Origin of the sequence: Aeromonas sp. FDAARGOS 1407, from assembly GCF_019048725.1 — a bacterium.
Classification (GTDB): domain Bacteria; phylum Pseudomonadota; class Gammaproteobacteria; order Enterobacterales; family Aeromonadaceae; genus Aeromonas; species Aeromonas enteropelogenes.
Genome location: NZ_CP077399.1, coordinates 2,686,688 through 2,744,358, shown reverse-complemented (window position 1 = coordinate 2,744,358; position 57,671 = coordinate 2,686,688). Strand labels below are relative to the sequence as shown.

The 57,671-nt window shown below is 60.7% G+C and carries 49 protein-coding genes, 1 tRNA gene and 2 pseudogenes (2 of these 52 running past the window's edge); 21 read left to right on the top strand and 31 right to left on the bottom strand.

Going from position 1 to position 57,671, the window contains the following annotated elements; all coding sequences use genetic code 11:
• The 5 genes in view from I6L37_RS13135 to I6L37_RS13115 are tightly spaced (each overlapping or abutting the next) and all read right to left on the bottom strand, a layout consistent with a single transcriptional unit that may run on beyond the window.
• Window positions 1-482: the 5' portion of an acyl-protein synthetase gene (locus I6L37_RS13135; protein WP_216992066.1), read on the bottom strand. 574 nt of this gene lie to the left of the window's left edge; only the first 482 of its 1,056 coding nucleotides appear in the window; the start codon lies at window positions 480-482; the stop codon falls past the left edge of the window.
• The gene (locus I6L37_RS13130) at window positions 479-1,837 is read right to left on the bottom strand and encodes an AMP-binding protein (RefSeq protein WP_216992065.1); all 1,359 of its coding nucleotides are present in this window, start codon (window positions 1,835-1,837) and stop codon (window positions 479-481) included. The genes I6L37_RS13135 and I6L37_RS13130 overlap by 4 nt, the downstream gene beginning before the upstream one ends.
• Window positions 1,834-2,583, bottom strand: a complete 750-nt coding sequence (locus I6L37_RS13125; RefSeq protein WP_216992064.1) for an SDR family NAD(P)-dependent oxidoreductase — start codon at window positions 2,581-2,583, stop codon at window positions 1,834-1,836. Before I6L37_RS13125 ends, I6L37_RS13130 begins: the two co-directional genes overlap by 4 nt.
• Window positions 2,583-2,816, bottom strand: coding sequence for an acyl carrier protein (locus tag I6L37_RS13120; RefSeq protein WP_103261815.1), 234 nt, complete (start codon window positions 2,814-2,816; stop codon window positions 2,583-2,585). The genes I6L37_RS13125 and I6L37_RS13120 overlap by 1 nt, the downstream gene beginning before the upstream one ends.
• Window positions 2,813-3,352 (bottom strand): GNAT family N-acetyltransferase, encoded by a 540-nt coding sequence (locus tag I6L37_RS13115; RefSeq protein ID WP_216992063.1) that lies wholly within the window; start codon window positions 3,350-3,352, stop codon window positions 2,813-2,815. The genes I6L37_RS13120 and I6L37_RS13115 overlap by 4 nt, the downstream gene beginning before the upstream one ends.
• 153 nt (window positions 3,353-3,505) lie before the next feature.
• Here I6L37_RS13115 and pseF point away from each other — a divergent pair, with 153 nt between their 5' ends.
• From pseF to I6L37_RS13090, 5 genes are read left to right on the top strand one after another with little or no spacing between them, the layout of a single operon-like run.
• Window positions 3,506-4,201 (top strand): pseudaminic acid cytidylyltransferase, encoded by a 696-nt coding sequence (pseF, locus tag I6L37_RS13110; RefSeq protein WP_216992062.1) that lies wholly within the window; start codon window positions 3,506-3,508, stop codon window positions 4,199-4,201.
• Window positions 4,191-5,462 carry a UDP-2,4-diacetamido-2,4,6-trideoxy-beta-L-altropyranose hydrolase gene (pseG, locus tag I6L37_RS13105; protein WP_216992061.1) on the top strand — a complete coding sequence of 424 codons (1,272 nt, stop codon included), beginning with the start codon at window positions 4,191-4,193 and terminating at the stop codon, window positions 5,460-5,462. The genes pseF and pseG overlap by 11 nt, the downstream gene beginning before the upstream one ends.
• Before the next feature lie 6 nt (window positions 5,463-5,468).
• The gene (pseI, locus tag I6L37_RS13100; RefSeq protein WP_216992060.1) at window positions 5,469-6,515 is read left to right on the top strand and encodes a pseudaminic acid synthase; all 1,047 of its coding nucleotides are present in this window, start codon (window positions 5,469-5,471) and stop codon (window positions 6,513-6,515) included.
• Complete coding sequence (locus tag I6L37_RS13095) at window positions 6,508-7,800, top strand: motility associated factor glycosyltransferase family protein (RefSeq protein WP_216992059.1); 1,293 nt, start codon at window positions 6,508-6,510, stop codon at window positions 7,798-7,800. Before pseI ends, I6L37_RS13095 begins: the two co-directional genes overlap by 8 nt.
• On the top strand, window positions 7,797-8,060 hold the full coding sequence (locus I6L37_RS13090) for a hypothetical protein (RefSeq protein WP_180907247.1): 264 nt from the start codon (window positions 7,797-7,799) through the stop codon (window positions 8,058-8,060). Before I6L37_RS13095 ends, I6L37_RS13090 begins: the two co-directional genes overlap by 4 nt.
• A gap of 101 nt (window positions 8,061-8,161) precedes the next feature.
• Here I6L37_RS13090 and I6L37_RS13085 read toward each other — a convergent pair whose 3' ends face one another.
• The 9 genes and pseudogenes from I6L37_RS13085 to I6L37_RS13045 all read right to left on the bottom strand — a co-directional run bounded on the left by I6L37_RS13085 (window position 8,162) and on the right by I6L37_RS13045 (window position 16,581).
• Complete coding sequence (locus I6L37_RS13085) at window positions 8,162-10,267, bottom strand: 6-hydroxymethylpterin diphosphokinase MptE-like protein (RefSeq protein WP_201940079.1); 2,106 nt, start codon at window positions 10,265-10,267, stop codon at window positions 8,162-8,164.
• Window positions 10,267-10,569 carry a hypothetical protein gene (locus tag I6L37_RS13080; RefSeq protein WP_042025521.1) on the bottom strand — a complete coding sequence of 101 codons (303 nt, stop codon included), beginning with the start codon at window positions 10,567-10,569 and terminating at the stop codon, window positions 10,267-10,269. The genes I6L37_RS13085 and I6L37_RS13080 overlap by 1 nt, the downstream gene beginning before the upstream one ends.
• Window positions 10,569-10,994, bottom strand: a complete 426-nt coding sequence (fliS, locus tag I6L37_RS13075) for a flagellar export chaperone FliS (protein WP_026456324.1) — start codon at window positions 10,992-10,994, stop codon at window positions 10,569-10,571. The genes I6L37_RS13080 and fliS overlap by 1 nt, the downstream gene beginning before the upstream one ends.
• A gap of 19 nt (window positions 10,995-11,013) precedes the next feature.
• Window positions 11,014-12,408 (bottom strand): flagellar filament capping protein FliD, encoded by a 1,395-nt coding sequence (gene fliD / locus I6L37_RS13070; protein WP_216992058.1) that lies wholly within the window; start codon window positions 12,406-12,408, stop codon window positions 11,014-11,016.
• A gap of 12 nt (window positions 12,409-12,420) precedes the next feature.
• A complete protein-coding gene (locus I6L37_RS13065) occupies window positions 12,421-12,852 on the bottom strand; it encodes a flagellar protein FlaG (RefSeq protein ID WP_216992057.1) in 432 nt (143 codons plus the stop codon).
• A 40-nt stretch (window positions 12,853-12,892) separates the two neighbouring features.
• A pseudogene (locus tag I6L37_RS13060) lies at window positions 12,893-13,438 on the bottom strand (flagellin); the annotation flags it as partial.
• A gap of 38 nt (window positions 13,439-13,476) precedes the next feature.
• Window positions 13,477-14,564, bottom strand: a protein-coding gene (locus tag I6L37_RS13055) for an IS3-like element ISKpn10 family transposase (RefSeq protein ID WP_099368947.1) whose coding sequence is annotated in 2 segments (ribosomal slippage) — window positions 13,477-14,312 and window positions 14,312-14,564 — 1,089 coding nt in all. Because the reading frame shifts where the segments join, the coding sequence is not laid out codon by codon here.
• Between the two features lie 70 nt (window positions 14,565-14,634).
• Window positions 14,635-14,952, bottom strand: a pseudogene (gene flaA / locus I6L37_RS13050) (flagellin A); the annotation flags it as partial.
• Window positions 14,953-15,717: 765 nt separating this feature from the next.
• Window positions 15,718-16,581 (bottom strand): flagellin, encoded by an 864-nt coding sequence (locus I6L37_RS13045; RefSeq protein ID WP_216992056.1) that lies wholly within the window; start codon window positions 16,579-16,581, stop codon window positions 15,718-15,720.
• 411 nt (window positions 16,582-16,992) lie between these two features.
• Between I6L37_RS13045 and I6L37_RS13040 the strand changes: the two genes are divergently transcribed.
• Both I6L37_RS13040 and I6L37_RS13035 read left to right on the top strand, forming a co-directional pair.
• A complete protein-coding gene (locus I6L37_RS13040) occupies window positions 16,993-17,628 on the top strand; it encodes a trimeric intracellular cation channel family protein (protein ID WP_026458511.1) in 636 nt (211 codons plus the stop codon).
• A 93-nt stretch (window positions 17,629-17,721) separates the two neighbouring features.
• The gene (locus I6L37_RS13035) at window positions 17,722-18,114 is read left to right on the top strand and encodes a hypothetical protein (protein WP_042025514.1); all 393 of its coding nucleotides are present in this window, start codon (window positions 17,722-17,724) and stop codon (window positions 18,112-18,114) included.
• Between the two features lie 72 nt (window positions 18,115-18,186).
• Here the strand turns inward: I6L37_RS13035 and thiI are convergent, their stop codons facing one another.
• Complete coding sequence (gene thiI / locus I6L37_RS13030; RefSeq protein ID WP_216992055.1) at window positions 18,187-19,635, bottom strand: tRNA uracil 4-sulfurtransferase ThiI; 1,449 nt, start codon at window positions 19,633-19,635, stop codon at window positions 18,187-18,189.
• A gap of 177 nt (window positions 19,636-19,812) precedes the next feature.
• Between thiI and I6L37_RS13025 the strand changes: the two genes are divergently transcribed.
• On the top strand, window positions 19,813-20,772 hold the full coding sequence (locus tag I6L37_RS13025) for a hypothetical protein (RefSeq protein WP_216992054.1): 960 nt from the start codon (window positions 19,813-19,815) through the stop codon (window positions 20,770-20,772).
• Window positions 20,773-20,876: 104 nt separating this feature from the next.
• Here the strand turns inward: I6L37_RS13025 and pbpC are convergent, their stop codons facing one another.
• From pbpC to I6L37_RS13005, 4 genes are all read right to left on the bottom strand, one after another.
• Window positions 20,877-23,123 carry a penicillin-binding protein 1C gene (gene pbpC, locus I6L37_RS13020; RefSeq protein ID WP_216994167.1) on the bottom strand — a complete coding sequence of 749 codons (2,247 nt, stop codon included), beginning with the start codon at window positions 23,121-23,123 and terminating at the stop codon, window positions 20,877-20,879.
• 115 nt (window positions 23,124-23,238) lie between these two features.
• Window positions 23,239-28,203 carry an alpha-2-macroglobulin gene (locus tag I6L37_RS13015; RefSeq protein WP_216992053.1) on the bottom strand — a complete coding sequence of 1,655 codons (4,965 nt, stop codon included), beginning with the start codon at window positions 28,201-28,203 and terminating at the stop codon, window positions 23,239-23,241.
• 72 nt (window positions 28,204-28,275) lie between these two features.
• A complete protein-coding gene (locus tag I6L37_RS13010; protein ID WP_042025510.1) occupies window positions 28,276-28,935 on the bottom strand; it encodes a DedA family protein in 660 nt (219 codons plus the stop codon).
• 204 nt (window positions 28,936-29,139) lie between these two features.
• A complete protein-coding gene (locus I6L37_RS13005) occupies window positions 29,140-30,828 on the bottom strand; it encodes an FAD-dependent oxidoreductase (RefSeq protein ID WP_216992052.1) in 1,689 nt (562 codons plus the stop codon).
• A gap of 135 nt (window positions 30,829-30,963) precedes the next feature.
• Between I6L37_RS13005 and I6L37_RS13000 the strand changes: the two genes are divergently transcribed.
• The 4 genes from I6L37_RS13000 to I6L37_RS12985 all read left to right on the top strand — a co-directional run bounded on the left by I6L37_RS13000 (window position 30,964) and on the right by I6L37_RS12985 (window position 36,803).
• A complete protein-coding gene (locus tag I6L37_RS13000; RefSeq protein ID WP_216992051.1) occupies window positions 30,964-33,900 on the top strand; it encodes an EAL domain-containing protein in 2,937 nt (978 codons plus the stop codon).
• Between the two features lie 65 nt (window positions 33,901-33,965).
• Complete coding sequence (gene pflA, locus I6L37_RS12995; protein ID WP_216992050.1) at window positions 33,966-34,763, top strand: pyruvate formate lyase 1-activating protein; 798 nt, start codon at window positions 33,966-33,968, stop codon at window positions 34,761-34,763.
• 91 nt (window positions 34,764-34,854) lie between these two features.
• Window positions 34,855-35,496 carry an energy-coupling factor ABC transporter permease gene (locus I6L37_RS12990; protein WP_201977117.1) on the top strand — a complete coding sequence of 214 codons (642 nt, stop codon included), beginning with the start codon at window positions 34,855-34,857 and terminating at the stop codon, window positions 35,494-35,496.
• A gap of 116 nt (window positions 35,497-35,612) precedes the next feature.
• A complete protein-coding gene (locus I6L37_RS12985; RefSeq protein ID WP_216992049.1) occupies window positions 35,613-36,803 on the top strand; it encodes an OmpP1/FadL family transporter in 1,191 nt (396 codons plus the stop codon).
• 248 nt (window positions 36,804-37,051) lie between these two features.
• Here I6L37_RS12985 and I6L37_RS12980 read toward each other — a convergent pair whose 3' ends face one another.
• The 3 genes from I6L37_RS12980 to ycfP form a co-directional block, all read right to left on the bottom strand.
• Window positions 37,052-37,699, bottom strand: coding sequence for a hypothetical protein (locus tag I6L37_RS12980; protein ID WP_216992048.1), 648 nt, complete (start codon window positions 37,697-37,699; stop codon window positions 37,052-37,054).
• 64 nt (window positions 37,700-37,763) lie between these two features.
• Window positions 37,764-39,056 carry an NAD(P)/FAD-dependent oxidoreductase gene (locus I6L37_RS12975; RefSeq protein WP_216992047.1) on the bottom strand — a complete coding sequence of 431 codons (1,293 nt, stop codon included), beginning with the start codon at window positions 39,054-39,056 and terminating at the stop codon, window positions 37,764-37,766.
• 74 nt (window positions 39,057-39,130) lie between these two features.
• Window positions 39,131-39,670 carry an alpha/beta hydrolase YcfP gene (ycfP, locus tag I6L37_RS12970; protein ID WP_026457291.1) on the bottom strand — a complete coding sequence of 180 codons (540 nt, stop codon included), beginning with the start codon at window positions 39,668-39,670 and terminating at the stop codon, window positions 39,131-39,133.
• Between the two features lie 484 nt (window positions 39,671-40,154).
• On the opposite strand from ycfP, the gene I6L37_RS12965 reads away from it, so the two are divergent.
• Window positions 40,155-41,561 (top strand): nucleobase:cation symporter-2 family protein, encoded by a 1,407-nt coding sequence (locus I6L37_RS12965; RefSeq protein WP_216992046.1) that lies wholly within the window; start codon window positions 40,155-40,157, stop codon window positions 41,559-41,561.
• Window positions 41,562-41,618: 57 nt separating this feature from the next.
• Here the strand turns inward: I6L37_RS12965 and I6L37_RS12960 are convergent, their stop codons facing one another.
• Window positions 41,619-43,427 carry a M3 family oligoendopeptidase gene (locus I6L37_RS12960; protein WP_216992045.1) on the bottom strand — a complete coding sequence of 603 codons (1,809 nt, stop codon included), beginning with the start codon at window positions 43,425-43,427 and terminating at the stop codon, window positions 41,619-41,621.
• A gap of 96 nt (window positions 43,428-43,523) precedes the next feature.
• Window positions 43,524-44,438, bottom strand: coding sequence for a DUF808 domain-containing protein (locus I6L37_RS12955; protein WP_216992044.1), 915 nt, complete (start codon window positions 44,436-44,438; stop codon window positions 43,524-43,526).
• Window positions 44,439-44,526: 88 nt separating this feature from the next.
• Between I6L37_RS12955 and I6L37_RS12950 the strand changes: the two genes are divergently transcribed.
• Window positions 44,527-45,153: a DUF924 family protein gene (locus tag I6L37_RS12950; protein ID WP_254203579.1), complete on the top strand. Its 627-nt coding sequence runs from the start codon at window positions 44,527-44,529 to the stop codon at window positions 45,151-45,153.
• A gap of 57 nt (window positions 45,154-45,210) precedes the next feature.
• On the opposite strand, the gene I6L37_RS12945 is transcribed toward I6L37_RS12950, so the two are convergent.
• Window positions 45,211-45,765, bottom strand: a complete 555-nt coding sequence (locus tag I6L37_RS12945; RefSeq protein ID WP_026458138.1) for a flavodoxin family protein — start codon at window positions 45,763-45,765, stop codon at window positions 45,211-45,213.
• A gap of 143 nt (window positions 45,766-45,908) precedes the next feature.
• On the opposite strand from I6L37_RS12945, the gene I6L37_RS12940 reads away from it, so the two are divergent.
• A complete protein-coding gene (locus I6L37_RS12940) occupies window positions 45,909-46,364 on the top strand; it encodes a helix-turn-helix domain-containing protein (RefSeq protein ID WP_082791845.1) in 456 nt (151 codons plus the stop codon).
• 91 nt (window positions 46,365-46,455) lie between these two features.
• On the opposite strand, the gene I6L37_RS12935 is transcribed toward I6L37_RS12940, so the two are convergent.
• From I6L37_RS12935 to I6L37_RS12920, 4 genes are all read right to left on the bottom strand, one after another.
• Window positions 46,456-47,715: a dicarboxylate/amino acid:cation symporter gene (locus tag I6L37_RS12935; RefSeq protein ID WP_026458311.1), complete on the bottom strand. Its 1,260-nt coding sequence runs from the start codon at window positions 47,713-47,715 to the stop codon at window positions 46,456-46,458.
• Between the two features lie 205 nt (window positions 47,716-47,920).
• On the bottom strand, window positions 47,921-48,391 hold the full coding sequence (locus I6L37_RS12930; RefSeq protein WP_216992043.1) for a hypothetical protein: 471 nt from the start codon (window positions 48,389-48,391) through the stop codon (window positions 47,921-47,923).
• A 151-nt stretch (window positions 48,392-48,542) separates the two neighbouring features.
• Window positions 48,543-48,619 (bottom strand) — tRNA-Pro (locus I6L37_RS12925).
• A 206-nt stretch (window positions 48,620-48,825) separates the two neighbouring features.
• Window positions 48,826-50,169, bottom strand: coding sequence for a dihydroorotase (locus I6L37_RS12920; RefSeq protein ID WP_026457812.1), 1,344 nt, complete (start codon window positions 50,167-50,169; stop codon window positions 48,826-48,828).
• A gap of 79 nt (window positions 50,170-50,248) precedes the next feature.
• On the opposite strand from I6L37_RS12920, the gene I6L37_RS12915 reads away from it, so the two are divergent.
• Window positions 50,249-51,124, top strand: a complete 876-nt coding sequence (locus I6L37_RS12915; protein ID WP_216992042.1) for a 6-carboxytetrahydropterin synthase — start codon at window positions 50,249-50,251, stop codon at window positions 51,122-51,124.
• Window positions 51,125-51,191: 67 nt separating this feature from the next.
• Here I6L37_RS12915 and I6L37_RS12910 read toward each other — a convergent pair whose 3' ends face one another.
• Both I6L37_RS12910 and I6L37_RS12905 read right to left on the bottom strand, forming a co-directional pair.
• Window positions 51,192-51,824: a LysE family translocator gene (locus I6L37_RS12910; RefSeq protein WP_216992041.1), complete on the bottom strand. Its 633-nt coding sequence runs from the start codon at window positions 51,822-51,824 to the stop codon at window positions 51,192-51,194.
• Between the two features lie 148 nt (window positions 51,825-51,972).
• Window positions 51,973-53,985 carry a methyl-accepting chemotaxis protein gene (locus I6L37_RS12905; RefSeq protein ID WP_216992040.1) on the bottom strand — a complete coding sequence of 671 codons (2,013 nt, stop codon included), beginning with the start codon at window positions 53,983-53,985 and terminating at the stop codon, window positions 51,973-51,975.
• A 248-nt stretch (window positions 53,986-54,233) separates the two neighbouring features.
• Here I6L37_RS12905 and hinT point away from each other — a divergent pair, with 248 nt between their 5' ends.
• The 5 genes from hinT to I6L37_RS12880 form a co-directional block, all read left to right on the top strand.
• A complete protein-coding gene (hinT, locus tag I6L37_RS12900) occupies window positions 54,234-54,584 on the top strand; it encodes a purine nucleoside phosphoramidase (protein WP_216992039.1) in 351 nt (116 codons plus the stop codon).
• Window positions 54,584-56,026, top strand: coding sequence for a COG3014 family protein (locus I6L37_RS12895; protein ID WP_216994165.1), 1,443 nt, complete (start codon window positions 54,584-54,586; stop codon window positions 56,024-56,026). Before hinT ends, I6L37_RS12895 begins: the two co-directional genes overlap by 1 nt.
• A gap of 68 nt (window positions 56,027-56,094) precedes the next feature.
• The gene (locus I6L37_RS12890) at window positions 56,095-56,493 is read left to right on the top strand and encodes a YcfL family protein (RefSeq protein WP_042025492.1); all 399 of its coding nucleotides are present in this window, start codon (window positions 56,095-56,097) and stop codon (window positions 56,491-56,493) included.
• Window positions 56,493-57,089: a penicillin-binding protein activator LpoB gene (lpoB, locus tag I6L37_RS12885; protein WP_026456430.1), complete on the top strand. Its 597-nt coding sequence runs from the start codon at window positions 56,493-56,495 to the stop codon at window positions 57,087-57,089. The genes I6L37_RS12890 and lpoB overlap by 1 nt, the downstream gene beginning before the upstream one ends.
• Before the next feature lie 16 nt (window positions 57,090-57,105).
• Window positions 57,106-57,671 carry the 5' portion of a phosphotransferase gene (locus I6L37_RS12880; RefSeq protein ID WP_254203578.1) on the top strand. 238 nt of this gene lie beyond the right edge of the window, so only the first 566 of its 804 coding nucleotides appear in the window; the start codon lies at window positions 57,106-57,108; its stop codon lies off the right edge, out of view.

The following is a 57,671-nucleotide window of genomic DNA, read 5'->3' as shown; positions in this document are numbered from 1 at the left end:
TCATCAAGGGCATAGGTATGATCACGCCCGAGGAAGGAGAGCCCCAGGGCACCCGCCCCACGAGCCGAAAAACCGCTGCGATTTTGAATAAGCGCGGGTTGCTCCACCAGCAACATGGGCAGACGCTGCTTGCCGACAAACTCCTGCAAGATCTTCACCAGCACCTTGCTCTGCAGGGCGGCGGTCTCCCGATCCAGCACTATCTGTGACTGCGCCCCCGTGGTGCCCGATGAGGTCAGTACCTTGAATACCTCCTCCTCTGGCACGCTCTGCCATTTGGCCAGTTTGAACAGGCGCGCGGCGAGATAGGGTAGCTCAGCGTAAGACGTAGCTTGCCCCCAGCCAAAGGCCGACAAGATATTGGCGTAAGGGGGACAAGCTTGCTGATGCTGGGCAGTCAGCTCGTTGAGGCGCGCCAGCAACAGAGCCGACTTCTCCTGCTGGGCAAGGTCGAAAACGGGGGACTCCAGCAACCTGTTCATGATGCCTCCAACAGGGTCAGCAGGGCCGGGTAATCAATCTTCATATTGCTGCGTCGTGGCAACGGCTGCATGCGAATGCGAACGCAGGAAGGGGGTACCATCAACCAGCGGGCAACCTCGACCTGCAGCACATCGCATGCAACCCCTTCCCCTTCGATGGCTACCAGCAGGCGATCGTCGCGACCGGTCGCGGCGCAGGAGTGGCCCCGAGCCTGCAACCAGCTCTCCACCTCGGCCAGACTCACCCGTTTGCCAAAGAGCTTCAGGAAGCGATTGAGACGCCCGGTCAGGTAGAACCGTCCTGCCTCGTCGCAGCGGGCCAGATCGCCGGTAAAGAGAGCCTCCACCTCGCGCCCGCGCGCCAGCTCAGCCCTGCCTTCGGCATAACCCAGCATGACGTTGGGGCCTTCATAGACCAGCTCTCCCTCCCCTTCGGGCAGTCCCGGTTCGGGGCGCAAGGAGAGATGCCCTCCCGGTACGGCGCGGCCGATGGCATCCGGGGCAACCAGCACTTCGTCATGCCCCAGCCAGGCGATACGCGGCGCCGCCTCGGTCTGGCCATACATGACAAAAAAACGACGCCCCAGTGACGCAGCCTGATGGGCGAACTGGCTCGCCAAAGTCGGTTCGAGGCGCCCACCGGCCTGGGTCAGGGTCATGAGACTGGGGTAACGGCGCCAGTCAAAACGCAAACGACTCAGCATCTGGAAAGTGAAAGGCACCCCGGCCACGCTGGTGACCCGATGGGCATTGACCTCCTCCCAAAACTGGCGTTCGAGAGGGCTGGCCGCGCTCTGCACCAGCGAGGCGCCCACCAGCAGATGGCTGTTGAGCACCGACATGCCAAAGGAGTAGAAGATCGGCAGGCTGGTGATGGCCCGCTCCGCTCCGTCCAGCGCCAGATACTCGGCGATGGCGGCGGCGTTGGCATTGAGGCTCGCCCGGGAGATCCGCACCCACTTGCTGGATCCCGTGCTACCTGAAGTGGGCAGCAGCAAGGCAAGCTCTGGATGCAAAGCGGGTGCCTCGCCAAGGTGCACGAGGCCGCCTTCCGACGTAACAACCAGGCTCGCGCCAAACCGCTCGCACAAGGCACGGCGCGTCTCCTCGTCTTGGGCCGGATCGGCCAGCATGAGTGCATGACCATCACGCAGGGCCAACAGGTAGTGAATCAGGTGGCGAGTTGAGGTCACAAAGGGCAGGTAGATCAGCTGACGCCCGCTCGGGTAGGCCTTGGCGAGTCGTGCTACCCGCTGCGCCAGCTCGCCGTAGCTGAGCCAGCCTTCATCGGGATCCCGCCAGGCAGGGGCGCTATTGCCCACCACCAGATGGGTTAGCAAGTCGGGCGCGTTCAAATCAGCATGCCTCCATCGACCCCGATCACCTGACCGGTGACATAACGGGACAGATCCGAGGCCAGGAACAGGGCCACGCTGGCGACCTCGTCCGGCGTGCCGATACGTCCCATGGCAATGCTGGCTACCCGTTCGTCAAACTTGGCTGGCGGCAAAGAGCGCGCCATGTCGGTATCGATGAAGCCGGGGGCGATGGCATTGACCCGGATCTGGCTCGCGGCCAGCTCTTTGGCCAGTGACTGGGTGATCCCGATCACCGCCGCCTTGCTGCCGGCATAGACGGCTTGGCCGGCATTGCCTACCCGGCCAATGATGGACGCCATGTTGATGATGCAGCCCCCGCCGGAGCGTTGCATCAGGCGAGCCGCATACTGGCTGCAATAGAGGGTGCTGTAACTGTTGGTCGCGAAGGTGCGCTCTATCTGCTGCTGCTGGACCATGCCGAGCAACGCATCGTCCAGCACCCCTGCATTGTTGACCAGCACGTCCAGCTGGCGGGTCTGGCCAAAGAGTTGCTGGAAGGCCTGCTTGACCGCCTGCGGATCGGCCACATCGAAGCAAAGCGGCATACAAGGCACGCCAAACTCGACGCCGAGCGCCTCTGCCATCCGGGTGATGGCCTGCTCATCGCGACCATTGAGCCACAACTCGGCGCCCTGGGCGGCAAACTGCCGGGCGATGGCGAGACCGATGCCGCGCCCAGCGCCGGTGATCAGTACCCGTTTACCCTGCAACAGGCCGGTCATCAGAGGGCGACGCCATATTTAGCCAGGATCTCCCGCGCCTTGGCGACCGAGCTCATGTCGATGATGTCATCGGTATCGAGCAGCACACCGTAGTGATCCTCCAGCTGGGCAATCAGGCCCATATGGGCGACGGAGTCCCACTGGGGGATCCCCTGATAGCTGAGCGCATCGGAAACCTGTTCAAGCTCGATGCCCAGTGCATCGGAGAAAATCTGTTCTAGTTGCATCATCAATACCTTATAAAACGAGCGATTTTGGCGCGAGCGGCGAAATAGGCCTCCCGCTCGAGCACATACAAACCGAGGCCATCCTCCCGCGTCTCGTAAAGACGGTAGCCACACGCCTCGTGAAAGCGAGCAGAAGCCTGATTGCTGGCAAATATCTTGCCAAACAGCTGTGACAGACCCAGCCCTTCAAAAGCCAGATCATTGAGGGCGAAGGCAACGCAGAAGGGCACTATGTTGTTGCGATACTCATCGACATAGATATACATGCCCGGTTCACAATGCCGGGCGTCACGATTGACTTTGATAAGAGAAGCGACCCCGATGGGCTGATCTTTAAACCAGACCAGATAATAAAACTGATCCTTGGCGTGCTGCAGTCTGGCAAACCACTGCTGCTGCTTCTCCCTCGTGATATGGGTCTTGTCCAGCATCAGGTCGGCAATCTTGGGATCGTTGCGCCACTGGCGCACCATCTCGATATCATCCTGTGCCAGCGCCACCAGCTTGACCCCGTAGCGGGCAAACTCTTTCAAACCTGTCATATCACTGTCCATTTCACGGTGATTTTCAATTATCTCTTTTGCCATCAATGAGTTCAATCGAAGATCCTGGGTCATGCCAACTGTCATCATCCAAGGATTCAGGGTTACAATCCTACTTATTACTGTCATATCGGCTTTTCATGGAGAAACTTCATGGCCATCGCCATCATCCCGGCCCGAGGAGGCAGCAAGCGTATCCCGCGCAAGAATATTCGCCCCTTCTGCGGCCAGCCCATGCTCGCCTATGCCATCAACGCCGCAAAAGCGGCGGAGTGTTTCAGCCAGATTGTGGTCTCTACCGATGATGAGGAGGTCGCCTGCGTAGCACGCCAGCTCGGCGCCGACGTGCCCTTTTTGCGCGCCGCCAACCTCGCCGACGACCATACCGGCACCACCCCGGTGGTGATCGATGCCATTCGGCGACTCGACGAGCTCGGTGTCACCAGCGATCACTACTGCTGCATCTATGCCACCGTGCCGCTCATCCAGGCCGATGACCTGAAGGCGGCCCACCAGCGACAGCTCGCAAGCCAGGCTCCCTTCGTCTATTCGGTGGCGGAATTCGGCTTTCCCATTCAACGGGCAGTGCGCATGGATGAGCAGGGACGCGTGACTCCCTTCTGGCCAGAGCAGATGGCCAAGCGCTCTCAGGATCTGGAGCCCGCCTATCAGGATGCGGGACAATTCTACTGGGGCAGCCGCGCCGCCTGGTTGGGCGGCATCAGCCCGGTGGGCGGAGAAGGAATAGGACACATATTGCCAAGGCACAGGGTGGTCGACATCGATACGCCGGAAGATTGGCGCCTGGCCGAACTGCTCTATCGGGTATTACACCAGCATGACGTTTGATATTGCATTTCGACTCGACGCAGGCCCCGAGATAGGGCTGGGTCATCTGATGCGCTGCCTGGCCATCGCCGATCGGTTGCAGGTGGCGGGGGCCGAGTGCCACTTTCTCTGTTATGGGTTGCCGGCTCACCTGCAGCCTCTGCTTAAGCTGCACCACTACCACCCTCTGGCTGCGCTGGATGATGCGGGGCCCCTGTCCCGACTACGACCGGCCTGGCTCATCGTCGATCACTACGCCATCGACCAAGCCCTTGAAGCCTCGCTGGCGCGCCACTGTTGTCAACTGCTGGTGATCGACGATCTGGCGGATCGACCGCATCACTGTCAGCTACTGCTGGACCAGGGGCCTCTTCGCACCGCAGCCGACTATCAGCCCCTGATACCAGACAACTGTCGCCTGCTGCTGGGAACCGATTACGCGCTGCTGCGCCCGGCCTTCCGACAGCTTGCACGCCGAGACATCGCTCAGTGGCAACGGGGACTCATCTGCTTTGGCGGCGCCGATCCGGCCGGCGCCTGTCTCACCACCCTCAACAGCTTGGCTCGTCTACCCTGGGCCCGCACCATCCAGTGGACCCTGGTGGCGGGCGGCGCCAACCCTTTCTGGAACGAATTGCAGCAGAGGGTTGTCGAACTGCCCGAGCTTGGCATCGACTTGTTGCGCCAGAGCGATCAGATGGCGCAGTTGATGGCGCGCCACGATTTTGCCATCGGTGCCGCCGGCGGCATGACCTGGGAGCGCGCCTGCCTCGGCCTGCCAACCCTGGCGGTGCCCATCGTCGACAACCAGCAGTTCAATGACGAGGTGATCGCCCGCTTCCAGTTGGCCGAACGCCTGACGCTAAGCGAGCTCGCTGACCCCTCGTGGCTCGCGCAGGCCTTGCGCTCACTGGAACAAGAGGCTGAGGCGTATCGCCAACGCGGTCAGCAGCAAGTGGATGGCCTCGGACTCGATCGCCTCACCGCCTGGCTGCTGCCGCAAACCGGTTATCAGCTGCGGCCCGATGGCCAACGCTGGCATTTTTTACAAAAAGATGGAGGGCAGGAAGAGACATGCCTGCTCACCCTTGACCTAAGCGGCCAGCAGTTGGCCTGGCAGGCACACCAGCCACTCAAACCACAAGACTGGCAAGAGCTGGCATATCGCTTGCTAAAGATTTTTTCCCAATTCCCACTTTATCTTGCCAAACCGCCGCAAGATGCGCCCCCCGCCCCCTGGCAGTTGGCGCCACAAGGCTGGCAACTTGGCACAGGAACCTGAACACAGATGCAGATTGCCCATCAATCCATCGGCCCGACGCAGCCCCCCTATGTGATCGCCGAACTGTCGGCCAACCATAACGGCAACCTGGAGCGCGCCCTGGCGATCATGACCGCCGCCAAGGAGGCGGGAGCCAGCGCAGTCAAACTGCAAACTTATCGCCCCGATACCATCACCCTCAAAAGCGATAGACCCGAATTCCAGATCCATGGCGGCCTGTGGGATGGCCACAGCCTTTATGACCTCTACGAGTGGGCCCATACCCCCTGGGAGTGGCATCAGGCGCTGTTTGCCAAAGGGCGCGAGCTGGGGCTCACGGTATTTAGCAGCCCGTTCGATTTCAGCGCAGTCGATTTGCTGGAATCCCTTGATTGCCCGGCTTACAAGATTGCTTCCTTCGAGCTGGTAGACCTGCCCCTCATTCGCTGTGCCGCCCAGACTGGCAAGCCCCTCATCATGTCTACCGGCATGGCAAATGAAGCCGAGATCGCCGCCGCGGTAGAGATGGCGCTCAAACATGGCAACGGCCAGCTGGCGCTGCTGCACTGCGTCAGTGGCTATCCGGCGCCTGCGGCCGAATACAACCTGCGGGTCATCCCCATGCTGCGCCAGCGCTTTGGCATCGAGGTGGGGCTTTCTGACCATACGCTGGGCAGCGCCACCGCCATTGCGGCAACCGCACTCGGTGCCACCCTCATCGAGAAGCACTTCACTCTGGCCCGGGCGGATGGCGGACCGGATTGCGCCTTCTCCATGGAGCCCGCCGAGCTTGCCGAGCTGGTTGCCTCGGTCAATACCGCCCAGGCAGCGCTCGGCGTGGCCGATTATCAACTCACCCCGAGCGAGCAGGGCAACCGCGCATTTCGCCGCTCCCTCTATCTGGTCAAGGAGATTGCAGCCGGAGAGCGCCTGACCGAAGCCCACATCAAGTCGGTTCGGCCCGCCATTGGCCTGCCCCCGGCCGATTACGATCGCCTCCTCGGCAAGCGGGTTACCCGGGACATGAGCGCCAACCAGCCGCTGGATTGGGAGTGGATAGCACAGGATGAATGAGGAACTGTTTGCTCGCCATGGCCAGCTTATCAGCGAGCGCTGGCCCACCCTCTGGCCCCGCCTGTTGGCGCAAGATGTAACGCACCTCCAGGTTGAACTGACCGAGGGACTGGGTTCCACCCTCAGCGTCGACGGGATCCAGCTCACCAGCCGTCACGACAGGGTAAAGGAAGCCGAGCTACAGGCCACCAGCCTGCCCGAAGAGCCCGTACTGCATATTTATGGCACCGGGCTTGGCGATCTGCCCCGCGTGCTGTTGCAACGCTGCAGCTTGCGCCGTCTGGAAGTGAAGATCATGAATGGCGCCCTGTTTGCGCTGGTACTGCGCCTGCTGGAGCAGGATGACTGGCTCGCTGATCCCAGGGTCGTGCTCACCATGGCGGGAGATGACCAGGAGATCCGGTTACCCTTCTTCGCCTTGCCGGCCGAGCTGCTGCTGGTCGACGATGCTGCTGTCCGCATCCGGGATCGGCTGATCAGCGAGATCAACCTGCCATTCGTCAATCGGCGCTTCAAAGCCGATGACCCAGAACGCCTGGCGCGACTAGAAAGCAATCGCGAGCTACTGGCCCACGATGCCGACGTGACCAAGCTGTTTGGCTCCCGGCCAGGCTGCACGGCGCTGATCATCGCCACCGGCCCGACACTGGCACGTCACCTGCCCTATCTAGGCGGACTTGCGAAACTACCCACACGACCACTCATCATATGTGTCGATACGGCCTACAGGACGCTGCTCGCGCACCACATCAAGCCGGATCTGGTCGTCACGATCGATCACCTGATAGGTCAGGACAGGCTGCCAGCTCACGGCTCCGAAGAGGTCAAGCTGGTCTACTTCCCCATGCTGCCCCATGAGACGCTGGCCGCCTGGCAGGGGCCGCGCTATGGCGCCTACTCGATGAGCCAGACCTATGAGGCCCTGCGCACCAGCTTGCCCAGAGGCGTGCTGCATTCAGGAGGGAGCGTGATCCACCCGGCCGTGGATCTGGCCGTCAAGATGGGGGCCAACAATGTCATCTTGATGGGCGTCGACTTCGCATTCCCGGGCAATCAAACCCATACCGGTTGGCAAGATGGTTCACTTGGCCCGAGTGCCCATACGGCGCGTCATTGGGTGCACGATGGCCATGGCAATCGGGTGGCCACGACCCTGAACTTTGCCGGCTACCTGTGTGAGCTGGAGCGCTACATAGATCGTCACCCCGAGGTTCGTTTCTGGAACACCTGCAAGGATGGTGCGCATATCCAGGGCAGTCACTATCACCCGGAGATAACCCAATGAGTGCCTCTCTGACAGCCCAACTCACTGCACTGGCGCAACGTTTTCGCCTTGGCTTGTCTCTGGAGGCAATCCAGACGCTTCCTGCCTTGCTGGAGCAAGCCGCATCCGAGAGCCTGAGCTGGCCGGTACAACAGCAGCAACTGCTGCCCGTGCTCATCAAGCGCATACTGGAGCAACAAGAGCGTGAGGATTGGCTGGCTCTGGCCGACGAACTCGAATATGAACTCATCGCCCTCTTCGAAATGACCGACAAGGGGTGACGCCCTCCCCGGCTTCACGTTCTACACCTCATACAAAAAAGCCCTCCATCGTCTCTGACGGGAGGGCTTTGATTGTTCTGACAGCTCAAGATGTCAAAATATTATGACAACTGATAAGCCAAACCTGGCACAGCCGCGATGTGTCTTCCCTGGATATAGTCGAGGGCATGGGGATAAATCATTCCCATACGATCAAGAAATTCCACAAAGAGATGCCTGTGCTCATTGACACATGCCATGCACAAGGTTTCATCATCGTTGAAATAGGCTATCGCCAGATACAGGGTAAACATGCCGTTGAGAGAGCCAAACAGTATGTTATGGATATGAGACTGCCTGCTCTCCCGGATCACGTTGATATATTCCATGCTGCGTTGCATCGCCTCCACCAGCATGGCCCGTGAGGCAAAATCGGCAGCCCAATCCTGTTTCATCAACTCCATCACCCGGGCAAACAGATCAACGTCAAGCAGCGGCTCGATCGCATCACGAGAGGTATCCACCGAGATGGCCATGTCGTTGTAGATATAATCAACCAGCACCTTCTTATCAAGCATGGGTGGCAAATCCACAATATCCCGGCTCTTCAGCGGTTCACAACCCTTGATCAAAGCGCCATCGGAGCAGTTGTATATGTTTGCATCCGGGCAATGCTGAACCAGAAATTCAGCCATCATCACAGAGGCAGAAAATAGCTGATTGGTTTGCACTTCACCGCCAAAGTTGGCAGGCCTGATATTGTCAGCCAGCGCCAACGCCATATCTTTATAAGCGGCGATAGGATTGCCCTTTTCATCATAATAACCGCTCAAGCGGGAGTGATGATGCTCAGCAGATTTGAATCCATTATCAAGCCCGAATAGATAAACGCGTTCAAAACCAAGGTGCAGCGGCAAACTGATCCCCAGGTTGCCCACCAGCGGATTGATGCAACTCAAGCACTGCAGTTCTGCCGCCCAGTCAAAATGATTGCACAACAGGACGTAAAGCGGCTCGTCAGCCTTGATACCGAGCACATATCGTTTGAACATACGCTTGGTATCGGCATGAATGACATCCGGAGCAATCATCAGGATATCCTGCAAATAGTCGCTGGCATTCATCTGGGCAAGATGTGCCGCAACCATGTTCACCCGCTCGACTGCAATATATATGTCCGGCGTAATGCCCGCCCTATAGAGCGAGGAGATTGCCGTACCGCATGCAATCAATATGGCCTGATGCTGATGCGCCCTGATAAATTCAATATCCGCATCCAGCGACGGGCCATTGGCGATGACAAAGACTGGCGTTTTTTTGAGGGGTGTGGGCAGTCGGTTTTTCAGACTCAGAAAACGGGCGCCGGCAAGGATATTGTCAACGCCATTTGCGAGGCCAAACAGGCTGTCATCAAAAAAGCCCCACCCCATCGCCAGCGAATAGAACTCTTTGGCTATTTGAGCTTGTAGCGATGAGAGCACTGCCGATTGGTAGTGGGACATGCCAAACACTTGGGAGGATAAAAATGCACCTTTTTTATTCACCGCATCCTTGAGATCCTGCATGATGACGTGTTCATCCTGCCCCAGAAAGATGTGAATACCCAGTTTGTTTTCAGCGATGTAATCAAGCAATGGCGCCCAATCAAAACAGAACAAGGAAGCGTAGAAAAGATCCTGATTCGGTTCAAAAACAAACAGATTGGCGATGTTCTTGCGTTCGTAGAGATATCCCAACTGATAGCCAAGGCCCAGGCCAAACATAAGCATCAGTGGAATATCGTGAGGAAGAGTCTCAGTGCTGGCGGTATTCTGTTTGCTGAATTCAGCAATCACATTCTGCAATGCATTGGTATAGAGAAAGTGCTGCTGCTGGAAAGGATCCCATTGCCGCTCGATGCCAAACTTTATCAATCCACCGGATGCCAATGCGGCTTCGATCTGTTGCAGGCATTCATCGAATGGATCTTCGCCATATAAAATATGGCCGCTCTCCTGCCAACGCAAATTGGCAATACCATTCTCGGTACAAAAAATCTCAAAATCGGCGCTTGGCTTGTAGGATGAAAACTGTTCGGCTATCGAAGGAATATATTTCTGGAAGGCGTCGATATTCTGTGAAAAACGAACCGGGATTAGTTGTGCCAATGCAATTTCTTGCTGATGTTGCAATGTCAAACGTTGCAACTCATCTTCCGAACGATGAATGATATCATTTAACGATGGCATTAGAACTCTCCACGGTTTTTATTATATGACGCCAACGCTTTGCTGCTTCTGCTGAGCAATGAAATTGATTCAGCCACTTCATTTTTATGTTGGGAAAGCGTGTCGACAATCTGAGCATCCAGTTCAGACACCTGCTTAACAAATTCGCTATAGTCGACTTGGGGGTCACGATGGGCAATCAACTTGTCGATCACCGCCCGTCGTTCGTCTATCAGAGCGGTAGTGAGGTTTTCGTCCTCACCACCAAGCGATACCATGATGCGTTGCGTCAGCCTGATGATTTCATTGCGAAGATCAGGCATCAGGAAAGTTCTCCTCTTTCACGGCGCATCGCATACGCTTTTTGCTTCTCCTCTTCCGGTACCTGATCCCAGGCACTCTTGATAGGAAGCATTAGCCCGATGACTTCATCAATCGCGGCAATATCCATATTAACTGATGCATCGAGCAAACGATCCTTCATATAGCCATACAAGCCATAGAGATCATTGGTAATGCCCCCCAGTTCCATATCAAGGGAGTCTTGCAAGCCATTCAAAATGGCGGTAGCAGACGAAATCAGCATCGATTTCTGTTCATAATCCTTACGCTCGATGGCTCCTTTTGCCTTGGCCAAACGTTCCAGAAAACCTTGCATAAGCAATTGAATGACACGATGGGGATCGGCCACCGACAATTCGGCCTCAAGTGACGTAGCTTTATATGCTTTAATGTTTCGCTGATACATAACACCGTCTCAATTATATTTACATCAACATGCCAGCCAAGGCATTGGAAGAAGAGTTCATCTTGGCGATCATCACATCGAGTGAAGCATATTTTTTACGCAAGCCTTCTTCATAAGTCACCATATAGGCATTGAAGTCGGTTCGTTTCTGCGCAATGTCTTTCAATTGGGTATTGATCCCGTCCTGACGCTGAGCCAGCAATCCGGCAGACTTGGTATATTCCTTCATCTGCGGGTCAATGCGCTTGGCCAGACCATCACTGCCGGAAAACAGCGCAGATACGCCATTAAAATCCGACTTCAATTTGTCATCGAGTTTTGTGGAGTCAACGGAGAGTTTTCCATCCTTGTCCATCTTGATGCCGATATCAAACAGCGACTTGATGGCCCCACTGCCAGTCTCGCTGGACAGCTCTTTAAAGAGGGTATTCCGGATTGCAAACAGCGTCGGATCACCGGCGAGTTCACCCGGGTCCCCGGTTCGATTACCACCGACGATCACGGGCCTTTTGCCCAATGCATCCATGGTCGTTTGCAAATCATTGTAAGCTTTGACGAAATTATTGATGTTTTCTTTGGCTTTATCGATGTTGTCTTCGACAGTGACCTTGGTTTTCTTGGAGGTCACACCGTCTGACTCCTTGTCACTAACCCGCAGTACAGTGAACTTCAAGTCCTGAATAACGTTGTCAAAGGTATTGGAGGAGTTGGTCACCTCCACGCCGTCGATGGTCACCTTGGCATCGACACCATTTTCCCGATCAAAGGATAAAGAGGGGCTGCTTGTATCGAATTTCTGCAGCTCTGGCGTACTGGCCGTGATCTGCAGATTGCCGCTACTGCCGGTGACGGACGATTCCAGCACGAGCTGGGACTGGCCATTGCTGGTGATGATGTTGGCCGATACACCAAAATTGCTGTCACTCTTGGCATTGATCCGTTTGCGCAGTTGCTCGAGGGTATCCCCCGCCTTGACGTCCACCTCGAAGGATTTATCACCATCGGTGAAGGTCAACTTGCCATCTGCGGTGGCAATCACGTCTTTGGGCGAGCTGAATGTCCCTTCCTGAGATGTGAGCTTGGTGCCCTTGGCCAGTTGATCAACCTGGATATCATATTTGCCCTGACTGGCCGTATCCGTCGCCGTCATGTTCAGCACCGGATTGGTCGTATCCTGGCTTATGGTGACCTTGCGCCCCGCAAAGTCGGTCGGCTTTGCCAACTTTTGAAGGGCTGTATTGAAGGTGTCGATGGCTGATTTCAACTTGCCGACACCAGAAAGCGAGGTTTTCAGGTTGGCCTCACGGGTCACAACCTGTTTTTCAAACTGGGCTTTCTTAGCATCTAAAGATGCTTTAATGAGATCTTCCAGTGGCAAGCCGGATCCCACGCCAGCAGATGTTATCGAGCCCATAAAAACCTCCCTCTACACAGATTTATCAAACAGCAGCCCTTTGCGATGACTCTCATCGATCCCCGACTGCTCAAGTTCACGAAACCGCTTGGATATGGACAGCAACTCTTCGCTCGGGATCTGGCGGATCACCTCTCCCGAATCCTTGTCCAGCAGCTTGACGATGGTCTTGCCAAGCTCATTATCCTTGGAAATATTCAGATACCATCCTTTGATCGATACGATCGACTGCAATTCTTGTACCTGTTCTTCCAAAGATGCTGATTTTGTTTCCTCTTTGGCGGCAGCTTCCTGTTTTGCTGCCTCATCCAACTCTTGCTGACGCTTCTTCGCCACATCCTCTTTCTGCTGCGCCAAAACAAAAGCAGTAGCCTCACGGCTACTGCTTTCAGTTTTTGGAAAAGCATAGGAGGAGGCCGAGCCAAGGTTTACTTCATTTGCCATGATGTCCTCCAACTACTTTCCATACCTGTTCATCAGCTTATCAACGCAGCAGCGACAGTGCACCGTTCGGACGCTGGTTGGCTTGCGCCAGCACGGTCGACGCGGCTTGCTGCAGGATGTTGTACTGAGTCAGGTTGGCAGTTTCGACCGCGAAGTCCGCATCACGTACACGCGCACGGGCAGCAGAGAGGTTTTCGGCGATGTTGGACTGGTTGCGAATGGTCGATTCCATCCGGTTTTGCACCGCACCGAGCTCTGCACGCTTGGAGTCAACAGACTTGATCATCTTGTCGACAGCACCAAGTACGGATTGCGCTGAGGAGGCAGCGCTGATGTTGATCCCGGACGCACCGGCAGCAAAAGCGGTTGTCACTGAAGCATTACCGGCAATCCCCGCCACGTTGAACGCGAAACCGGTCAGACTGAAGGAGATGGTCTGGTTGGCATCGGCACCCACTTGGAATTCACCCTTGAAGGAGCTATCCAGCAGCTTCTTACCACCAAAGGTAGTGTCACTGGCAATACGGTCGATCTCGGTAGAGAGTTGGTCGACTTCTTGCTGGAGCGCGGTACGGTCGGAGGTGTGGTAATCCCCCCATTTTTAGGGGCATTCAAAAGTAGAGGTCATGCGGCCTGTGCCAGACGCTGTTTCGGCGTGTAGCCACCCAGCGCCATATTGGGCCGCTCATGGTTATAAACCCACAGCCAGTTCGTGGCAAACTCCTGTAGTTCATTCAGTGACTCAAACAGGTAATGGCCCAGCCAGTCGTAGCGCACCGTGCGGTTAAACCGTTCGATGTAGGCATTCTGCTGCGGATTTCCTGGCTGGATATAGCCCAGGGTTATCCCCTCCTGTTTCGCCCATCGCTTGAGCTCTTCGCTGATGTATTCCGGGCCATTGTCACATCGGATAATGGCGGGCTTACCTCGCCACGTGATCACCTGCTCCAGCGCCCGTTTGACTCGTGAGGCGGGTAAGGAGAAATCCACCTCGATGCACAGCGCTTCACGATTGAAGTCATCGATCACATTAAACAGCCGCACCGAGCGGCCATCGCTGAGCTGGTCATGCATAAAGTCCATCGACCAGCACTGATTAGGCTGGTCGGGAACCGCCAACGGCTCTGGCTTAGCCCGAACCAACCGTTTCCTGGGTTTTATCCGCAGATTGAGCTCCAGCGCCCGATAGATCCGGTATACCCGTTTGTGATTCCAGCCAAAGCCTTGGACGTTGCGCAGGTACAAAAAGCATAACCCGAAGCCCCAGTTGCGCTGGCTGGCCGTGATACGTAGCAGCCAATCGGCAATTTCCTGGTTTTCATCGACCAGCACGGGCTGATAGCGATAGCAGCTTTCACTGACCTTGAAGATCCGGCAAGCCAGACGGATGGATATGGCGTAGTGAGTCACGGCTTTGGTCGCCATCTCCCGGCGGGCAGATGGCGTTACCACTTTTTTGCCATGGCCTCGGTGATGATCTCTGCCTTGAGGCGCTCCTCGGCGTACATCTTCTTGAGGCGGCGGTTTTCGTCCTCCAGCTCCTTGAGTCGAGCCATGAGGGAGGCATCCATCCCCCCGAATTTGGAACGCCACTTGTAGAAGGTGGTCGTGCTGATGCCATGCTCGCGGCAGAGCTCCGGGACGGGAGCTCCAGCCTCAGCTTGTTTGAGGATGGCGATGATCTGGGTATCGCTAAAGCGTGATGTTTTCATGTAGAACCTCCTGCGTTCAAGGTACGGGAAAATTCTACTTATGAGCACCCTGGTTTTTCGGGGGGATTACCGTGTTGTTGGAACCGTTCGCAGACTGTTGTGCCAGAGTCCGCATGCGCTGCAGCATGCCGGTGATCTCTTCCATCGCACCTTCTGCGGTTTGCGCCAGGGAGATACCGTCGTTTGCGTTACGGTTACCCTGATTCAGACCATTGACCTGGGAGGTCAGACGGTTGGAAATTTGCAGACCGGCGGCATCATCCTTGGCGCTGTTGATACGCAGACCGGACGACAAACGTTGATATGAAGTGTCCAGTGTCTTGTTGGTATTCATCAAGTTACGCTGAGCGTTCAGCGAGGACACGTTGGTGTTAATAAACATAGCCATGATTTAATCTCCCAATCGATACAGACTGCAGGCCTCGCTTACATCAGCCTTGTTGCAATCCGGGAGTAGAGGGTTGAACGAGCCCGTCTACTCTCGACCAGTGGGGATTGTTTGAACGGACAATCACCCACCACACCGCAAAATCCAGGAGTCCCGAACACCCAATCTTTTGCTTACCTTGGTTAACGGCCACGCTGAACGAAGCTTTAGTCTTTTTTTTGCCGCCTGCGGCAAATGATTGCCCCCCTCAGATCAATCCGCCCCCAAAGAGCAGCTCAAACACATCGGCTATCTTTGGTTAAGAACAGATAAGTAACTGAATTGTCACAGGTGTATATCAGAGAAAGGGGGAGCAAAGACTCAAGCTGGGGTCATTGTTTTGACTCGGGCCAATGGCAACAAGCGCTCATTGAGCCAACAATTTGACAGTCTGAAGAGATGACTGGATCTGTCTCCCACCTCAAAACCTTGACGGTTCGCGATAAAGCAGAAGCGTACGGCTCCTTTTTTCACGCAGGTGAAAGCATTTCATAACTGGCATGAGTTATGCTTTGTTAAGCTGAAAATAAAAAAGGCCGACATCAAGGTCGGCCAACGAGCTTTAGCTCAGGAGAATTGAGCGGGAAGGTTTATAGAATATAAACTGCCCGCTGAGCTTAGTAGTGTACTACAGTGTTGTGACTTATCAGAGACATGATTTCCCGAACACCCTCTGATGCGTCCTCCGGAAAGGCGGCCTGAACAACCGCCTTTCTTTTTTTATTCTTAACCACGCAACAGTTGCAGTGCGCCATTGGGTCTCTGGTTAGCCTGACCCAGTACGGTCGATGCCGCTTGTTGCAGAATGTTGTACTGCGTCAGATTCGCAGTCTCTACCGCAAAGTCCGCATCACGTACCCGAGCTCGCGCCGCACTGACGTTTTCCGCAATGTTGGACTGGTTGCGAATGGTCGATTCCATCCGGTTTTGCACCGCACCCAACTCGGCACGCTTGGCATCGACCTGCTTGATGAGTTTGTCCACATCCGCAAGTACTTTCTGTGATGCCGATGCGGTCTGGATATTGATCCCGTTAGCACCTGCCACGAATACAGTGGTATTTGCCGCATTGGCTCCGGCCAGGCCGGCAATGCTGAAGGAAAAACCAGTCAGACTGAAGGAGATAGTCTGGTTGGCATCTGCCCCCACCTGGAAGGTGCCGTTGAACGAACCGTCGAGCAACTTGGTACCACCGAAGGTGGTATCGCCAGCGATACGGTCAATCTCGGTAGAGAGCTGGTTCACCTCTTGCTGCAAGGCAATCCGGTCATCGGTGTTGTTGGAACCGTTGGCGGATTGTTGAGACAGGGTGCGCATCCGCTGCAGCATGCCGGTGATCTCTTCCATCGCCCCTTCTGCGGTTTGCGCCAGGGAGATGCCGTCATTCGCGTTACGGTTACCCTGATTCAGACCGTTGATCTGGGAGGTCAGACGGTTGGAGATCTGCAGACCGGCGGCATCGTCCTTGGCGCTGTTGATACGCAGGCCGGATGACAGACGCTGATAGGCGGTATCCAGATTGATATTGCTATTACGCAGGTTACGCTGAGCATTGATGCTCGAAACGTTGGTATTTACATACATACTCATGACTATTCTCCTAAGCTATTAAATTTGCTCTTTTATTTACTCAGGCTTTATTGTTTTTCCTGCCTGATGCGTCTTATTTAACGGCTGCTTTTTCGATGTCTTTAGCAGTTTTTTTAACGCTTCATCGCATTAGCGCCGCTTACCCTATTTATCGGCATGTTCTCTCTTAACTTGAGGAAAAAAATGCCATCCATCCTTCAACGAAGGCATGGAGCAAAGAAGGATTGGTTTCACACGGGCATCATCATATCCCTTTACACACCTGCTCCCCCGCCACACAAGCTTCACCATCCATGTCGCCGCAAGCAAAAACTTGGTCTGGCTCCCACTTCTTGCAGACGCCCATTGGTCAGAGGCGGCGCGCCCCCTAAAATCGCGACCCCATCAATAACTGGACGTAAGTTGTTCTCCATGCAGACACTGGTTGAGCAGATTGTTTATATCAGCGACATGTTTGGTACTGCGGTATTCGCGTTTTCGGGAGTGTTGGTTGCAGGGAGGCTAAGGATGGACGGTTTCGGCGTCATGGTGCTGGCCGCCGTCACCGCCATCGGCGGTGGCACCATCCGCGACATGATCCTGGGGGCCACCCCTGTGTTCTGGGTACGCGATCCCCTCTATATCTGGGTGGTGATCGTCACGGCGCTTGTAGGCATGTGGATGGTCAAGTTACCCAGACGCATGCCCTGGTACGTATTGCCGGTAGCCGATGCCTTCGGTCTTGCCCTGTTTACCGTGATCGGCGCCCAGAAGGCCCTCAACTTCGGCACTCCCGGGCTCATCGCGGTGATCATGGGTACCATGACGGGGGTCGCTGGCGGCATGATCCGGGACGTGCTGGCCCGGGAAGTCCCCATGGTGCTGCAAAAGGAGATCTATGCCACCGCCTGCATCCTGGGGGGCATCCTCTATACCCTGGCGCTGGAGGCCAACGTGGATCGGGTGACGGCCATGCTCATCTGCATGACAACCGTCTTTGGCTTGCGAGTCGCCGCCATCTATTGGCACCTGTCACTGCCTACTTTCTCGTTGCAGCGCAGCCAATGACAAGTGCGGGGGGCTTGCCCCCCGGCCTTGTTCGTTGAACCAAGCAGGCTTTTCTGTTGTCATAGGATCCAGTGTTGTAAGCCGGAATCCCTCATGCAAAAACTTGGACTCATCACTTCACTGTTACTGATCTATGCGACAACGGCGCAAGCCGATGCGCAGGTGCTGTTCGGCCGTCTTGCGTCAACCCCGGTACAGCAGTTCAACCAGCAGATCCGCCAGGCAAGCAGTGCACGCCAGAGCTGGGTCAATGATTATCGTGAAGTAGCATTGCGTTTCGTCGGCCACAACGACATACCCAGTCGTATCCAGGCCAGACAGCTGGACAACGATCTGGTGCTCTCCGTTGCCCTTGATGGCAACAAGAGCGACATGCTCTACATCCTGACCCTCTATCGCAGCAACAACCTGTGGCAGATGCGTCAGGCCGAAATGGGCTGGCGCTGTCAAGGTCAAACCACCTTCACCCCGGTTCCCTGTCCCTGAGGGCGGCCGTCACGATGTGCAATAAAAAATCCGGCTCATTGGCCGGATTTATTATTAAGAGTCACTTAACCGTTACGGACGGTACACCTTGACGTTGTCAAAGCCCTTCTCTTTCAGGTAGAGCGCCTGCAGCTTGCTCATCACGCCGCGATCGCAGTAAAGCAGGTAGGTCTTCTCTTTCGGCAGGTCGCCAAAGGCGGTAGCCAGCTTGAAGAAGGGGATATGCATGACCTCACGCCCTTCCACCAGCAACGGCTTCTCGTCGTGTTCATCCATGGAGCGGATATCGAGGATCACCTCGTTGTCACCGGTCGAGGCGGTGGTCTCCACTTCCTGCACCTCGGCGGCGGTCTCTTCACCGATGCGACGAATGTCGAGGTAACGGGCCTCGGCTACCACCTTGTCCAGAATGGCGAAGTCGAAGTTGGCCTCTTCCGCTTCGATGCGGGCAAGATCCGCCTTCACGGTCGGCTTCTTGGAGATGACGCCGCAGTACTCGGGCATGGTCTCGGCAAACTCCAGGGTACCGATGCGACGAGCTTCGCTGATGATGTCCGGCTTGTCCCAGGTGATGAGCGGGCGCAGGATCACCTTGTCGGTCACCCGGTCGATCACGTTCAGGTTGGTGAGGGTCTGGCTGGAGACCTGGCCCACACACTCGCCGGTCACCAGGGCCGGGATCTGGAATTCGTCGGCCACCTTGGCGGCGGCGCGCATCATCATCCGCTTGAGCACAACCCCCATCTGGCCGTTGTCGATTTTCTCGAGGATCTCGGCCACTACCGGCTCGAAGTCCACCGCGGTGAAGCGCACCCGGTGGGAGGAGCCGAAGCGGTTCCACAGGTGATAAGCCACCTGCTTGACGCCGATCTCGTGGGCCGCACCGCCCAGATTGAAGAAGCAGTAGTGCACGCGGCAGCCACGCTTGATGAACTGGAAGGAGGCGACGCCCGAGTCAAAACCGCCGGAGATGAGGCTCAGCACGTCCTCCTGGGTGGCGATGGGCATGCCGCTCAAACCCTGATGGATGGCGCTGACAATAAACAGCTCCTCACCGTCGATCTCAAGGTTGATCTTCACATCCGGGTTCTTCAGGCGCACACCGTTGCTCTCGCAGTGCTGGTTCAGGCCACCACCCACATAGCGTTCAATTTCAAGAGAGGAGAACTCGTGCTTGCCGTGACGCTTGGCACGCACGCAGAAGGTCTTGCCCTTGAGCTGCTCACCCCATACCACCTTGACCTGCTCGAAGATGTCGTGCAGATCGGTGAACTTGCTGGCCTGTACCTCGAGGAAGGACTGGATGCCGGGAATACAGGCGAGCGCCTCTATGGCCTGGTCACGGAACTGGTCATTGCGCGAGCTCACGATCAGCTTGTCCCAATCCATACGCACCCGGGCGTCGTCGTCGAAGCGTCGCAGGACGTTGCGGATGTTGCCCTGCAGGATCTTGATGAAACGCTGGCGAACCGACTTGCTCTTGATGGTGATTTCCGGGAACAGCTTGATAATGAACTTCATGGTAATGACTCGGGTGACCTTGATTTAAGGGCGCGAATTATATCAGAACTTTGTGCCCAGCGCCTACTGGATGAGCGTTTGCTCACAGACCGCCACGCAATGTTTGCCGCATGGCGGCGATTTTGCGTATATTCCCGACCCTGCGCCCTGGCAAGATCCCGACAACAGATTGATCCGATGAAGACTTATATCTACTACCCCGGCATGGAGGTACGTGACGAGCTCTGGCTCAAGTTTGCCCTGCTCTACCTGGAACGGCTCGCCTTCGTCTTCACCGTGAGCGAGAAGAGCGGCCTTACCGCCCTGTTGGAAACCCTGCGCCAGCAGACCGATCTGCTGGCTGAGCCCCCCGAGCCCGCCTTCTTTGCCGCCATCACCCCCCAGATAGAGAGTCAGATTGCCGGCCTTATCGCCCCCGACTTCGTGCGTCACAAGGTGTTTGGCAACAAGGAGCTGATCGATCGCTGGCGCACGCCGGCCAACCACGACTGCTTCTGCCCGGCCCAGGCGGGGCTGGAGCGGCTGCACAGTTTCTGTCTGGCGCACGGTTTTGCCAGCCGGGAGGAGGGCGGGTTCAGGATGGCTCGCCGCTTTGCCAACCTGCTATCCATGCGACTCGCCCGCGAGTGGGCACTCGCCAATGAGGGGGCCCTCATCACCGATCACGACTATCTCGACCGGCTGCTCCACCTGCTCGAATCCCGCTATCACAACCGGGGTGGCCAGGATTGCTTCCACCTCGAAATCCCGCTGCAAGTACCCTCTCACCTCTGCGAGATCTCCTTCGCCGAGCTCATCGCCCTGCGCAGTCGCAGCGGCTTTCGCCAGCAGCTGGCCGAGTTTAATCAGGCGCTCGATGCCCTGCTCGCCATGCTGGGCAGCGGCTACGCCGAGCCCGCCGTGCTGACCCGTTTCGAGCAGGCCCAGCAGGGGCTCAACCAGCTGCTGGGGCCCGAGACGGTCAGCCTGCCGCTCACCACGCTCGTCAGTACTGGCTTACCGGCCATGGCGATGATCCACCGCCTCAAGGCGAGCCATCCAGACAGCAACCTGGTGTTTCACTCCATCAAGAAGAGCCACTTCCACCAGCGCAAGAGCCAACACTTCTTCACCCGGTTGGGTCAGGTCAAGCCCTGACTCCAAGACGGCTTGCCGGGAAATCGACAATCCGCTGACGACATCGGAGCCATCCCCCGATGTCGTCAATATTCTGACACGCCAATTAGGCACAGCCTCTCCCCTCAGGAGGGATTCTCCAGCCGAAACTCGATGCGATCGCTGTTACCCGCCTCATCCACCACCACCAGCTGGTAGCGACCCGCCTCGCTCAGCACCTGATCCCCGTCCCAGCGCAGCCGCTGGCCGTTGAGAAACCAGGCCGGCTTGCCGACGCCCCCCAGCACTTTGGGCTGCAGCCGATAGCGCTGGCTGCGAACAAGGTTGCCCTCTCCCAACGCCAGGATGCGGATGGGGGCCTGCAGCTCGGCGCTCTGCCCTTCCCCTGCACAACCACTGGCAAGCAGCGCCTGCCGCCGCTCGCCAGACCCCCGCCACGGCTCCAGCGACAGCGGCCAGAGGGCCCGAAAACCAGATTGCGCTGCATCGTGGCAACGGGTCAGCGTCGGCTTGCCCTCCTTGGTCAACGCCACTTGCCTCAGCGGCGAAGGCCAATCCATGGGATCAGGCAAGGTGGGGGGATCCCGCCCTTCCAGCAGCCAGGCGCTCTGACGCTGCAGACAGGCCTCAGGCAGGGTCGCGCTCGCCCTGCGCCCCAGCGGCCAGCAAACTTCGACCTCGCTCACCGTGTTGGGCTGCGTCGGCAAGGGGCTGTTGTCGGCCAGTCGCGAGTAGACCGAGAGCAGCAGCGGCACCGCCGCGCTCTGGCCGTAGAAACCGGGCATGGGGGTACCGTCAGGGCGCCCGAGCCAGACCCCCAGGGTCCAGCGACCGGAGACCCCCAGCGCCCAGCTGTCGCGATAGCCATAGCTGGTGCCGGTCTTCCAGGCCAGCCGGTTGACCCGGCCGGTCGCCTCGCTGGCAAAGGGCTGATCCGCCCGCCCCTGGGCGCTCAGGATCTGCCAGATGACCCAGGCGGCCCCCGGGCTCAGCAAGGGGCGCGACACCGCCTGTTGCCCCGCCAGCCAGACCGGCATTGCCACCTGCCCCTGCCGGGTCAGCGAGCTGTAGAGCGCCACCAGCTGCTCGAGCCGAATGCCCGCCGCCCCCAGCGCAATGGCCGGATTGGGTTTGTCCGAGAGCGCCAGCCGCACCCCGGCATTGTCGAGACGGCTGACCAGCTTGTCCGGCCCAAGCGCCTCCAGCACCTGTACCGCCGGCACGTTGAGGGATTGCTGCAGCGCCTGGGCAAGGGTCACCGGCCCCTGAAAGGCGCCAGAAAAGTTGGCGGGACGATAATCAGAGCCCAGCCTTGGCGCGTCGGAGAGCAGGGAGGCCGAGTGCACCAGCCCCTCGTCCATCGCCAGACCGTAGATGAAGGGCTTCAGCGTAGAGCCGGGAGAGCGGATCGCCTGCACCATGTCCAGATAACCGTGGCGGCGCAAATTGCCATACTCGGCGCTGCCCACATAGGCGCGCACCGCCATGGTTTTGTTGTCCACCAGCAGCAGCGCTGCTGAGGTCTGCTCGGGGAAGCGGCGGATATAGCTGGCCACCCGCCCTTCCAGCCAGCGCTGCAGATCGCCGTCTATGGTGGTATGCACCAGCGCCCCAGACTGATTGTCGGCGGCGAGGCGGGCGAACAGCGGCGCCTCCATCGGGGTGAAACGGGCGCGGGCCAGCACCGGCTCGATACGTCCCTCCAGCCACACCTGTTTGGACCAGACACCCTGTGCCACCAGCCGCTGCATCACCTTGTCGCGGGCGGCGCGAGCCCGTTCGGGATGCAGGTCCGGCCGGTTGCGGCTGGGTGCCTGGGGCAGCACCACCAAGAGCGCAGCCTCGGCATGGGTCAGCCTGGCGGCGCTCTTGCCGAGATAGGCAAAACTTGCCGCCTGCACCCCCTCCAGATTGCCGCCAAACGGCGCCCGGTTGAGGTAGACGGTGAGCAGGGTGCGCTTGTCATAGTGCCACTCCAGCTGCAGCGCGCGCGCCATCTGGCGCAGCTTGCCGGGCACGCTCCTATGATAGGGTTCGATCAGGCGGGCAACCTGCATGGTGAGGGTCGAGCCCCCCGATACCGCCCGCCCGTGGCGCAGCCACAACCAGCCCCCGCGCACCATGGCCACCGGATTGACCCCGGGATGGCGCCAGAAGTAGCGATCCTCGTAGCCCAGCAGCGCCTCGATATAGCGGGGGGAGACCTGATCAAAAGTCACCGGATAGCGCCATACCCCGCTGGTATCGGCAAAGGCGCGCAGCGGCCTCCCCTTCATGTCGAGCACTACCCGCGCATAGGCGGGATCGAGCGGCGGCAGCGGAAAGGCGCGATCCAGCGCCAGCGCCGTCAGTGCCAGCCCCCCCAGCGCCATGGCTGTCAGCCGCAATCCCCGTGGCAGGCGCCGCAGGGAAAGCCCCAGATTGCGCAACCACTGACCGGCCCGGGCGCGCAGGGCGGCGAGGCTCCCGCCCTCTCCCATCGGTGCGCTACTCAGAGATGGTCACCTCGTGGATGTCCTCCCCCACGGCTCTGAGCTCAGGCCGATACATGTCCTCCACCTGGGTCGGCGGCACCCGATAGTGACCCGGCGTCACCGCCCGCATCAGGTAGACCAGCTGCTGGTTACTCCCGGCGCTCAGATCGAGGGCCGCCGTATAGCGATCGTCGCGATACTCCTGATGTTTGAGGTAGTGGTTCCACTCGCTCTGCCAGGCCGGTTTCCCCTCAATCGACAGGTCTTCAAGCTTGATGCTGTTGCCAAGGGCCGGATTCTCCAGCTCGAAACCGGCCGGCAGCATCTCCACCAGCAGGGCATCGGGCACCGCCGATTCGCTGCTGACATTGAGCCGCACCACTACCAGATCGCCGACCCGCACCCTGGCCGGATCGAAACGCTGGCCATCGGCATTGAACCAGCTGCGGGTCACGCTTATCCCCTGACTCAACCGAGCAGGAGCCTGCTCGGGGTAGCCAATCAGGGTGCGCTGCACATAGAGCGAGCCCTTGCCCTCGTTGGTAACCGTGCTGGCCGCCAACGCCTCGGGGGCGCCAAGCTGCAGGCTGGTGTCACCGGCAACCGGTTGAGTACCGGATGACGAGGTGATCCGCGCCTGCCACCCGGCGGCCGGATCGGCCTGAGCCAGGCGCAGCAGGGCGAGGCGCTCCTGGGTGCTGAGCCACTGACGATGGGCCAGGGTATCGGCCACCTGGGCACTGAGGGCTGGCCAGCGATCTTCCGCCAGCTTGTGCCGGCGCAGCAGGGAGAGCTCAAGGGCCTGGTCGCGCAGCGCAGAGCCATAATCCCCCAGATAGCCGTCACCGCGCTCGGTGGTCAGTGCCCGGTCGAGGGCTCTGGCCGAATTCTGCTCATCCCCCATGGCCGAGAAGGCCAGCGAGAGGTGCAACAGCGGCAGACCGGAGCGGGCGTGATCCGCCTGCTGCTCCCAGATAAGGCGCAGGGTAGCGAGCGGCGCCTTGCCCACCCGCGCCAGCACATAGGCGCTATAAGCCTGATAGGCCAGTCGGCTGTGCTCGGGGGCGCTGCTCCAACGCTCCCCGTATTGACTGTCGGTTAGGTAGCTCTGCAGGCGCTTGAGGGCCTGACTCAACATGGCTTCCGGCACCGCATCGCCGGCCTCCTGGCGAGCCAGCAGGTAGTCGGCGGCATAGGCGGTGAGCCACTGCTCCTCGTCGGAGCGACCGTCCCAGAGGCCAAAACCGCCGCTTGGCAGTTGCAACCGCTGCAAACGCTGGAGCAAGGCGCGCTGCAGCTCCGCCTCGCTCAGCGGTTTGTCGGCCTTGGGCAAACCTTTAGACCAGCTCTTGCGCTCCTCTGCCGTAGTGAGCAAATAGGGCCAGGCGCGCGACAGGGTCTGCTCCAGACAGGCGTAAGGATAGTCGGCCAGCGCCTGCCACTGGGCGGCCGGATCCCAGGGGGGCGTACCGGAGAGGCTGAGCAGCCCCTGCAAATTGGCGCCATCCAGCCCGGCCAGCTCGTCTGGCGCAAAGCTCATCTGCTGGCCAGGTACCAGCATCTGGTAGCGCTGGCGAGTCTGGGCCGGCCAGGGAGAGCGCAGTGGCAGCGACCAATCGCGGCTTATCGCGATATCCTTGCCGCTGGCGGCGAGTTGCAAACGCGCTACCCCGCTCGCCCCGGTCACGGTGAGCGGCAACGTCAGCCACTGCTCCTCGCCATTTTTAAGGGCCAGGGTGCTGGGTAGCTCGCCGTTCGCCTTAAGTCCGCCATTCAGGGTCCAATCAAGGGAGAGGGTCTGATCCTCGCCGCTCATGTTGCGCAGTTGCACCAGGGCGCGGGTCTCATCGCCTCTCGCGCCAAAGCGCGGCCAGCCTATCTCGGCCACCAGCGGCGCCACCACCTTGACGGCGCGCTCTGCCTGCCCCACTTGCTGTTCGTTCCAGGCCAGCGCCATCAACGCCAGCTCGCCGTTGAAATTGGGCAGTTCGAGCGGGATCAGCGCCTTGCCCTGCTCGTCAAAACTCACCTCGCCGCTCCAGAGCGCGGCGATCTCGACCCGGCTCTCCAGGGCACCGCCCTTTTTCAGCGGCGCCCGGTCGCCCCCATAGTTGAGGCGGGCCAGCTTGCCATCCTGCGGCGGGATCACTTGCCCGTAGTTGTCGAACAAATCTTGGGCGAAGCGCTTGCGGCCAAAGAAGATCTCGAACGGGTCGAGGGGTTGATAATCGCTGATATTGAGCACGCCCCGATCCACCGCCGCCAGCACCACGCGGCCCTGACTGTTGGGGGTGGAGGTGGCGGTCACTTCCAGTCGGGTAAGCGGCACCGCTTTATCAGGCGCGCTCAGGGTGAGCGGCAAACGGCGCGCTTCCCGATCCAGGGTGAGCGGCACCAGCCCGACCGAGCGCAGACTCTGCCCCTGCTGCTTGCCGACCGGTTTGGAGGCGCTGTCTGGCGCGGCGATCTGGGCCGAGATATGCAGGTCATGGCGCTGCCACTCGGGGCTGACCGGGATCTCGAACTCGCCGCGGGCATCCTTGGCATCGCCACCCTCCCCCTTGAGCTCGATGCGCTGCCACCAGCGCAGGCCGTCGCCATCTTCCACCAGCAGCAAGCCCTTGCCGGGACGCGGCGCCACCAGCGTCACTTTGGCCTTGTCACCCGCCAGATAGGCGCGCTTGTCGAGGGTGATGGCGATCTTGTCAGGCCGTGCCTGCTCGCCACCACCGCCCCAGGCGTAGCTGCCGATCTCCAGCCGCAGACTGGATTGATGACCCTGGCTATTTTCCACCTCGAGGCGATACCAGCCCGCCGCTAGCGTCAGACTGAGAGACGTCGGCCCCTTGCCGTCAAGCTGCAGAGTCTGCTCCTGTTCCAGATAGGGTTGGCTGTTGAACTCGTATTTCCACCCCTCGCCATCGGCGTAGTGCCAGTAGTAATCGCGGTATTCGTTGATGAGGCGCACCTTCACCTCACCCGCCACCGGTTGCCCTTGTTTATCGAGGTTGAGGATCTGGAACGGCAGCGGCCTGCCTCCCTCCACCCGATCAGCCACAAAATCGGCCTTGAGCGCCGGCCACTGGCTCCCCTCGGGCCAGCCGTATTGGGTGCGGCTGCGATTGACGGCGCGGCCGCCGGGCTCGGAGAGCGACACACGATAGGCTACCTCCAGCGGCCCGAGGGCACGCACGCCGTCGAGTTCATCTGCCAGCGAAACGGTCCCCTGTCCCTGCTCATTGAGGGTGAGATTGACGGGATCGAGCGCCTTGGCCTGCTCGCCGAGCAGCACGTCCCCCAGGGTGAACTCCTGCCACCGGGTGAATGGCATGGTGGCGCGGCTTATCTTCACCTCCGCCTTCGCCCTGGTGGCGCTCGCTGGCGCGCCGTAGAGATAGTCACCTTGAAGCCCCAGAGTGAGGGCAGCGTCCGGATCCATGACTTCCCCATCCGGCCCCTTGCCAAGCTGCAGTTTCAAGCGCTCTGGCAAAAACTCCTCCACCAGGAAGGGCCACTCGAAGCGACTGCCAGCGGCGGTCTTGAGGTTGATGCTCCAGCGCCCGAGCGGCGCATCCATCGGCAGACGCAGGCCGTAGTGGGCAGCGCCCAGGTTGTCCGGCAGCAGCCGTTTTTGTTCGAGCAGCTGGCCGTCCGGCTGTTTCACTTCCAGCTCAACCGCCATCCCCGGCAGCAGCTGGCCATCCTGCCCTTTGAGCAGGATCTCGCTGTCAAGCCGCTCACCGGGACGATAGAGATCGCGCCCGCTGAACAGATACAACTGCTGGGCCTGCCAGGGTTGGGTTCCAAGATCGAAGGTGGAGAGGTCAAGCGCCGCACCATCGAGACGCAGCACTGCCAGATGCTTGCCCTGCTCCGCCAGCAGCAAGCGGGCTCCCTGCACCTGATCGAACCGGCGATGACCGCGATTGTCGGTGGCGTGCACCTGCAGCCGGTTGCCCTTCTCGTCGAGCAGAGAGAGTTGCACATCCTTGAGTGGGTCGGCCGTTGCCAGCGAACTGACAAACACCTCCAGCCGATCCCGATAGCGACGGGCACTGAGCCCCATGTCGCTCACCGCGAAATAGGTGGTCTCCTTGCGCCAGTCGTAGTTGCCAAGGGGGGACATCACCGCAAAATAGACGCCGGCCTCGGCCAGCTGGGGCTCTTTCACATTGATGAGGCGGGTTTCGCGACGGTTGGGATCCAGCTCCAGCGCATAGCGACCGCTGAACACCCGTTTGGCCCGCTTGGTGATCTGTTCGAGCTCCCAGTTGCCCATGCCGGAACCGGGTCTGTACTCGGCCAGAAAGCGCGGCAGATAGGCGGCATCGACCCGAAAGAAGTCGATATTGACCTCGTCTACGTTGACCGCGCTGATGGGCAGGCGCAGCTCGTCGCGCAGCGGCAACACCATACCGCTGGCGGTAAAGGAGGCCCCCGCTTCCAGTGGCCGGGTCTTGAGGGTCCAGCGCTGGGGTTCGGGTCCCAGCCCCGGCTTGAGGGTCACCTCGTAACGCTTGTCGGGCTGCACGTTCGGGAAATAGAGGGTGCGGCCATCATCGGCCAGGATCCACTCCCCCTGCACCTGCTTGCCACTCTCGCTCACTGCAAGCCAGCTCTGCCAGTTTGCCTTGGGGGTCAGGGGGCCGGAGAAAACCAGCGCCAGCGCCGGTGCATCCCGATATTGACGGGCATTGGCTTGCACCACGGCGTCCGGGGCTCCGATCTCTTGCTGCGCTGCGGGAGCCTCTGCCTTAGTGGCCGGCTTGTCCGGACCACAGCCGGCCAGCAGCAGACTGGTAACCCAGGCCAGCAGCAAGGCCGCTGCGCGGCGCTTAAAGGGGAAAGAGGGTGAACGGACGGCGTGGTGGGAAACAGGGCGAAGGGTAAAGAGGCGCATAGGATCCATCCCGGGGTAAAGCGCTGCCATGGCAGCGTGACAGGGAACAGGATAAGGCATCCCGCCCCCTCGACACAAAGCCCATTACCGACGTGGCGATCCCTTGGCAGGCAACCGCCGCACGCCACCAGCGGGAGTCAAGATTATCCGTTACTCGTGGGTCGTCTCCCTCTTCGCTCCCCCCTTGAACCAGCGAAAGAGAATGGCCATGACGGCAGCGAGGAAGAGCACCAGGGAGGCGATCAGCAGCAGGCGAGTCAGCAGCTCGCTGTGATGGGCGAAGAAGGATGTTTTCATCGCCAGCTTGCCCACCAGGCTCAGGCAAAGCGCCCACAGAAAGGCGCTGGCGAAGCTGGCGATGCACATGCGCAGCACGCTCAGGCGGCCAATCCCCATCAGCATGGGAGTCAGCACCCGCACGAACGGGATGAAGCGGGACGAGAACATGGCCAGAAAACCATATCGTTTCAACAGGTTGGTTGCCCTTGGCAAACTCTCGGCGGGCAGCATTCGTTCGATATGGTCCATGAAGCGAGTGCGCTGCAGCGCCCGTCCTTGCAGATAGGCGAGCACTGAGCCAATCCCCGCCGCCAGCGGCAGATAACCGAGGGTGACTTCGGGACCAAAGACTCCCATCCCGACCAGGCCACCGGCCAACAGCACCAGGCTGTCTCCCGGCAGGGGCAGAAAGACGAAGGCGGATTCCAGCAGCAGCACCAGCATCAGGCAGCCGATCAGCATAGGCACGGCCTGCATCTGAATCAGTGCATCAAAGTCCTGATGCCAAATGGCGATCAGCATATCCAGCATGTCACACTCCCTACCACACTGTTTCTCGTGTACAAGGCTCGCGTTATAGCCGCACGCCCCTGAACAACACGTTAATTTTTCACAATGTCAGCAAAAAAAGTGTGTCTATCTGTTGCAGGCCGGATGAGAGGACTGAATGACGGGTATAAAAAGCCCCTCATCTTGCGCGCACAAGGGAGAGGGGCAAACAGGCACAGAAAGTAATCAGTCGGCGGTGGCCATCTGCCAGGTCTTGAAGCCGCCAGACAGGTTCTTCACCTTGAAGCCGTGCTGGCTCAGCAGGCGACAGGCCACATGGCCGCGCAGCCCCACCTGACAACTGATCAGCAGTTCCTTGTCCTTGGGCAGCTCCACGAGGCGGCCGCGCAACTCATCGAGGGGGATATGCATCGCCCCCGGGATGCGGCCCAGCTTGTCGAGCTCGGGGGTATTGCGCACATCCAGCACCATCTGGTGTGGCTGACGGGCCTGCACTTCGGCTACGTGGCAGAGGGTGGTATCCCCTTTCAAATGGTTGCTCGCCACGAACCCCGCCATGTTGATCACATCCTTGGCCGAGCCAAACGGCGGCGCATAGGTGAGCTCCAGATCCTGCAGGTCGAACACGGTGAGCCCGGCACGCTGGGCGACCGCCAGCACATCGATTCGTTTGTCGACGCCATCCTTGCCAATGGCCTGGGCGCCGTAGATCTTGCCATCCGGGGCAAACAGCAGCTTGAGGCTGACCGGATGGGCTCCCGGGTAGTAGCCGGCGTGACTGCCCGGATGGACATAGGCCTTCTCGAACGGCAGACCCAGCTGCACCAGCCGCTTCTCGTTGAGACCTGTGCTCGCCACCGCCAGATCGAACAGCTTGCAGATGGCGGTCCCCTGGGTCTTCTTGTAGGTCTCGCTGCGCCCCAGCATGTTGTCGGCGGCAATCCGGCCCTGACGGTTGGCAGGGCCTGCCAGCGGGATCAGCACGGACTCGCCGGTGACGAAGTCGGTCTCCTCCACCGCATCCCCCACCGCGTAGATGAAGGGATCCGAGGTGCGCATGCCGGCATCCACCTTGATGCCGCCGCGCGGGCCCAGCTCCAGCCCGGCCTTGGCTGCGAGCAGGGTCTCGGGTTTGACGCCGATGGCCAGGATCAGCAGACCGGTATCGAGATGGGTGCCATCACTCAGGGTCAGACGCAATCCACCCCGTTGTTCGGTGGCCACGGCGGCGGTTTTTTCCGCCAGTACATCCAGGCTCTCGATGGCAGAGAGGCCGGTGCGCAGGCGCAGATCGATCCCCTCCTCGCGAATGCGGGCGTGGAGCATGTTGGCCATCTCTTTATCGACCGGCGCCATCACCTGATCGGAGAGCTCCAGCAGGGTGACCTCCAGCTTGCGCTGATGCAGGGCTTCCATCATCTCCAGGCCGATGAAACCGCCCCCCACCACGGTGACGTGGCGTGGCTGATCGTGCTCAAGGGCGGCCAGGATGCGATCCATGTCCGGAATATTGCGCAGGGTGTGGACGTGGGGGCTGTCGATGCCCGGGAAGGGGGGACGAATGGGGGCAGCCCCCGGGCTTAGCAGCAGCACGTCATAGGGTTCGCGCTGCTCTTCACCGGTTTGCAGATTGCGCACCAGCAGGGTCTTGCCGGCCTTGTCTATCTCGATGACGTCGTGGAAGACCCGCACATCGACGTTGAAACGGCGCTTGAAACTCTGGGGAGTCTGCAGCAACAGGGCATCCCGATGAGGGATATCCCCCCCGATGTGATAGGGCAGACCGCAGTTGGCGAAGCTGACGAATTCGCCTCGCTCGAACATCACGATCTCCGCATCCTCGCTCAGGCGACGGGCCCTGGCGGCCGCCGATGCGCCCCCCGCTACACCACCAATAATCAGGATCCTTTTCATCAGCATGACTCCTCATGGACGTTAATGGCCAATAAATTAGCTTTTTCTAATTTAGAGTTCAATGAAATTTTGTTTCCCTCGATTTTGCAGTATTCTTGCAAGCCCGACGGTTGCTTAACAGGATGTTGTTTGTTCATGTCGTCTACCGCACTCAGTCAGATCTCTTCTCCCCGCCAGACGCCGCTCTTTTTTCGTCTGGATATGCACAGCCAACGGCTGGTCGCACTGACCGACGTGATGCAGACACCGCTCTATTGGCTCGATGAGCCCAGAGCCCCTTGGCCAGCCCAGCTTCCCGACGCCCTGCGCCACCCCATCGAACAGCTGCTGGCCAATGGCCAGGGGGGCAAGATCTCCCTGCGCTTTGCCGAGCAGCAGTGGCACATCGCCATCGCCCATGAACAAAATGACTTCTGGCTGATCTGCCTGCAGCATCAGCGCCAGCTTCCGGTGGCCGATCTTGCCCTGCAACTGCCGCGGCTGAGCCAGATGGCAAGCCAGCAACAGTATGCGCCGCTGCTGGAGACGCTGAAAGAGACATTGGGGGCCGATCGACTCATTCTCTGGCACTACCAGGCCAATGGCGAGCTGGGGGGTGAACAGCTCAGCCCGGTGTTTACCCTGGGGGTAGAGAGTCTCTATCCGATCCGGGGTGACAGTCGCTACATTCGCGCCCTGCGCACCCGCAAATCCTTGAGTTTTTCCGAAGCAGCCCACCAGCCGATGCTGAGCCAGCACCTCTATCTGACCAGCGCCGGCGTCCGCTCACGCCTCGATTGCGCCCTGCTTGAGCAGGACAAGCTGTTTGGTGTCCTCAGCCTCGAATACCTGGAGCCGACCCCCATCAGCGACGAGATGCTGCAACTGGTGCGCCACAGCGCCCAGCTGCTTGGCCACTGGCAGCCAGGAGACGAATCCCATGACGACGAGCCAACCTTGCCCGCCGAGCTGCACCGGCTGACCGGCATTGACTACTGCAAGACCCTGGTGCAGTGGGCCATGACCATCAGCGGGGCCCGTATCGGCCTCATCGGTGAGTACCAGCCCCGCGGCCAGGAGCTCTGGATCATCCCCCGCTGCGTCTTTCATGAGCAAACCTTCTCCACCCTCAAGCCCATCCAGATGGACCCGGGGCCGGGCAGGGAGCTCTTTGAGCACGGGCTGGCCCTCTATGTGGAAGATCTGCCCCTGCGCTATCCCAATGCCACCAAGCTGCTGGCCACCAATGCCAACGCCTATGTCGGCATCCCCCTGCACGGCGCCGACGGCACCATCATGGGTCACCTCTCCCTGCTGCTCGATGCGCCGCTGGCCGATCCCGAGCCCCTGCTCGATCAGCTGAGCAGCCAGCACGAGCGGGCCGCCATCGAGCTGCGCCGACTCGCCGCCGACGATGCGCTGCGCCTGGCCGAAGTGGCCTTCAATACCCATGACGGCCTGGTGGTGATGGATCACCATGGCATCGTGCTCAAGGTCAATCTCTCCTTCAGCCGGATCACCGGCTTTAGCGAGGTGGAGGTGATTGGTCACTCCATTCGCCAGCTACGCCCCACCTACTATGGGGACGATCTCAAGGAGGTGGTGCGGCGTGCGGTCACCGAACAGGAGTTTTGGCTCGGCGAAGAGCAGTGCCTGCACAAGGATGGTCACCTCTTTCCGGTGCGTCTGATGGTGAGCGGGGTCAAGGATGGGCAGGGGGAGATCAGCCACTTCATCTGCAGCTTCTACGACATCACCCAGGAGAAGGAGGCTGCCAGACATATCGAGCAGCTTGCCTACTACGACGATCTGAGTGGTCTCTACAATCGCCGCAGTCTCAACGATGCGCTGCAGCGCACCCTGGGTGAATCCAGCGGCCAGTGGGGCGCCCTTTTGCTGGTGGATCTCGACAACTTCAAGTCGATCAACGACTCCCTCGGCCACGCCTGCGGCGATCAGCTGCTGCAGGCGGTGGTGCGCCGTTTTCGGGAGTTGCCCCAGGACAATCTGATCCAGGCCCGCATCTCGGGAGACGAGTTCGCCCTGCTGTTCACCCAGCTGGGGCAAGGAGAGGTCACCGCCAAGATCCTGGCGGAACACTTCGCCCGCGAGTTGATGGGGCTGTTTCGTACCCCGTTCGATATCGGCGATCACAAGCTGCACTGCAGCGCCTCTGTGGGGATCAGCCTCTTTACCAGCAACGGCATGGATCACCTGACCCTGATGCAGCAGGCCGATACCGCCACCCACATGGCCAAGCGTACCGGCCAGGGCAGCTACGTCTTCTTCAGCGAGGCGATGGCCCAGCAGGAGAAAAACCGCCTGACCCTGACCAACCAGCTGCGCGATGCCCTGCGCCACCATGAGCTGCTGCTGCACTACCAGCCTCAGTACCGGGTCGACAACGGCAGCCTCTCCGGCATCGAGGCCCTGCTGCGCTGGCAGCGCAGCGATGGCACCATGGTGCCGCCGGGGGAGTTCATCCCCATCGCCGAGGAGACCAGCCTCATCCTGGAGATCGGCTACTGGGTGATGAAAACCGCCTGCGCCCAATACAGCTTCTGGCTCAACCAGGGGCTCCAGATCCCTCACCTCTCGGTCAACGTCAGCGCCCGCCAGTTCCACACCCAGGGCTTCGTGCAGCAGGTGGAGTACATACTGCGCGATACCGGCGTCCCCCCCTCCCGCCTGTTGCTGGAGGTGACCGAATCCGTGGTGCTGGAAAACCGCCGCGAGAGCATTGCCCGGATGCACCAGTTGAAGGAGCTCGGTATCCTGCTCTCCATCGACGACTTTGGCACCGGCTACTCGTCCCTGGCCTATCTGCGCGACCTGCCCGCCGACGAGGTGAAGCTCGACAGAAGCTTCATCCAGACCCTGGTGCACAGCGAGCAGGACAAGGCCATCGTCAAGGCGATCCTGGATCTGGCCCAGGTGTTCCGTTTCACCGTGACGGCGGAAGGGGTCGAGGATGAGGCCCAGCTGGCCATCCTCAAGGAGCTGGGTTGCCAGCACTACCAGGGCTTCCTCACTTGCCGTCCGCTCCCCGTCAGGGCACTCGAACAACTGCTCGGCGGCCATCCGGCAGACTAAAGGTGTAGGAACAATAAGGATTTATGTAATAAAATAACGGCCTGCGCGAATCGTTGGAGTTGCCTATGTCTGTCACTAACCGGATCCCTGCCGTCGAAATCAGCGAACAAGCCAAGCCCCAGGGGGTCATTGGCCGGATCCATTCCGTTGAAACCTGCGGCACTGTCGATGGTCCGGGAATCCGCTTTATCGTATTCATGCAAGGGTGCCTGATGCGCTGCAAGTACTGCCACAACCGGGACACCTGGGATACCCAGGGTGGCCGTGAGGTGACAGTGCCGGAGTTGATGCAGGACATCACCAGCTACCGCCACTTCATGAATGCCTCCGGCGGCGGTGTGACCGCATCGGGCGGCGAGGCCATGCTGCAACCGGCCTTCATCACCGAGCTCTTCACCGCCTGCAAGGAGAAGGGCATTCACACCTGCCTCGACACCAACGGTTTCGTCCGCCATCTCGACAACCAGGTCGATGACCTGCTCGACCAGACCGATCTGGTGCTGCTCGATATCAAGCAGATCAATGACGAGAAACACATTCCCCTGACCCACGTCAGCAATAAATACACCCTGGAGTTTGCCCGTCACCTGGCCGCCAGGGGCAAGACCATGTGGATCCGCTACGTCGTCGTCCCCACCTGGAGCGACGACGACGAGAGCGCCGACGAGCTGGGCAAGTTCATCGCCGAGCTGGGCGAGAGCGTCGAGAAGGTGGAGCTGCTGCCCTATCACGAACTCGGCAAACACAAGTGGGACGTGCTGGGCGACCCTTACGAGCTGAGCGGTATCAAGCCCCCCAGCAAGGAGACCATGGACAGGGTCAAGGCCATCATCGGCAAGTATCACCCCAACGTGAAATATTGATGCCAACGGCAGGCTGGACCATCAGCCTGCTTCAGGCCCGGGCGGCAGGGAATAGGCTGCCCGGCAACTTCTCCAGGCAATGGACGCCCCCATGAGTGAAGGACAACTCGCCGCCCTGCTGATCTGGCTGTTGCTATTGCTGTTCAGCCTGCGCCGCCCTCTGTGGCAAACCCTCCATGACAATCCCCTTTACCAGCATCTGCTGCTGGGCAGCGCCATCGCCCTGATCCCGCTCTGGTATTTGCGCGCCGGCCTGCACGAAGGGCTGGAGGTCCACTTTCTCGGCCTCACCACCCTCACCCTGCTGCTGGGCTGGCGACTGGCCCTGCTCGCTCCCTGCCTGACCCTGCTGGTGCTCGGCTATTTCGGCGTCACCAACCTGGCTGATTTTGGCTGGCAGGCCCTCATCGGTATCGGCTTGCCGGTGGCAACCAGCTGGCTGCTGTTTCTGGCGAGCTGGGCCTGGCTGCCCCGCCATCTGTTCGTCTATCTCTTCGTCGCGGCCTTTCTCGGCGGCGCCGTCACCATCTCGGTCAAGGTGGTAGCCAGCGCTTTGTTGATGGGAGTGAGCGGCACCTATCCCTGGCACACCATCAGTGCCGACTATCTTTCCATCTGGCCGCTCCTGCTGTTCCCGGAGGCCCTTCTCAACGGCATGGCAATGACGGTGCTGGCCATCTATCGCCCCCACTGGGTCAACACCTTTTTCGACCGTACCTATCTGGGGCGCTGAGTCTCCTCTCGCCAGCCCAAACAGAACCCTATATAAATGGAGACAGCGCCATCGATGCCTGTCCGGATCACCCGTGCTCACTACCCGGCTCAACGTTGCATGAAAAAGGAACTTGTATGAAACGACTCGACTCGCTGTGGTCCCTGTGTCTGCTGTTCACCGCCACCAGCCAGGCTGGCGGCCTCTACCTTTATGAAACGGGCACGGATGATGTCGGCCTCGCCTCGGCAGGCATGGCCGCGCGGGCACAGGATGCCACCGTGCAGTTCATGAATCCGGCTGGCCTCAGCCGCCTGCAGGGGCGCCATCTCACCCTGGGTGGCCAGGCGCTCTACGGGGACGTGCCCTACGATCTGGCGGACGCTTCCCAGCAAGATGTCGATACCGTGGTGGGCTGGTTTCCCTCTGCCTCCCTCTACTACAGCCAGCAGATCGACGACCGCTGGACTCTGGGCTTCGCCACCTACGGCAACTTCGGCCTGGGGCTCGACTTTGGCGGTTGGGCCGGGCAACAGCTGGTGAAGGAGGCCACCCTGATGGCGCTGACGATGCAACCCTCCGTCGCCTACCGGATCGACGAGCACTGGTCCCTCGGAGCGGCAGTGGGTCTCAACTACGGCCTGTTCGCCCTCAAGCGCGAGACAGACCACGGCGAGAGCAAGCTCGACGACAGCGACTGGGCCATCAACGGCAAGGTTGGCGTGCTCTATGAGCTCACCCCGGCGACCCGCTTTGGCCTCGGCTACAGCAGCGAAATCAAGTATCACTTTGACGTCCAGACCCAGATCACCCTGCAAAGGCCCAACATGCCCGGGATCTCTGCCCAGCTGCCCATCTCCGGCATGGTCAACAGCCCGCAGCAGCTGATGCTGAGCGGCTACCACGAACTCGCTCCCGACTGGGCCCTGATGGGCAATCTGGGCTGGCAGGACTGGAGCCGCTACAACGGCAACGACGTGAGCATCGTCGGCGTCAGCAAGGGGAACAAGAGGCTCTTCCAGGATACCTATCACGTGGCAGTGGGGCTGCAGCACTCCCTGACACCCCAATGGGTGCTCAATGGCGGGCTGGCCTATGACAGCAGCGTTTACAAGGATCAGGACAAGACCTCCCTGACCATTCCGAGCGGCGCCGCCGTCCGGGTCGGGTTCGGGGCCAGATATGCCCTCAATCCCGGGGAGAGCATAGGGGCCGCCATGGAGTACATCGATCAGGAGAGCGCCAGCGTCCAGGCGGACTACCTATCAGGCAGCTACGACAACCCCAAGTTCTATTTCTTCGCGGTCAACTACAGCAAGCAGTTCTGACAAGAGGCATGATCGAGGGGCAAGAAGCCCCTTTCTCTTGTCACCCGTCATGTACGCCGGGGCCGGCTTCTTTCGCTGGCCCCGCCACAAGCCCGGCTCATCGTTCCAATCAACATGAACAAGATGGCAGAGAGGTGCGGCCGAAGAGGCATTGCCCGGCGTTATCGACAAAGCCGGGCGTCAAGAAAGGAGTAGAGAGACATGCGGCCAGATGAGAAGGCTGACCGCAGATTGGCAGGGAGTGCGCCTCAGCGCATGTAACCGCCCTGGGTGAGGATCCCGTAGGCGACATAGTTATACCCCAGCAGCTCGATCCCCTCCTGCAGCGCGGTTTTGAAATCGAAGCCACTGTCCATGCCCAGCAGATCGTTCCAGATGAGGGAGCCGCTGCCAAACACGCGGCTGAAGACGGCGACCAGCAGCAGGCCAAAGAGCGCGAACAGCGCGCTTCTGTGCCGGACAAACTGGACACCACCGCTTAGCAGGGTGTCACGCCCGTGACGCCAGGTATGCACCAGGGTCAGGCTGGCCAACAGCAGGGCCGGATATAGCCAGAAGCCGTGCCACACCCTGTCGAAGTAGACGTCAAGTTCGCGGATCAGCAGGCAACCAAAGAAACCGGCGAGCAACCAGAGAAAGGCGCGTACCGCCGGTATGGTCCGCCCTTTCCAGTACAGGCCGATGACGATGGAGAGCAGCACTCCCTCCTGCAGCAGCTCGGTGATGGAGTCCTCCCCGACCCCGTTGTGCAACCAGTGCAGATCGAGCACGACCGTCACGGCCGGCACCAGGGTCAGAACCAGGAGAAACAACACGTCGCAGGTGGCGCGCAGCAGGATGCTCAAGGGGCCGGTCAGGCCGAGAAAAGGGATGTTTTCGCAAGAGGTCGTATTCATGATCGTGCCTCGTCGATGGTTACAAGATGGGTAGGACCCGGCAGCCGCCGGGTCCTGGTCGCTGTCAGTGCAGCTTCAGAGTCGGGCGCAGTACCCGGTTGATGCGGCCCACCAGCATGATGAGACCGGTTTTGATGTAGCCGTGCAGGGCGATCTGGTGCATCCGGTAGAGGGAGATGTAAACCAGACGGGCGATGTAACCCTCCACCATCATGGAGCCACGCATCAGGTTGCCCATCAGGCTGCCTACGGTGGAGAAGCGGCTCAAGGACACCAGGGAGCCGTGGTCGTGGTAGAGGTAGGGCTTGAGCTCGCCGCCGTTCATCTTGGCCAGGATGTTCTTGAACGCCTGGGTCGCCATCTGGTGGGCGGACTGGGCGCGCGGCGGCACGAACTTGCCATCCGGCTGCGGACAGGCGGCGCAGTCACCGATGACAAAGATATTCTCGTCACGGGTGGTCTGCAGGGTCTCTTTCACCACCAGCTGGTTGATGCGGTTGGTTTCAAGGCCGGCGATATCCTTCATGAAATCCGGCGCCTTGATGCCGGCCGCCCATACCATGAGGTCTGCTTCAATGAGCTCGCCATCCTTGGTGTGCAGACCATCGCTGGTCGCCTCGGTGATCATGGTGGCGGTACGCACATCCACGCCGAGCTTGACCAGCTCCTGATGGGCGGCGCCGCTGATGCGCTCCGGCAGGGCCGGCAGGATGCGGGGGCCAGCTTCCACCAGGGTGACCTTCAGGCTGTCGGTGGTGAGGTTCTTGAAGCCGTAGGCGTAGAGCTGCTCCACCGCGTTGTAAAGCTCGGCAGAGAGCTCTACACCGGTAGCGCCGCCACCCACGATGGCGATCTTCACCTTGTCGCCCGGCTGGTATTCGGTGGCGAACTGCAGGAAGCGGTTCATCATGCTGTTGTGGAAGCGGTGCGCCTGGGAGGGGCTGTCCAGGAAGATGCAGTGCTCCTTGATGCCCTTGGTGTTGAAGTCGTTGGAGACGGAACCGATGGCCATCACCAGGTAGTCGTAGGGCAGCTCGCGCTCATGGACTACCACTTCGCCATTTTCGTCGTGGATGGGCGCCAGTACGATGCGCTTTTCTTCACGCTTGATATCGGTCAGGGTGCCGAGCTGGAAGTCGAAACCGTGATTCTTGGCGTGGGACTGGTAGCTCAGGGCGTCGATGCCCGCGTCCATGGAGCCGGTGGCCACTTCGTGCAACAGGGGTTTCCACAGGTGGGTACGGTTGCGATCCACCAGGGTGATCCTGGCCTTGTTCTTCTTGCCCAGCTTGCGGCCCAGACTGGTGGCCAGCTCCAGGCCCCCAGCGCCGCCGCCTACAACGACAATATTCATCATGATGGTTTTCCTCGGTTCCTCAAAACGAAAGGGAGCCTTCGGCTCCCTAAAACGAAATCGGTCGACGTACCGGATCAGGCTTCTTTGAAGGCCTTCATCCGTTGCAGATGGTGCGAGATGTTCTTGAATTTATGGGTCTCGCGCTCATCCCATACGATGTCGTAATAGTTCTTCAATTCACGCTCAGTGTCCCGATTATCTCGCACTTCATCCGCAACGGAAAGGATGCACAGGCAGTTTCCTGAATTTTTCTTACGAAATTCAGTTACACATTTAGTGCCTATGTCCTCGTACTCCTCCGGCCGGTCGATCTTGCCCTGCATGTTCTCTTCCGGGTGCAGATTGGGGTTGAAGATCACCTGGCGGATGCCGCACAAAAAGCCGATACGCTCGCTCCAGTAGCCACCGAGCCCTACCCCGCAGATGAGGGGCTTGGGATCCGAGCTCATGTCGAGCTGCTTCTTCACTTCCTTGAGCAGATGGCTCATGTCGTGACGGGGGTGAACCGTGCTGTAGTGGACGAAACGCACATCATCATCAATAAACTGCAACTGCAGCACTTTCTCATGATTGCCGGGGCTGGTGGCATCAAAGCCATGCAGATAGATGATCATGGATAAGACCTCAAGATCTGTGTCAGTTCTATCGAAACTACCCCGCGCTAGCCTCATGCGCCACCAAAACATCCTGCTTTCTTGCTTTGGATCACGCCAGATGCCCCAGCTGGCAGGGGGCACGACCCCAGTGATGGCGCGGTTGGCACACATTCTCTATCAAACTGAGAGGGCACGGCCGAATAATGATAACCCGGCTACCAATCTGAGATCGCCGCCCGATCTGGAAACAGCGCCAACCCGGCATCCTGGTCGCCAGGATGTGACCCGCTCCGCAAAACGGCCCTCTTTCCCCCTGCCCTGCACCTCTTGATAACCAAGCGAGCACGCTTTGTGCACTCCCTCTGGCCACGACTGCGCGGCCCCCTCATCCCCTGTGTCGATGAAAAAGGGCCCTGTCCAGAAATGATCGCAATGACCGGAAGCTTCGGCTTTCACTATCTTGCCCGCGCCTGTCGCTCGGGTTGCAAGGAGTGATGTGTTCATGAACGAGACCAATCCCCCCTCCCCCCAAGCGAGGCAACGCCAGCGCCCGGTTGATGAGGTGGAGCGCATGCTACCGCCGGGCCAGCTCTTCACCCTGGGCTTGCAACACGTGCTGGTGATGTATGCCGGCGCCGTGGCAGTGCCGCTGGTCATCGGCGGCAGTCTGGGGCTGCCCAAGGAGCAGATCTCCTATCTCATCAGTTCGGATCTCTTCTGTTGCGGCATCGTCACCCTGCTCCAGTGCCTCGGCATCGGGCGTTTTGCCGGGATCCGCCTGCCGGTCATTATGTCGGTCACCTTTGCCGCCGTGATGCCCATGCTGGCCATCGGTGCCAACCCGGATCTGGGGCTGACCGGCATCTTCGGCGCCACCATAGCCGCGGGGATCCTTTCAACCTTATTGGTGCCCCTCATCGGCCGTCTGATGCCGCTCTTTCCCACCGTGGTGACCGGGGTGGTCATCACCTCCATCGGGATCAGCATCATGCAGGTAGGGATCGACTGGATGGCCGGGGGCAAGGGCAATCCCGAGTACGGCAGCCTGCGCTACATCGGCACCAGCTTTCTGGTGCTCGCCTTCATCCTGCTGGTGACCCGCTTCACCAAGGGATTTTTCAGCAACATCTCGGTACTGCTCGGCATCCTGTTTGGCTTCGGGGTGGCTATCGCCATGGGCGAGGTAAGCCTGGACGGCCTCAATAACGCGGCCTGGTTCGCCCCCATAGTGCCGTTCGCCTTTGGCTGGCCCACCTTCGACCCTATCTCTATCGCCACCCTCACCGTCATCATGCTGATCACCTTCATCGAGTCGATGGGGATGTTTCTGGCTCTCGGTGACATCGTCGGTCACCCGGCCAGTCGCGGCGACATAGTGCGCGGGCTGAGGGTGGACGGCATAGGCACCATCATCGGCGGCATCTTCAACAGCTTCCCCCACACCTCGTTTTCCCAGAACATCGGGCTGGTGAGCGTGACCGGGGTATCGAGCCGCTGGGTCTGCGTCATGTCGGGGGGGATCCTGCTTGCCTTCGGCCTCATTCCCAAGATGTCGGTGCTAGTCGCCTCCATCCCCCCCTTCGTGCTCGGCGGTGCCGGCATCGTCATGTTCGGCATGGTGCTGGCCACCGGCATCCGCATCCTGGCGCGGGCCGACTACAACAGCAACCGCCACAACCTCTACATCGTCGCCATCAGCTTAGGCGTCGGCATGATCCCCACCGTCTCCGGCCACTTCTTCCAGCACTTCCCCGCCGCCCTGCAGCCGCTGTTCCATAGCGGCATCCTCTTGGCCACCATCAGCTCCGTGCTGCTCAACCTCTTCTTCAACGGCTATCAGCCCGATACTAGCCACCAAACCCGCCCCCTGCTGGTGGGGCCCATCAAGCCACAGCAGGAGCGCTCCTGACAAAAAAGCCCCGGACAGCCATGCCGTCCGGGGCCCTTTACCTCTTATGCCTGGCGGTTACACCGCCAGCTGCTCGAAACGATCCACCGCCGCAGCCACCAGGGCCAGGCTCCCCTGCCAGAAGGCGGGCTCGCGAATATCCTGCCCCAGGTGCTTGGCCACCAGCTCTTCGGCGCTCATGCGGCCGGTGTCCCTCAGCAGGGCGCGGTACGCCTCGGCCACATTCGTTTCTCCTGCCCCCTGGCGGCTCATCAGCTGCTGATAAACCCCGAGGCTGAACAGATAGCCAAACAGATAGGGGTAGTTGTAAAAACCCAGGCCCGCGATGGAGAAGTGCGCCTTGGCCGCCCAGAACATGGGGTGATAGCGGCACAGGCTCCCCTCATACCAGCGGCCCCAGGCCTCGTTTGTCATCGTCTTGAGCTGCCCGGCCGGCACATAGCCCTGCTCGCGCGCGGCCACCAGGGCGCGCTCGAAGTCGAAGCGGGCCGGTATATTGACCAGGAAGGTGGCGGCACCATCGGCCTCGGCCCAGGCGATGGCCAGCTGCTCCTCCGGGCTCTGCGCCTGCTCAAGCAGGGCGCGGCGCACCAGGGTCTCGGCGAAGATGGAGGCGGTTTCGGCGAGCGTCATGGGGTATCCGCGCTGGCTCATGGGCAGATCGCGGATGAGCCAGTTGTGCCAGGCGTGGCCGAGCTCGTGGGCGAGGGTGATGACGTTGTCCATGGTGCCGGCGTAGGTGACGAAAACCCGCGGCTCCACCGGCTCGGCAAACTTGGTGCAGTAGGCCCCGGTGCGCCGGTTCGGTGTGGGAGCAGCATCAATCCACCCCCTCTCCGCCATCATGCGGGCAAAGTCCCCCATCTCGGGATCAAAACGAGAGAACGCCTCGGCGATGATCTCGATCGCCTCCTCAAACGGGATCTCGCGGCTGCTGGCGGCCGGCGGCGGGGCGAACAGATCCTCGGCCCCCATATCCTCAATGCCAAGACGACGGGCCATCAGCCCCAGCGCCCGCTGCCCCAGCCCGCGGGCGAGATAGGTCTGCGCCATCAGCGTATCCAGGGTGGCGCGCTCGATATGGCTCTGGTGACAGGAGAGATCGAGCGCATCGAGCCGGCGCTCCATGCCGCGCTGGCGCGAGAGCTCCAGGCGCCAGCCATTGAGGGCGTTGAGGATGGCGGCCACCGTCTCCTCCTCCCCTTCCCAGCCGGCGCTGATGGCATCGAACGCCTCCCGGCGCAGGGCTCGCAGCGGGCTCGAGAGCAGGTTGCTCGCCTCGGCCAGCCCCATCTCGCGGCCGTCGATCACCAGCCGGATCTTGCCCACCAGATCGTTGTAGAGGTTGCCCCAGGCGTGCAGACCGTCGGTGCCAAGGCCGATCACCAGCTGCTCCGCCGCCACCGGCAGACGCTGATCCTGCAAAAGACGCTCGTGGCGCAACCGGTACGCCTCCTCTCCGAGCAGGGGATCCTGCATCAGCCGGGTAAACTGCACCTCCGGCAGCGCCAGCATCAGGTCTTCCACTGGTGCCAGGGTCTTGAACAAGTCGGCGTTGAGGGCACGGGCGCGGGAGGCCAGCTGCTTGGCGAGCACATCCCGGGCATCCTGGCTGCCCCGACAGGCCGCCAGAATGGCGACGTTCCAGCCGATATTGCGGATGCGCCGGGCGCGCAGGCGCACCTCCCGCAAGAAATCCTGCAGGGCATCGGGCTGCCCTTTCACCTGCTCCAGGGTGTCGATAAAGGTGGTCAGCTGGTCAAGGCTGGTGCGGGCCTGCGCCATGTCCGCCTCAAGCTCGGGGCAGTCGAGGGCGGGATAGATGTGTCGGTTGTCCCACTGCTGGGGGTAAGGTGTTTGCTGCATAAAGAAGATGCCATCAAAATCTGGCGGGCCATGCCCGCGAAACAAGAGGGCGGCGCAGGGGCCGCCCGTGAAACGTGACGCGCAACAACAGCGCCCTTATTTGGCGGGTTTGAGCTTGCCCACCAGGGTCATCACCACCACCAGCACCAGGCCCACCACCACGCCGGCAAGGGCATTGAACAGGGTCGGGATCAGAGCCGAGAGCACAGCGCCCAAGGCAGGCAGGGTGGCGACGGCCGCGGCCGTGCCTTCGGTCAGATGATGGGCAAAGGGCAGGCCGTGCATCAGGATGCCGCCCCCCACCATGAACATGGCGATGGTACCGACCAGCGCCAGCAGGTGCATCAGGCGGGGGGCCGTCACCAGCAGCCCCTGCCCCACGCTACGGCGCAGGGCACTGCCATCGGGCTTTTGCAGCAGATGCAGGCCGATGTCGTCGAGCTTGACGATAAGCCCCACCAGGCCGTAGACCCCCACCGTCATCAACAGGGCGATCCCCGCCACCACCGAAAGCTGCAGGGCCAGACTCGCCCCCTGCACGGTGCCGAGGGCGATGACGATGATTTCGGCCGAAAGGATGAAGTCGGTGCGAATGGCCCCCTTCACCTTCTGCTGCTCGAAGGCGGCCAGATCATCGGGGATGGGTTCGTCCTGCGTGGCGTGTGCCTCTTCGTGGGGCAGAAACTTGTGGACCAGCTTCTCGGCCCCCTCGAAACAGAGATAGGCGCCCCCCAACATCAACAAGGGGGTGATAAGCCAGGGCACCAGGGCACTGATGGCGATGGCGGCAGGCACCAGGATAAGCTTGTTGCGAAGCGATCCCTTGGCTACCGCCCACACCACCGGCAGCTCCCGCTCGGCCCGCACCCCGGAGACCTGCTCGGCATTGAGGGCGAGATCGTCCCCCAGCACCCCGGCGGTCTTCTTGGCTGCCACCTTGGTCATCAAGGCAACATCATCGAGCACGCTGGCAATATCATCGAGCAGGGCCAACAAACTGGTTCCGGCCATCAGGAATTCCTCATTTCGGGCAAAAGATGTCACAGTGTAACGATAAGCGACGCCGTCGGCAGCAAGCACGTCGCCCCTTTTGAGCCTTATCCCCCTGATACAAGGAGTTTATAGGCAACCCTGGCAGCCCCTGCTCGATCTCTGGTTTGGCGATGATGCCGACGATGCGGCCCGGGCCAAACGGCAAGCCCCGCTCTGGTGGGGCAAAGACACGGCGACGGATACCATGCTGGCAGCCCGTTTTGGCGAGCTGGCCGACGCTGCGGCCAACGAGCGGCTCGGCGACTGGGCCGAAGTTCCCGCCGGACGGTTGGCGCTGATCCTGCTGCTCGACCAGTTGCCGCGCAATATCCATCGCGGCACTCCGGCCGCCTTCGCCCAGGACGCCAAGGCCCGCGAGCTCTGTTTGCAGGGGTTGGCACAGGGGGCGGATCGGGCCCTCTCGCCGCTGGCACGAGTCTTTTTCTATCTGCCGCTCGAGCATGCGGAATCCCGCGAGTTGCAGGCCCGCAGCGTGGCACTGTTCGATGCCCTGGCAACGGAGCAGGCGGCAGGGCCCGCCCTCACCACCTTCGCCGGCTTTGCCGACTTTGCCCGCCGCCATCAGCTGATCATCGAGCGCTTCGGCCGCTTCCCTCACCGCAATGCCATCCTGGGTCGCCCCGATAGCGAAGACGAAGCCGCCTTCCTGCAACAACCCGGCTCAGGTTTCTAACCCTCACTTCATAAAAAAACGCCAGGGGCTCCCCTGGCGTTGTCATGTTCCGATGCGCTAGCCGCGCAGGCGTGCCGCCACCGACGCCACCCGGGCGCCGTAGAGCCGGGCGCTCTCCAGATCCCCGCGAGGTATAGCGTCGGCTCCGGCGTCCGACGGGCCCTGAGCCAGCAACCCCACCGAACCTCCCAAGCTGTTGAGATCGGCACGGGTGGCCGCCTGGGTGTTGGAGGGCAACTGCCCCAGACTGACCCAGATACCGCCATGCTGGGAGGCCAGGGTCTGCAGGTAGATGAGGGTCACCTGCTTGTCACCGTTGAGGCTGGCGCTGACGGTAAAGCCACCAAATACCTTGTCCTGCCAGGCGCGGGTAAACCAGGCCTTGGAACTGGCGTCGGCGAACTTCTTGAACTGCCAGGGCACGCCGCCCATGTAGGTTGGGGCGCCGAAGATGATGGCATCGGCAGCGTCCAGCGCGGCGAACGCTTCAGCAGAGATCTCCCCCTGCTCATCGATGACGACTGACTCGGCGCCGGCGCCCAGCGCCACCTCTTCGGCCACACGGCGGGTGTGCCCATAACCGGAAAAATAGACCACGACTGTCTTGGCCATCTGCTCTCTCCTTGCGAGTGCGAACTGCATGCTGCAGAAAAAGGCGGCCCCGGGATGGAGCCGTCATCAAGGAAGATGGTATCTTTAAGAAACCTGGTCGCCAATGAGTGGCGCCAAGGTGCCCTGGTTACCCGGAGGAAACCATGTCCGATTACAACGTCTACTCCCGCCACTGCCCAGCCCGCCTCTTCTTCGACCGGCTGGCCGAGCGCTGGGTACTGCTCATCATCGGCCTGCTGCGCCAGCAACCGACCCTGCGCTTCAACGAGATCAAGCGGGAGGTAGATGGCATCTCCCAGAAGGTGCTGTCGCAAAAGCTCAAGCTGCTCGAGCGAGACGGCCTGGTGGCGCGGGAGGTTTACCCCTCGATGCCGGTGCGAGTCGAGTACCGCCTCACCGAGCTCGGTCGCTCTTACGCCGACACCATAGAGCAGGTCTCCCAGTGGGCCCAGCAGCATGTCGAAACCCTGCTGGCGGCCCAGCTGCGTTTCGACGAAACCCAGGCAGCCGAAGAGCAGGAGCGCGCCCGGCCGCCCCTGCGCTTCCTCTCCCCGCTCAACAAACCCGCCAATCCCGGGAATAACAAGAACGGCGACTGACGGTCGGCCAGGCGCCAATAAAAAATCCCCGTCATGACGGGGATTTTTTATTGGGCCAGGGGCCAACGCCAGCGATCTGCCTGGAGCAGACTCACACCTTGACGGGTTCGCTTTCCCCTTGCACCACTGTCTCGCCCAGACTGTCCTCGGTCTTGGCTACCACGCTCGCGGCGATGGCGTTGCCCAACACGTTGGTGGCAGAGCGCCCCATGTCGAGGAAGTGGTCGATCCCCAGCAGCAGCAAGACGCCGGCTTCGGGAATATGGAACTGGTTCAGGGTGGCGGCAATCACCACCAGGGAGGCGCGCGGCACCCCGGCCATCCCCTTGGAGGTGACCATCAGCAGCAGCAGCATGGTGATCTGCTGGGCCATGGAGAGCTCAATGCCATAGGCCTGGGCGATGAACATCACCGCGAAGGTGCAGTACATCATGGAGCCATCCAGGTTGAAGGAGTAACCCATGGGCAGCACGAAGCTGGCGATGCGCTTGTCACATCCGAATTTTTCCAGCCGATCCAGAGTCTTGGGATAGGCCGCCTCGGAGCTCGCGGTGGAAAATGCCAGCAGGATGGGTTCGCGGATCATGGCCAGCAGCTTGAGCACCCGCTCGCGCAGGAACAGGCTGCCCATGGCGACCAGCAGCAACCAGAGACAGCCCAGGGCAAGATAGAACTGGGCCATGAAGCTGCCGTAGGTCAGCAGGATGCCGAGCCCCTCCTTGGCCACCATGGCGGAGATGGCACCAAACACCGCGAATGGCGCGAAGTTCATCACATAGCCGGTGACCTTCAGCATGATCTCCGCCGCGCTGGCCATCAGCACGACCACCGGCTTAGCCAGATCCCCGAGGGCGGCAGCGGCCAGCCCGAAGAAGAGGGAGAACACCACGATCTGCAGGATCTCGTTGGTGGCCATGGCCTCCACCACGCTCTTGGGAATGGCGTGGGTGACAAAGTCTTTCAGGGTGATGGCGCCCACCGCAATGCCGGAGCTGGCGGTGTCATCGGGCAGGGAGAGGGAGAGGCCGACGCCCGGTTGCAGCAGAGTCACCATCACCAGCCCCAGGCTCAGGGACATCAGGGAGGCCAGCATGAACCAGCCCAGGGTCTTGGCCCCGATGCGGCCCACGGTGCGGGTATCGCCCATCTTGGCGATGCCGACCACCAGGGTGCTGAAGACCAGGGGGGCGATGATCATCTTGATCAGTCGCAGGAAGATATCGGTAAGAATCGTGATGTTGCTGGCGAAATCCACCGCCTGATCGGCGGCAAACAGACGATAACCCTGACCGGTGAGGATGCCAAACATCATCGAAATGAGGATGGCGACCGTCAGCTTATTCATTTTCATGGGGGTTTCTCGATAGAGAGTGATACAAGCCTTCATCAGTGGCAGTGGGTGCCACTAAAGTCCGTTTTTGTGATCCGACCCGTTGACTCCGGATAGTCGGTATGCTGGGAGCATGCCTAAAAGCGAGGGGTAAATCCAGAGCCTGGCTCCGGAATTTTATGCTACAGGCAGATGTATATCATCTACACCTTGCAGAATGATTATATTAATCACCGTTTATTTCTATGTTTGCGAGATATTCAGCCGAGAGACTGTTTTTGTCCGTCGCCTCATTGTCGAGGGTAAACACCAGCAGGGCCGAGGTGGTGTGCTGGACATGCATCTCATCGAGAAAGGGATCCGGCTCATCCTCGTCGAAGCCGAAGACGGGGCGCGAGGGGGTCACCCGGATGGCGTCCCGGCTGATCGTCAGCTCATCCACCCGCAACCGCCGATAGCCTTCGGCCAGCGCCATCTCCCCTGCCCGCTTGAGCACGTACTTGCGAGCCGTCTCCCTGTCCACCAGATCGTTGCCGACAAACTCCAGCTGCCAGGTGGTGGGGCCAAGCCGGGTCTGGGAGAAACCGGTCTGCCCGTTCCAGAAGGATTTTTCACTGTGATAGGAGGTGGTGCAGCCACCGAGCAGCAGCGTCGCCAGCAACAGCCACCGGACAGGGGCGAGGATGGATGCAGACAAGAGAGGCCTCCGGCGCAAGGCTGATGGAAAGACGCCGTTACTAGAGCACAGGCCGACGAGCGAGACAATCGCCGAGTGCGAGGCCAGCAAGGGGAATACCGGAAAAAGAAAAAGGCCTTGTCACAAGACAAGGCCTTTATTCGGGGAATGATGGTCGGCGTGAGAGGATTTGAACCTCCGACCCCTGACACCCCATGACAGTGCGCTACCTGGCTGCGCTACACGCCGACGAAGTCAGTCTGAGCTGACGGGGGCTGAGTTTATGGAGATGCTCCCCCCCTGTCAACAAAGAAACCGCCACAACGATGCGTTCGCCTGCTTTGCGAGCAATCTGCGCTCAAAGTGCCGCCATCAGTCCATTATCTGCCCGCTTGCAGGGCTCAAAGGCCAATAGATCCTGCCATTGCCCTGCCCGCGTCCCCTCATCAACCGGCTCAGCGGTTGAAGGTCAACCGCTTGCCCAGCACCTGATCACTGACCTGGCCGTTTTGCCAAGCTATTTGGCCATTCACCAAGGTCATCTCCACCGTGCTGTGGAAGCGGTAGCCGTTGAACGGCGACCAGCCGCAGTGGTAGAGGATGTTGTCATCGTTGACCACGTAGGGCTTGCCCAGATCCAGCAGCACCAGATCGGCGAAGTAACCCTCGCGGATATAGCCGCGATCCTGCACCTGGAAGCGCTCGGCCACCGCGTGGGAGGTCTTCTTGACGATGGTTTCCAGGGTGAAGACGCCGTTGTGGTAGAGCTCCAGCAACGCCAGCAGGGAGTGCTGCACCAGGGGAATGCCGGACGGCGCCTTGAAGTAGCTGTTCTGCTTCTCTTCCCAGGTATGGGGAGCATGGTCGGTGGCGATGATGTCCAGCACGTCGTTGCGCACCGCATCGAGCAGAGCCCGCTGATCCGCGGCGCTCTTCACCGCCGGGTTGCACTTGATCTGGCTGCCCAGGGTCTCGTAATCGGCGTCATTGAAGAAGAGGTGGTGCACGCACACCTCGGCGGTGATGTTCTTGTCTTTCAGCTCGCTCAGGTCGTGGCTGGCGGTAAAGAGCGACAGCTCCTTGGCGGTGGTGAGGTGCAGCACGTGCAGCTTGGCGCCATATTTTTTCGCCAGCGCCACCGCCATGCTGGAGGACTTGTAGCACGCCTCGTCGCTGCGAATGCGACCATGCTCGCCCATCGGCACGTTCTCGCCCCACTTGGCCCGCGCAGCCTCTTCGGCCTGGGCGATGGTCGGGGTGTCTTCGCAGTGGGTGACGATCATCACCGGACTCTCACGGAAAATCGCCGCCAGGGTCTCCTGGTTGTCCACCAGCATGTTGCCGGTGGAGGAGCCCATGAACACCTTGACCCCGCAGGACTGCTTGGGATCGAGGCGCTTGATTTCGCTCAGGTTGTCATTGGTGGCGCCGAGGTAGAAGCTGTAGTTGGCAACGGAGGCGTTGGCGGCTATCTGGTATTTAGCTTCGAGGGCTTCGAGGGTGGTGGTCTGGGGATTGACGTTGGGCATTTCCATGAAACTGGTGGTGCCACCGGCGACGGCAGCCCGGGATTCGCTGGCGATGGTCCCCTTGTGGGTCAGCCCCGGCTCCCGGAAGTGGACCTGATCATCGATCATTCCCGGGATGAGGTGACGGCCCGCGGCATCGATGACCAGCGCGTCGGGAGCCTCGATCTGCGGGGCGATGCGGGCAATCCTTTCCCCCTCGATCAACACGTCGGAGGCATAGATGCGGCCTTCGTTGACCAGGGTGGCATTCTTGATAAGCAGTTTGTTCATGGGGGGTTCCAGTTCCTTTGCCGATAATCGCGGGTCATAATATCGCAAACTGCCCTTTCGCTATAGCAAGGCCTGACTGATGAAGTTATTTGTAAGAGATTTGACCGTGATCGACTCCAGCTACCTGTGCGAACGCCGCGGCATGGTAGGGGAAAGCTGGCTGGTGGATATCGAGATGAGTGGCGAGCTCAACGAAATGAGCATGCTGCTGGACTTTGGCCGGGTGAAAAAGCTCATCAAGTCGATCATCGACGAAGAGGTGGATCACAAGCTGCTGGTGCCGACCGAATGCGCCCTGATCCATGTCGAACATCTGGAGGGGGACGAGAGCACCGTCGACCTGCTGCGCCAGGGGCGCTCCATCCACCTGCGCTGCCCGACCCAGGGCTTTGCCTTCATCCCGGCGCCCCAGGTGGACAAGGAGTCCATCACCCGCTACCTGCTGGCAGTACTGGCCAAGCGGCTGCCCGGCAACATCAAGGATCTCTCCCTGACCCTGCGCCAGGAGCAGATCGAGGGGGCCTTCTACCACTACAGCCATGGCCTGAAGAAACACGACGGTAACTGTCAGCGCATCGCCCACGGCCACCGCTCCCCCATCGAGATCCACGTGGATGGCGAGCGGGATGAAGAGCTCGAGCAGAACTGGGCCGAGCGCTGGGCCGATATTTACCTTGGCACCGAAGAGGACAGAGTCGCCCTCACCGAGCTGGCCCTGAGCGCTCGCGCCAACGTGCTGCTGGGGGATCACCACGCCGGTTTCAAGTATGTGGCGCCCCAGGGGCTGTTCCAGCTGGCCATCCCGTCCGCCGAAGTGGAGATGATCGACACCGACACCACGGTCGAGCTGCTGGCCCACTACATCGCCCGGGAAGTGAAAAAAGCGGTGGGTGACAAGTTCGTGAAGATTGTCGCCTATGAAGGGGTTGGCAAGGGCGCCATCGCCTACGCCTGATCCCGGCGCTACTCAACCTGATCAATAAGGCTCCCTGCGGGGAGCCTTGCTGTTTCTGCCCGTCAGCCTAGCTACGCCCCTGAGCCAGCAGGCGAACCGCCAGCAGCCCCAGTACTGTGGCCATCAAATAGCGCTGCACCGCCAGCCAGAGGCGATGGCGGGCAAACCAGCCGCTAAGACGGGCGGCGGACAAGGCCACCGAGAGGTTGACGGCCGCGCTGATAAGAATTTGCACTGTGCCAAGCTGCAGGCTCTGGCCAAGTACCGTGCCCGCATCCGGCGAGATGAACTGGGGCAACACCGACAGATAGAAGATCGCGACCTTGGGGTTGAGCACGCTGGTCAGCAGTCCCATCAGAAACAGTCGCCCCGGGGAGTGCGCCACCAGCGGCGCCGGTTCGAACGGGGAACGGGAGCCAGGCTTGACCCCCTGCCAGGCGATCCAGAGCAGATAGAGGGCACCGGCCACCTTGAGCAGCTCGTAACCCATGGGGATCGCCATGAAGAGCGCCGTGAGGCCGATGGCGGCGCACAGCATGTGCACGGTAAACCCCAGCACCACGCCGCCCCAGGACATGATGGCCGCCACGCGCCCCTGACAGAGGGAGCGTGACAGCAGGTAGAGCATGTTGGGGCCGGGCGTCAGGGCCATCAGGAGGGAGGCACCGGCAAACAGCAGCAATTGGCTTAGGGAGATCATGGTTACGTCCTGACGTTCAAGTGGCTCTAAAGGCGGCAGATCCGACTATGCTGGCGCGCGGTGACCCGGCTTTCCGTGACCGGGATCGGCCTTTGGCACTGCCGGATAAAAAAGGGGGCCCGCAGGCCCCCATGTAAAACATCCAGGTTCAGGCGCTGAGCCGGAAGCGCTTGACCAGCTCCTCCTGCTGCTCGGCCAGCGCATCGAGCTGCTGGCTGGTCTCGGCAACCCGCTCTATGCCCTGATAGTTGAGATCCGAGATATCCGAGATGCGGTTGAGGTTGGTGGCGATATCGGCGCTGGTGGCCTGCTGCTGCTCGGCGGCTGAGGCTATTTGGCTCGACATGTCGCTGATCAGCACCACGATGCCCTGCACCTCCTCCATCGCGTTGTTGGCGTGGGAACTCTGATCCATGCAGCTGTCCATCTCGCGGGAGCACTCCTGCATCACGGCCACCGCCTTGGCGACCCCCTGCTGCAGGTTCTCGATCATGGTCTGGATCTCGCTGGTGGACTGGGCGGTGCGCCCGGCCAGGCTGCGCACCTCGTCGGCTACCACCGCAAAACCGCGCCCCTGCTCGCCGGCCCGTGCCGCCTCGATAGCGGCGTTGAGGGCCAGCAGGTTGGTCTGCTCGGCAATGCCGCGAATGACGTCGAGGATGTTGCCAATCTGGCCGCTCATGGCGTTCACATCGCCGATCACCTTGCCGGTCTGCTGCAACTTGCCCGCCAGCTGATGGGTGGTGGTGATGTTGCCGGCCATCACCTTGCGACCGGTTTCGGAGGCTTTCTCCACGTCCATCACCCGCTCCAGGGTCTGGTTGGCAGCCTGGGCCACCTCCCGCACCGAGGCCTCCATCTGGGTCATGGCGGCGGCGACCGAGGCGGTCTCCTGGCGCTGTTTCTCCAGATCCGCCCGCACTGACTCTGTGGTGTGACGGTTGCCGTGGGCGGCGTCATTGAGCTGGGCCGAGGCTTGGGAGAGCTGGGTCAGCACCTCCCCCATCTGCTCGATCAGCAGGTTGACCTGCTTGCCGAGCTGGCCGAATTCGTTGTTGCTGCGAAAGCCGATGCGCTGGGTCATGTCGCCCCCGGTCACCTCGTTGAGCACCCGCAGCAACTCCTTGAGGGGGCGGCGAATGGCCTTGCCCAGGGTGTAGGCCACCAGGATGGCGATCAGGATGGCGACCCCTATGCTGGCCCCCTGGGTGAGGGAGCTCTGACGCTGCACCTGCTCGGAGGCCAGGATGCTGCGGTTCATCAGTTGCTGGCTCTGGGCGGTGATCTGCTCCAGCTTGCCCTGGATCTCGACGATGAGGGCGCTGGCCTGCCTGCTCTGGCTGCGCATCCGCTCCTGCTCGCGCATCAGGGTCAGGTACTGGGCGAGCACCCCATCGCTGCCGGTGGTGTCGCGCACGAAACCGTGGACATAGTGGCCCATGTCATTGTCGAAATTCGCCAACTCATTTTGCAGATCCTTGATGGTGCTGTTGAACCCCTCGATCTGCATCTTGTTGCGCTTGAGCGCCCCCTCGATGGGGGCCGGGATGCTCTGGTTGAGGGCATCCATGGTGGAGAGCTCGATGGCGGAGAGCTTGGTGGTCAGGGTCTCGGAGAGCATCTTGATAAAGCTGTCATCGATGCTGACCATCATGTCCCCCAGGTTCTTCTTGAACTGGGGCAGGCTGACCTGAAATTGCCCCTTGGCCAGATTGACCTTGTGCAGCCGCGCCAGCAGTGCCTCATGCTCGGCAGGCAGGGTGTCGGTCAGTTTCAGATAGTCGCCGGCCAGCTGCTCCAGCGCGGCCATCTGTTCCTGCAACTCGGGATGGCTGGCCGCCTGCTGCTTGAGAGTGGCCAGGGTCTTGTCGACCTGGGCCTTGGCCTGCTGCAACTCGGCCACTTCGGCCGGGATCAGCTTGCTGTCCTGCTCGGTCAGCACGTCGGTGAGCCACTTGTTGGCACTGAGCAAACTGATCTGGGTCTGGGAGCTGGCGATCACCAGCGGCATCGACTGCTGGGTCACCTGATCCAGGGCATCCCCAAGGGCCCCCTGGCTGCGAAAAGTAAGCAGTGAGCTGGCCACCATAACGGCCACCAGAATGGCGAATCCAAGATAGACTCGCTGCAAGATGGAGAGATCTGACATGGTTTGTTTCATTATTGTCCCGCTGTATATGCAAAAGTCCCTTGCCTGAGTACCCCGTCCCTTTGATACCCTGCAGCCACCCGCCCGGGTAGTGCCATGACGTCCCTCTGGCTATCGGTATTTTTAACAATAACTGAAGGGAATGGGACATCAGCTGTGTCAAATGTCGGCTTGTGTCACACTTGGCGTGCGACGCTGCCCCATCCAGGGGTCAATCAGGGCTCAATTTCAATTTTCTTTTTCATATAAGGGAGTTAGCAATGGCGCAAGAAACCATTTTCAGCAAAATCATTCGCAAAGAGATCCCCGCTGACATCCTCTATCAGGACGAACTGGTGACCGCGTTTCGCGACATCCAGCCCAAGGCCAAGACCCATATCCTGATCATCCCCAACGTGCTGATCCCCACCGTCAACGATGTGGAAGCCGAGCACGAGCTGGCACTTGGCCGGATGTTCACCGTGGCCCGCAAACTGGCCAGCGAGGCCGGGATTGCCGAGGATGGCTACCGCCTCATCATGAACTGCAACCGCTACGGTGGGCAGGAGGTCTATCACATCCACATGCACCTGGTCGGTGGCCAGCCGCTGGGACCCCTGCTCAGCCTGTGATACCTCGCCTTCAACTGGCTGGCCTGTTGCTGGCCAGCTACCTGCTGGGAGGCTGTGCCTCACACTGGCAGGACATGTTCGTCTCCTACTCCGATCAGATGGTACCGCTGCGCAACCAGCTGCTGCTGGGGCACGCCGCCGAGGCCCTGCCCGAGGTGCGCGACTCCACGGTGGGAGACGACACCTATGTGCTGGACAAGCTCGAGCAGGGGCGCATCGCCTGGCTGGCCGGCCAGGATGCCAAGAGCAAGCAGGCCTTTGCCGCCGCCGACAGCCAGCTCGTCTGGGAAGACAACCAGGCCGAGTACCGGCTGAGCCACGGTCTGGCTCAGGTAGGCAGCCTGCTCACCAACGATCAGTCGATGGCCTATCGCGCCCCCGATTACGAGCGCACCATGCTGCACCACTATCTGGCGCTCGGTTACCTGCAACGGGGGGATGCCGAGGGGGCTCTGGTGGAGGTGCGCCGCGCCAATCAGGTACAGGAGCGCGCCCTCAAACGGCGGGCTGACGAGGTTCGCAAGGCAAAGCAAAAGAGCGAAGAGGCCGAGGCTGATACCGCAACTGAAGGGGAGATGCGCCAGCTGGTATCGCGGGCACCGGATCTCGACCGACTCATCGGCCGGGTGAAAAACGGCTTTCAGAACGCCTACACCTTCTATTTCTCCGGCGTGCTCTACGAGGCGGCCGGGGATCTCAACGACGCCTGGGTCGACTATCAGCGCGGTTACCAGATAGCGCCTGACAACCGCAGCCTGCAGGATGCCCTGCTGCGCCTCGCCCGCCTGCGGGGGGCCGCGGACGAGATCCGCGAGACCGAGAATAGGATCGGTCGCAAAGCCCCGCCGTTAACCCCCTCCATTGCCAAAAAACAGGGTCAGCTGGTGGTGCTGTTTGAAGATGGGCTGATCCCGGCGCGGCGCGAGCTGTTCCTGCCGCTGCCCATCGCCACCTCCGGCGGTGATTTTCGCACCTTCACCGTGGCGGTACCCTATTACGACAACCGGACGAGCGACACCGGGCCGCTGACCGTTACCCTCGGCAAGCGGGTCGAGCAGACCAGCGAGCTGGTGCGGCTCGAAGCGCTGGCGGCCAAGGATCTGCAGGAGCGATTGCCTGGCATGCTGACCCGCCAGGCCCTGCGTCTGGTAACCAAGGAGCAGCTGCGGCGCACCGCCGCCAAGGAGGGGGGCGATGTGGGCAACCTGCTGGTGGGGATCTTCAACACCCTCTCGGAGCGGGCCGATACCCGCAGCTGGCTCACTCTGCCCGCCCAGGCCTCCAGCTGGCAGGGCATGTTGCCCGCAGGTGAAATACAGCTTGTCCTGGGGGCCGGCAGCGCCACGCGCCAGCTGCCCCTCACCATTCACGGCGGACGCACCACCCTGGTATGGGTGCAGCGCCTCGGCGCGGGACTGACCACCCGGGTGATGCCCCTGTGAGCAGGTTTGGCCGACAAATCATGAACAACCACCGGCGCGGCCCCCGGCCTGCCGGCAAGGAGAGCAAGATGAAAAGATGCACACTGGCCCTGGGGCTCGCGCTGCTGCTGACGGGCTGTGCCACCAATACCTCCGGCATTGCGCTCTATGGTGCGGCGGGCGCTGCAGCTGTGGCGGAGCAGCATCAAAACGTCAACGTCACCCTGACCGAGCTGAGCCGGCGCGAGCAAAACGGCCTGCTGCAGGTCAATGTGGCGGCCACCAGCACCCAGCGCAGCGACAACCGTCTGCAATACCTCTTCTACTGGTATGACGAGGCGGGTCAGGAGGTGGCCAGCGATGGCCGCGGCTGGACCCCACTCAAGCTGCACGGCTATCAGAGCCGCACCCTGTCCGCCCTGGCGCCGAGTCCGGCCGCCCGAGGCTACCGACTCTATGTACGCGAAGTGATTGAGGAATCCTACTGATGAAAATGAATCATGCCCTGCTGATATTGACCGGCGCCCTGCTCCTGGGCGGCTGCTCCAGCACCACCGTCAGCTATGGCGATCCGACCGAAACCGAGACGGTCACCGTCGATTACGGCTCCACCGATCTGCAGGCCATCGCCGACAAGATGGCGGATTCCCTGCTGGCCTCGCCCGCCACCAGCGAGATCACCGCGGGGGGACGCCCGGTGATGTACATGGATTCCATCCGCAACAAGACCTCCGAGCATATCGATACCGAGGCCATCACCGACACCATCCGCACCAAGCTGCTGCGCGCCGGCAAGTTCCGCTTCGTCGACATGAGCAAGGTGGCTGCCATCAAGCAGCAGCTCGAATATCAGCAGAGCAGCGGCATGGTGGATCCCGCCACCATGGTGCGCATCGGCCAGCAGACCGGCGCCCGCTACATGGTCTATGGCAATCTCGCCAGCATCGTCAAGGACAACGGCAAGGTGAAGGACGTCTACTACCAGATGACCATGAACCTGCTGGATCTGCAAAGCGGCGAGCTGCTGTGGGCCGATCAGAAGGAGATCCGCAAACAGGCGAAGAAGTCCACCTTTGGCTGGTGATCCGCACCTGGCAGCCCTGCGGCGGCGCCTGCCCGCCCCCTGGGCCGAGGCAGAGCTGACGCCGCTCGGGGCGGGCCTGACCAACTGCAACTACCGACTGCGCCTCCCCTCGGGGCGCAGTTACTTTCTGCGCCAGGGGCACCCGGACCCGGTGCGTCTTGGCATCGACCGGGCCACCGAGTGGCAGCTCTATCGGGGGGCCATGGCCGAGGGGATCGCCCTGCCCTGCCATCACAGCGATCCCGCCACCGGCCTGATGCTGCTCGACTGGTGTGACGAGCCGAACTGGGCCGACGCCCCGCCGCCGCAGGCCGAGCAGCCGAGGCGCCTGGCCGATACCCTGCGCACCCTGCACCGCCTTCCCCTGCCCTCCGTGGTGATGGCGGTACGGGCCCATGCGGCCGGCTATCGCGCCAGACTGGCGCGGATCCCGTCCTGGCTGCCGGCGTTGGAGCGCGCCCTGCTCGCCAGCCGCGAGCCGGATGATTGCTGGCTGCCTTGCCACCATGATCTCAATCCGGCTAACTTGTTGGGAGCAAGGCCCTGGGTCATCGACTGGGAGTATGGGGCGGCGGGCCATCC

Coding starts and splice junctions, on each gene's coding strand:
- thiI (WP_216992055.1), bottom strand. CDS start 19,635: ATGAAGTTCATTATCAAGCTGTTCCCGGAAATCACCATCAAGAGCAAG.
- pseI (WP_216992060.1), top strand. CDS start 5,469: ATGCAGATTGCCCATCAATCCATCGGCCCGACGCAGCCCCCCTATGTG.
- I6L37_RS13080 (WP_042025521.1), bottom strand. CDS start 10,569: ATGCCTGATCTTCGCAATGAAATCATCAGGCTGACGCAACGCATCATG.
- I6L37_RS12985 (WP_216992049.1), top strand. CDS start 35,613: ATGAAACGACTCGACTCGCTGTGGTCCCTGTGTCTGCTGTTCACCGCC.
- I6L37_RS13095 (WP_216992059.1), top strand. CDS start 6,508: ATGAATGAGGAACTGTTTGCTCGCCATGGCCAGCTTATCAGCGAGCGC.
- pseF (WP_216992062.1), top strand. CDS start 3,506: ATGGCCATCGCCATCATCCCGGCCCGAGGAGGCAGCAAGCGTATCCCG.
- hinT (WP_216992039.1), top strand. CDS start 54,234: ATGGCGCAAGAAACCATTTTCAGCAAAATCATTCGCAAAGAGATCCCC.
- I6L37_RS12920 (WP_026457812.1), bottom strand. CDS start 50,169: ATGAACAAACTGCTTATCAAGAATGCCACCCTGGTCAACGAAGGCCGC.
- I6L37_RS13045 (WP_216992056.1), bottom strand. CDS start 16,581: ATGAGTATGTATGTAAATACCAACGTTTCGAGCATCAATGCTCAGCGT.
- I6L37_RS13025 (WP_216992054.1), top strand. CDS start 19,813: ATGAAGACTTATATCTACTACCCCGGCATGGAGGTACGTGACGAGCTC.
- I6L37_RS13040 (WP_026458511.1), top strand. CDS start 16,993: ATGCAGACACTGGTTGAGCAGATTGTTTATATCAGCGACATGTTTGGT.
- I6L37_RS12975 (WP_216992047.1), bottom strand. CDS start 39,056: ATGATGAATATTGTCGTTGTAGGCGGCGGCGCTGGGGGCCTGGAGCTG.
- I6L37_RS12915 (WP_216992042.1), top strand. CDS start 50,249: ATGAAGTTATTTGTAAGAGATTTGACCGTGATCGACTCCAGCTACCTG.
- I6L37_RS12910 (WP_216992041.1), bottom strand. CDS start 51,824: ATGATCTCCCTAAGCCAATTGCTGCTGTTTGCCGGTGCCTCCCTCCTG.
- I6L37_RS13035 (WP_042025514.1), top strand. CDS start 17,722: ATGCAAAAACTTGGACTCATCACTTCACTGTTACTGATCTATGCGACA.
- I6L37_RS12905 (WP_216992040.1), bottom strand. CDS start 53,985: ATGAAACAAACCATGTCAGATCTCTCCATCTTGCAGCGAGTCTATCTT.
- I6L37_RS13000 (WP_216992051.1), top strand. CDS start 30,964: ATGTCGTCTACCGCACTCAGTCAGATCTCTTCTCCCCGCCAGACGCCG.
- I6L37_RS12955 (WP_216992044.1), bottom strand. CDS start 44,438: ATGGCCGGAACCAGTTTGTTGGCCCTGCTCGATGATATTGCCAGCGTG.
- I6L37_RS13125 (WP_216992064.1), bottom strand. CDS start 2,583: ATGACCGGCCTGTTGCAGGGTAAACGGGTACTGATCACCGGCGCTGGG.
- I6L37_RS13065 (WP_216992057.1), bottom strand. CDS start 12,852: ATGGCAAATGAAGTAAACCTTGGCTCGGCCTCCTCCTATGCTTTTCCA.
- pbpC (WP_216994167.1), bottom strand. CDS start 23,123: ATGGCGCTGGGGGGGCTGGCACTGACGGCGCTGGCGCTGGATCGCGCC.
- pflA (WP_216992050.1), top strand. CDS start 33,966: ATGTCTGTCACTAACCGGATCCCTGCCGTCGAAATCAGCGAACAAGCC.
- I6L37_RS13010 (WP_042025510.1), bottom strand. CDS start 28,935: ATGCTGGATATGCTGATCGCCATTTGGCATCAGGACTTTGATGCACTG.
- ycfP (WP_026457291.1), bottom strand. CDS start 39,670: ATGATCATCTATCTGCATGGCTTTGATGCCACCAGCCCCGGCAATCAT.
- I6L37_RS12890 (WP_042025492.1), top strand. CDS start 56,095: ATGAAAAGATGCACACTGGCCCTGGGGCTCGCGCTGCTGCTGACGGGC.
- I6L37_RS12960 (WP_216992045.1), bottom strand. CDS start 43,427: ATGCAGCAAACACCTTACCCCCAGCAGTGGGACAACCGACACATCTAT.
- I6L37_RS13115 (WP_216992063.1), bottom strand. CDS start 3,352: ATGACAGGTTTGAAAGAGTTTGCCCGCTACGGGGTCAAGCTGGTGGCG.
- fliD (WP_216992058.1), bottom strand. CDS start 12,408: ATGGGCTCGATAACATCTGCTGGCGTGGGATCCGGCTTGCCACTGGAA.
- I6L37_RS12940 (WP_082791845.1), top strand. CDS start 45,909: ATGTCCGATTACAACGTCTACTCCCGCCACTGCCCAGCCCGCCTCTTC.
- I6L37_RS12980 (WP_216992048.1), bottom strand. CDS start 37,699: ATGAATACGACCTCTTGCGAAAACATCCCTTTTCTCGGCCTGACCGGC.
- fliS (WP_026456324.1), bottom strand. CDS start 10,994: ATGTATCAGCGAAACATTAAAGCATATAAAGCTACGTCACTTGAGGCC.
- I6L37_RS12990 (WP_201977117.1), top strand. CDS start 34,855: ATGAGTGAAGGACAACTCGCCGCCCTGCTGATCTGGCTGTTGCTATTG.
- I6L37_RS13005 (WP_216992052.1), bottom strand. CDS start 30,828: ATGAAAAGGATCCTGATTATTGGTGGTGTAGCGGGGGGCGCATCGGCG.
- pseG (WP_216992061.1), top strand. CDS start 4,191: ATGACGTTTGATATTGCATTTCGACTCGACGCAGGCCCCGAGATAGGG.
- I6L37_RS13090 (WP_180907247.1), top strand. CDS start 7,797: ATGAGTGCCTCTCTGACAGCCCAACTCACTGCACTGGCGCAACGTTTT.
- I6L37_RS13085 (WP_201940079.1), bottom strand. CDS start 10,267: ATGCCATCGTTAAATGATATCATTCATCGTTCGGAAGATGAGTTGCAA.
- I6L37_RS12945 (WP_026458138.1), bottom strand. CDS start 45,765: ATGGCCAAGACAGTCGTGGTCTATTTTTCCGGTTATGGGCACACCCGC.
- I6L37_RS12935 (WP_026458311.1), bottom strand. CDS start 47,715: ATGAAAATGAATAAGCTGACGGTCGCCATCCTCATTTCGATGATGTTT.
- lpoB (WP_026456430.1), top strand. CDS start 56,493: ATGAAAATGAATCATGCCCTGCTGATATTGACCGGCGCCCTGCTCCTG.
- I6L37_RS12965 (WP_216992046.1), top strand. CDS start 40,155: ATGAACGAGACCAATCCCCCCTCCCCCCAAGCGAGGCAACGCCAGCGC.